We start from the raw sequence: 57,671 nt of genomic DNA, 5'->3' as shown, positions 1-57,671 counted from the left end.
TCGATCGCTTTCCAAACAATAAGTACTGAGCGGATAGACACCTATCCCTATTTTGAGCGCTTGGTAAGTAACGGTTTCCTCATCAAATGAATCCTCACCTTCTAGAAGCATGTGCAATCCCGTTTCTACGCCACTTAGTTTAAAGCGTTCGCCTAGACCGCTCGCGACTATGGCCTTCGTCATGGCTTCATGTCTCCTCCGATATACATTTCTAACTCTTCTCATATGGCGCATGAAATGCCCGTGTTCGATAAAGTGAGCAAGCGTTAATTGCTCCATAATTGGAAGATGGCGATAGGTCAACTCATGGACTCGAGCAAGTTGGTCTATAGCCTCCTTTGAACCAACGATTGCTGATATTCGGATACCAGGAGCAACCATTTTGGAGAAACTCATCATATATAATGTGTTTTGAGGTTGTTGGCTGAACAAAGTTGGAAGAGGATCACCGCGATATCGAAATTCACTGTCATAATCATCTTCGACAATCCAAAATCGATTTTGAACGGCCATGTGGAGTAATTGTTGCCTGCGAGGTTCCGACATAATGACTCCAATCGCGCACTGATGCGAAGGGGTAACAAAGGCTAGTTTGGATTGTGGATGAATATGGTCTACTTGTATTCCATACTCGTCGACAGGAACAGGAGCAACATTCATTCGCCGATATTTCATTGCCATCCAGGCAGCAGGGAAGCCGGGATCTTCAACAGAAACCGTATCTCCTTCATTTAAAAGTGCTTGGGCGATCAAATCTATACTATGCTGTGCACCTGAAGTTAATAAAATCTGATCTATATGCACGTGGATGCCACGTTCTAATGATAAGTAGCGTTGAATCTGTTCGCGTAGCGGCACGAAACCGTAGGCATTGCCGTAAGTCCAACTGGTCAGGTCAGTTTCGTTTGAGGCTTGTAAAAATGATTGTCTCCAATTTTTTTGAAATTGTTCGTCCAAATATGGTTCATGGGGACTGAAATCGATCTCCACTTTCCGATTCTCTTTGCTTCTGAACCAATTGTGCAAATGGTTAACTGCAGTGTTTAATAAAGGCAATTCGGGCGGGACAGGTCCTTGAGATGTAACGTCCTCTGAAGAATAGGTCATATAGCTCCACTCACTTACCCTTGTTCCGCCGCGCCGAGAGGTTAATGTATAACCGCGACTGAACAATTCCTCATAAACGATCTGTATCGTTGAGCGCGAGACACCCACCAATAGGGCGAGTTCACGAGATGGAAGTAGCAATTCGCCTGGTGGCCATTTTCCAGTTGTGATATTATGGATAGCTTGGTCAAGCAGTTGCAGCCATAAGGGACGATCGTCGTTTCGGTTGACTTTTAGCATTCGATTCACCTCCAGGCGTAGTTACTAGTAAATAGGAATATGGATTGTTCGAATTACTGATTAATGGATCTTTAATACAATCTATTAATTGATACATTATCATGACGACACATGCCTTGCAATAGAATGGGTTCAGACAAAAATCATTTATTAAATGACTTGAAATACCTAATAATCAGAAAATTAAAAACAATCAGAATTATTGCTTGACATGGAAATGCTTACAAAATTATGCTTTATTTATTCCAAAAATACCATTTGCAGGGGAGCGGATAGCTGATGAGAATTTCCGAGGGAAATCATGAGTCGATTGTGGATGCTTCAAACCGTTGCTATACGGAGTATCAGTATTTTACAGGACTATCTCTCTTCGAGCTTAATCGCCTACAAGGTAACTATTACTCGGAATTACATACGCTTCAAGAAGAATTTAATCGCCTGATGTATGAACTGCGCGAAGAACTGCAGCAAGCCAAGCAAGGTCAGCTATCACAAACCGCGTAGGCAGTCCTTTCCAACATCCTCAGGTATAACTTCCAAAATTCAGAATTAAACAGACCAGCGATGCTTTGTATAACAGGTAGAATAGAACAAAGACCTTGCTTGCTCGGATCCGGGCAAACAAGGTCTTGTCACGTTATATATGCAGAAGCATCAGGGTCTTTTCACTGCATTGCCAGCTCCGGCAGCACCAGCAGGCGCGCTTAGACCACCGATATATTGATCGTAGGCCTGATACATTTTGGCAGCGATAGGTGCGGCCCCGTACTTTCCGAACCGACCCTCGGGCACAACAACAGCTATCGCCAGAACAGGATCATTTATAGGGGCAAAAGAGATGAATACCGCGTTATCTACACGTCCGCCAGGAACGTCCTGTGTGGAGGTTCCGGTTTTGCGAGCTACAGGAAAGGGCAGCTCTTCAATACCTTCCGCTCCGCTTCGCATTCCATTAATGACCGTATCCCAATAGTTCTTTGGATAATTAACCTCGTTAAGGACTACAGGCTCATAACCACGAACAAGATCACCGCTCGATTTGGTCACTTTTTCCACGAATTGCGGCATCATGCGTTTACCTCGGCTGGCCAGAGTTGCGGCAAACTGTGTTAGCTGCAGTGTTGTGTACTTTTCGTTTTGTCCCCAGGAGGCGTAGACCATAGCAGACTGATAGCTGCTGGACTTGGCATTTTTATAAAACTCATTGGAGCCCTCGTACTCGTTGGGCAGCTTGCTGCCTGTTTTGACACCCAACCCAAATTCGGCAAAATACTTAGCCCATACGTCGAGTACCTCTGATTTCTCTCCGCCGTATTTGTTATAGAGCGGCATCCCGATCATGGCTGACATGAACGTATTGGACGATACTTGAATGGCCGTTGTAGGGTTCAACAATCCATAGGCGTGTCCGTCCGAGTTGCTGATGGTTCGTTTATCCTTACCGAACGTAAACGAGCCGCCATCGCTGTAAGTAGAAGAAGGTGTAATCACATTCTCCATCAAGCCGATCATTACCGACAATGGTTTAACCGTAGAGCCCATGTAGACCAAGGAAGACGGATGCTTGCTGCGCTCTTTTTCCGGATAATCGGGGTAAGAGGTCGTGATCGTACCATTATTGATAAAAGGCATAATCTGGTTGTATTCTTCCGTACTCATGCCGCCTGTCCACGTGTTTGTATCATAGTCCGGCATGCTGGCCATCGCTACGATCTTACCGGTTTTGACCTCCATAGCTACTGCATAGCCTGAGCGGGCATTGGGCGCGTAGGCGATATCGCCTGCCAAACGGCGGTTACGAAGGAAGTTCAGATGATCCGTAATTGCTTGCTGGGCGACCAGCTGTACATTTTTATCGATTGTCAGATGCAGGTTGTGGCCTTTTTCCGGTGGTGTGAGTGTGGCAGGACCAATAATTTTTTGGAGGGCATTGACCGGATACGACTTGACTCCTTTTTGCCCGCGAAGCTCATCCTGATACATCAGCTCCAGCCCATCAAATCCGACATCCTCCACCTCCAGATACTCGTCTCCCTTGTTCTTGTAGAAATCAAGCCCTGAAACAGGGTTTCTTGCGGCATTATACCTTTTCATATAGCCGACGAGCTGGGCTGAGATGCTTTGCTTGTCGTACACGCGGATACTATCCTCGAACACTTCAATGCCGCGGAGCTGATCACGATGCTCCAATAAATAGGCAATTTCCGTATTGGTCAGGTCGGTTTTGATTCTTCGGGGAACGTAATAATAGCTGGGTTCCTTCGTTTTGTTCTTGTCCAGGTCGAATCCGACATCCATCAGCTTGAGGATATCACTGGCGCTGAGACGTTTTTGCTCCGGTTTACCGAAGCGGGCAAAGATATCTTCAAGCTCCTTGGCAAGGCGGATAATGTCATCCTTATCGGTTGCTCGGCCTTCTACGCGGTAATATACGGATTGCATCGATCGCGATTGTGCGATTGGATAACCTGTACGGTCGTAGATGGTACCGCGGATGGGGGCGATGGGGCTCTTGCTTTTGGTAATCTCGGATGTTTCTTCCTTCAGGTACTTGCTCTCCACAAACTGTAAAATGGCCAACCGGACAATCAGTACAGTGAAAATCAAAAAGGTAGCAAAAAAGAATATATTCAGCCGTATCGAAAAATGTTTCTGTATTCTTCCCTTTTTCTGGTCCGGCGGTTCCTCCGTATATCGCGAAAATTGGTTAGCCATCCGTTCACTCTCCAAGCCCTGTATTCAGTTCATTACATTCGTATTCGTTGGTAAGGCAGCCCACAGCACAATCACCCAGAGAAGAATGCCACTTAGCAGTCCCAGCATGAGATAAACGATAGCCTTGCGCCATTGATTGCCCTTGTGCTGATGGCTTTCTGTGTTTCGCATCCATGACTCTCCTTTTACCTTTATTTTACCACGGGAATGATCAATAAGGCGAAAGATTAATTATAAAAAAACAGTAATTTTCAAAGAGTGGGTACTCGTCTGAAACTAATCCATGTACCGCAGCGTCTAACTGAATGGAAAATAATTATAGATTCAGGAGGAAACTGCGATGTGGAGATTTTTATTAACGGCAGTGCTATTCATCGTGTTGCTTGGCCAGCTGCCGCAGCAGCTTCAGGCACAGTCTGGGCAAGTGCAAGTTACAATCCCCGAGTTTCCCATTACGTTGGATGGGGTGCAGATCGATCAGGAGCATAGCGCCTACCCGCTGATTACCTATAAGGACATTACTTACTTTCCGCTTACCTGGAACGCTGCGCGCGCATTAGGGCTTGCTTACACTTGGAATCAGCAAAGCGGACTTACGATCGTTCCCGGCTACGAGCAGGGGCTGCCAGGCAAAGACAAATGGAGTCAGGATGATTCCGTCACGAATCGTCTGGGTTCCAGCTACAATGCTACAATTGCATCCTTTGCGGTTACGGTGTATGAACAGCCGGTTGATCAAGCATCAGAGCCGTATCCACTGCTGCAATTCCGCGACATTACGTATTTTCCGATGAGTTGGCGTTACGCTCACGATCTATTCCATATGAATCTGCAATGGGAGAACATAGCTGGATTGACGATCACAACAGATCAGAACCGCCTGTTAGACCGTATCGAATATGATGATGAAAATTATGTGTACATCCGGAATCATATGTACAAAAACAACGAAAACGGCTATTTAAAAATCGCTAAATCTCTTCAGGAGCCACCGCAATGGATCAGAGGAGCAACGGTGGGGGGGCTGTTTGAACATGCATCGCAATGGATGTGGACCTACAAGGATGAGCTGGCTTTGGAACGAAAACAGGATGAACTCTACTACAATAACCTGCAGCTGACCTCATTGACGAAGTACCTGAGTGAAAGTCAGACGCTATTCGCGCAGTATCCTGATGCTGTGAATAACGGAGTGACTTACCGTGCTTTGACACATCGTTTGAGCGAGAAGCAAACCCTGCTGATGCTTTCTGTTATCGTCGATGTACCGGTGAAAGGCCGCTTTCAAGGACCCAAAGAATACCAGCTCAGTTATCTGATTCGGGGGGAAGCCGTTACCGAGCTGCCTTTTTCAATAATCCGTGGATCCTGGAGTAACGCGGATGGAAGTCACTGGGTAGTGGGCGATAACTGGAAGCTGCTGCTCGTTAGTTCTCAAGGTGAAATTTCAACTGTGAACGATCTGTTTCAGGGAGCGGAGGTAGAGATTCCGCACTTTGGTTATCCGAGAACGAGTGAAGGGACGTTGATTATTAAAACCCATTCGCCTTCATACAGCACGTATGCTCTGGATACGAAGTTGAACGTCAAAAAGCTTTATGGCGATTATGGAGCAGATCTTCCCTACGGGGCTTATGTAGAGGGCTATCATTATGATCTATTCCAGGTGGATGGAAATACGATCACGAACAAAACACGCAACGAGAGCCGTACCTTCTGGGACTATGAACTTTTTGGCGCCTCGGAGTTTACGGGTTCAAATCAAACTAAATAATGAACGTTTCCTTGATCGCCGTACTGACGCTGTTCTTCTCGCGTTGGCACGGCGTTATTTTTTTGACCATAAAATTGGAAAAGGGAACCTTTTATCCGATGCTTCGTCCAATTGTGTGAGAGGTGAATAAGGGTGGCATTTGAATATTTGAAATCGCTCTCCAGCGGTATGGACAAAAATGTCATCTTAGAGGATTTGATGGTGGCATATGGAGAGGATGTATGGAATTATGCATTTTTTCTGACACGGCAATCCGAGCTGTCGGACGATATTACGCAGGATGTGTTCGTACGGGTATATGAACGCTTGTTTTCTTATAGGGGAGAGGCCTCCGTGAAAACCTGGCTGCTCACGATTACAAGAAATTTGGTCAGGGACCATTGGCGCTCGGCCTGGTTTCGCAAGGTTATGCCATTTGGAACGCCACTGGCCAAAGGGGAGAGTGCCCCCTCAGCGGAAACAGAGGCACTGAACCGACTCGTCAGCGAGGAAGTGTGGCTGGTTGTGCTATCTCTCCCGATCAAGCTGCGTGAGGTACTGCTGCTGCATGCCCACCATCAATTGACGCATACCGAGATAGCTCGGTTGTTGTCCATTTCCGAGGGGACGGTAAAGTCCAGGTTGTATCGGGCGCGTCTGAAGGTTGGCAAGCTCATGGAGCCTACATGGAAACAACAGTGATCGGAGAGATATTTGGCCGCGTAGCGGGATTTATTCACCGCACTTCTAAGGGGGAGACAATATGAAGCACAACGAACCGGAATATTGGGAGAAACAGCTGGCAAATTCACCAATCCCCAAAGGTGAAGCAGGTTTTTCCAAGGATTTAATGCAAAAAATTAAGGAGCGTGTTGAAATGCAGGAACGTCCGACAAACAGGCGGTGGCTGAAGCTGGCTCCGCTGCTGGCTATATCAGCGATGCTTGTGATCGGCTTTTTTCAATGGGAACGATTAGAAAGTATAGTCGGTCCCATGTCCAAGCCTGTTATTCCGCTGGCCTTGGAACCTATCGATGCAGAAAAGGAAATCACTCTAAAGGTCGCCTATTTCCATGAGAACACCTTCATGATGCATTATGGCAAAGCCTATACCATTCGTTATCCCAATATTGAGGTCAAGGTCATTACGATGGGGGATAACGATTGGAATAGCTATGACGATAAGGACAAAATCCTTGAGCTGCTGGATAGGGAAAAGCCCGACGTCGTTTACCTGTCCCCGAATATGTACGGTGAGCTGGCCAAGGAAGGCCGTCTGTATCCGCTTGATCCTGTAATGAAGCAGGACAGCTACGATCTGAACAACATGTACAGCGGCGTTACGGAAACACTGCGTACGGCAGCTGACGGCAAGCTGTATGGTCTGGCGCCTGATTATGAGATGAACGCGCTCTACTATAATAAGGATTTATTCGATAAGTATGGTGTGCCGTATCCGAAAAGCGGGATGAGCTGGGAAGAGACGATGCAGCTGGCGGCTCGTTTTCCGGCGAACGGTCAAGGCGGCGATCGAGTGTATGGCCTATTACCGACCTATTACAGTGAAGCCTCACAATTGGCCGGGCAAATTGCCAAAACGATGGGCCTGAGCATGACGAATGCGGATGGGAATCAGGTAACGCTGCGAACAGACGGATGGAAAAAGGCATGGAGTCTCGCTGCTGACGGGTATAGCCAAGGTTATGTATATCAGCCTGAGCCAAGGGCGAATCCGCAGGGCAATATCTTAATGGAGGATATGTACAAAAGGAATCCATTTATTACCGGTAAGGCAGCAATGGCGTATTCCAGCTATTCACTCAGCAGGGATTTGGAGACGGCCAAATCACAGTATAAAATGAATTCATTTAATTGGGATATGGTCAGCGAGCCTGTTGATCCATCAAGACCGAATGAATCCGCATCGTTCGCGCTTGGCCCTGTATATGCAGTGAATGCTCAATCCGAACATCAACGGGCGGCCTGGGAAATGATCAAGCTTATCAATAGCACGGAAATTATTAAGAAGTTGAACCGTTCTGCAGGGGGGGGCAGCTTGTCAGTGAGGCTGCAATCCTTAAAGCCTGAGGATGGCCGCAACTATGCGCCGTTCTATAGCATGAAGCCAAGCACGGTGGGAGCCGAATCGGGACTTCATCCTCGTGTGCTGCGCAAGTTCAAGGAAGCCTACAGCCCATTGGCAGTCAAACAGATGAAAGCGGTAGTGGAAGGGCGCTTGAAGCTGGACGACGCTTTGAAGCAGCTGCAGGAGGATTCGCAAAATGCGCTGTTCTCGGCGCTGCTTGACAGTCGGAATTAAAACGTGGGGTTACCACTGCACCAGATAGAGGAGGGATTGAGTATGAATATAGCTGTTAATGGAAGGAGCAAAACAACACGGACTTTGGGATGGCACTGGCTTGCTGTGTCCATCGTAGGCTTTGCGCTTGTATTAAGTGGCTGTGACAAGCATGAGGAAGCGGCCGCAGCAGCTCCCAAGGGGGTACTTCGTATTGCCATAGGCAACGAGAATACTTTTGAATATATGTATGCCGATTATTTTGCTGCCAAGTTCCCAGAATTGGAGGTCCAGATTATACCGACGGAAGGGATTTATGGTCCCGGCAAAAAACCGCTGCAGGAGCTGACCAAGCTGATTGATCAGGAGAAGCCTGACCTGCTGTTCACGAGTTCTTTTGATTATGAGAAGCTGGCTTCGCAGGGAAAGCTGTACGACCTGTCCGCACTAATGGAAAAGGACCGATTTGATCTGGACAATTTACTGCCGGCCGCGGTCGATTATTTACGAATCAAAGGGCAGGGGAGTATATACGGATTAGCTCCTAAGTTCTCAAGCTCTGTACTGTTTTATAATAAGGAGCTGTTTGATCGTTATCACATCCCTTATCCGACAGACCAAATGACCTGGGCGGATATGTTCCGCTTGGCTCAGCGGTTCCCGGCAGAGGGTGGCAAAGGAGAGCGGGTGTATGGCTTTCATATGGGCTATATGAGCTCTCCACAGGATTTGGCTGATTATATAGGACAAGCTCAGGGACTCGGAATGATAGATGCTGAAGGCAAAAAGCTATTGATGCAGACCGACTCTTGGAAGCGGATCTATCAGCTGGTTATGGATGGCTATCGAAGCGGTGTGCTGCAATGGAATTATATGCCGGGCAAAACCCGTTATGAAAAAGAGGATGTCGAAGCAGAGGATTTATTCAGTATCGGCCGCACAGCGATGACGATTTCCAATGAAGGACAGCTCAATGCTCTAAGGCAGCGGGGAGCCGCTTTCGAGTGGGGGATGGTGGGAACACCATCGGCAGATCCGGGGCATACGCGTAATCCCAATTTTTATTTATCGCCTATTTACAGCATTAACGCTCAGGCTGAGCATGTAAAGAGTGCGTGGGAGGTCATTAAATATTTCAATGGTGCTGAGGCTGCAAGGATTGAAGCGAAGACTTCCAACGATTTGCCGGTTCGCAAGGCGTTCGCCCATGAGATGGATGGGCACAGTCTGGAACCTTTTTATCAGGTAAAATATGAGGAGACGGTACAGGGCGGTTATAATGAAAACGTACCGGGTACATTTATTGAAAAGTATCGTTCCATTGCCAAACAGCAGGTCGATGCCATGCTAACAGGAGAAGTTACCGTCGAGCAGGGCTTGCAGCGCATTCAGGAGCAGGGTCAGCAGGCACTGGATGAAGCCTATGCGGCTGAGGTCAAGTAGGAAGACGGATGAAATCAATAAGAATTGTTTCCCTCAGCAGAGCTGGGGGTCTTTTTGATTCGATTTGAATTGTATTTACATAAACCGAATAATGGATTATTATTTTATTATAGTAGAGTGGTAAAGTGGTAAAGCGCGATATATGGATAAGGAACCAAGCTTTTATTAGAATTTTTATGGTACGATAGAGCATATGGCATCGTAAATAAGCAAAGCAAGCATATGAATGGGGGCTTTTTCATGATTAAAGCAGTCGTATTTGATTTTGATGGATTGATTATAGATACGGAAACCGTATGGTATGAAGCTTTTAAGGAAGTATTGCAAGCATACAATGTCGAATATCCTTTAGAGGAGTTTGTGAAGGTTATTGGCACTCATGATGCGCTGCTGAATCAATTCCTTGAGGCTAAGGTGGGTCTTGCCGAAACCGCAGTCGTTCGAAAGCTGGCCAAAGAAAGTTATTTGGTGAAAATACAAACGTCAGAAATCCGTGATGGGGTTAAGGACTATCTGGCTGCAGCACAGGAGCTTGGTTTGAAAATCGGACTTGCCTCCAGCTCTAATCGGGCATGGGTGGAGGGTTATTTGAAGCAACTTGGGATCTTTGACTATTTCGAAGTGATAAAAACAGGCGATCAGGTCGAAAAGGTAAAGCCAGATCCTGCTTTATACATAAAAGCGATAGAGGAGCTTGGGGTAGCTGCGGATGAGGCGATCGCTTTTGAAGACTCCTCCAATGGTGCAAAAGCGGCTAAGGCGGCAGGATTACATTGTGTTATTGTACCTAATGAGGTTACGAAATCGATAATTTTTGACCAATATGATTTAAGGATTCATTCCATGAGCGAAATGAGCTTGCAGGATGTCATCGAGTATTTAGAGAAAATTTGTGATTAAGGGGCAGTCTGCCTCAATTGGACTTGTTTTTACATACTAAAATGTCCTAAAATAAATTTATATGCTTAAAGTGAGATTAGTTTAACCAAATCCATATAAAGAAAGGCCAACATAATGAATGAGACGAACGCTTTATACCAAGAGGCGATGGATGTATTGGCTGAAACCAGTCGAACCTTTTTTATACCGATCAGCCGTCTTGTGCCCGGCTTGCAGGAGGCTGTAGCTTCTGCTTATCTGTGCATGCGGGCCATCGATGAGATCGAGGATGACCCCTCTCTGGCGGTTGAGATTAAGGTTAAGCTGTTGAATGAGATCAGCGACATTCTCCATCAGCCGATCTATGAGGAAGCCTTGGCAGCGCTGCTAACCCCGTATAAATCGGTGCTACCGGAGGTTACGTTACGGCTGGCGGATTGGGTCCGGTTCTGCCCGTTGTCGGCGAGTGACGTCGTACGGGAATCGACTTCAACCATGGCCCGAGATATGGCGGGGTGGGTTGAAAGGGACTGGCAGGTTCATACGAAAGAGGATTTGGACAGCTATACTTATTGTGTAGCAGGTGCGGTAGGTGTGCTGTTATCGGAGCTATGGTTATGGCATGACGGTACCGAATCCGATTATACGGAGGCTGTAGCTTTTGGCCGCGGTTTACAGACGGTTAATATTCTTCGTAATCGTAAAGAGGATATGGAACGGGGAGTCGACTATTTTCCCGATCAGTGGGGAACGGAAGAAATGTTCGCCTACACTCGCGGCAATCTGGCGTTAGCTGACCGTTATGTCGCTAATTTAAAGCCTGGCCCAGTGTTTGATTTCTGCAAATTGCCGTTAGCTTTGGCTCATGGCACACTCTCGGCTCTGGAGGCTGGGGAAGAAAAGCTGAATCGCGCTGCCGTTATTGAGATTGTCAAGCAGGCATCCGCAGAATGATCGTATTCCCATCGCAATAATGAAGAGGCTGTCCCGAAGTCAATCGACTTGTGGGACAGCCTCTATGTGTTGGATACGTGATGCTTGGAAGCTTTACTTATAAGCCCATTCGGGTGAGCGCTCCCTCAAACGAGGTATCGATTTTATCATCACCGCATAAGAAACGCCAGAACTTGGCGGTTTGGATCTGATTGACACGCGCCTCGTCGCCGCACCAAGGATGGTAGGCCTTCTTGAACACCTCACGAACTTCCTCGCTATTGTAACCATCAGTATTGAACAGATTGCGCTGCTCTTGTCCGGGACGCAGCCGCAGCTTGAATACATAACGGGTTTCATCCGTATGGTTGGGCTGGGCGCAGTGCCATATGCCGTGATGGAGAAAACCGATTGTACCGGCTTTGGCTACCATCCGTTTTTGCCCAACGATATTTTTGTAGCGGCTGATGCTGCCATTGCTTACCTTGCGCAAATGCGAGCCAGGGAGCACCAGGGTTGGCCCCATTTCATCCGGCGCGTCGTGGGAGAAATAGAACGCTTGAATGTCATAGCCAAACGGGCGAGTATCGATGACGGAATCGGCATGGTAGCCTTGACCTTTAAGGTGTTTGGCGCGAACAATATGCATAAATGAATGGTCATAGATAGGATATTGACCTACAAAGCTTTGAAGTGCGCCTTTTACTTGAGGCAGATTAAAGATATCCTGTATCACTTTGGATTCATTCCAGTAGGTGGAACCGTTACCCTGGAATTCCCGTTGTTCCTTATAAGCGGCTTCATTCAGTTCTTGCGGGACGATTTCGTCCAGTCGGAGAAAACCATTAACGGCAAATTCGGCCATTTGCTTGGCGGTCAGGAGATGCTGCTTTTCTATGCTACTCATCGATCGTCACCTTCTTTTCCAATACGGTTTCATAAGGCAGATGTCCCTGGTCATGCTCAAAGCCAGTGCGGAAGATCGGCATCGTCGGCAGCTGGATGACGTTCCAGCCGTCGCGCATAGCGTCAAGCACGGAACCGTAGATCGGCTCGTTGGAATCGCCCGTGTTCATCTGCAGCTGCCCCTTGGGAATTGTGCTATCGTAGAGCGCCCAGGCTACGGTGCGGCTCTCGAGATCAGGATCACTGGAATGGAGTATCAAAATCTTTTGTCTGGTCAAGCTCATGAATAGTCCTCCTTAGAGTTTGCGAAGCAAACTAGTTTCGTAAGCGTTGTTGTTAGCAAAAATGAAATCAATAAACGTTCCTGAGTGTACTCAAGTGGTATTGAAATTAGCTTTAGCACATTCACCTCGTAAGCGGTATCAGGCTTGTGTGTGTGCAGCTGATATATGTATTGTAGTATGCAAAAGGCGATCTGAGGATGTATGATAATAGCATAAGTTTACACAATACTAAGGAGTTATCAGTCTAATGGAGGGCTCATATGGATCAGGACAAGCTGCAGCTGCAATTGATACGCAGTTATTTGGAAAATGCTCAAATCATGATGCAGATGGCTCATTATACGAAGGTTGGGCCAAGCTGGCGGGATTCATACCGAATGACCGACGTCAATCGCCTCTATTATATACGTGAGGGCAGCGGGTGGATTCACATTCGCGGCAAGGATTATTATCCGAAAGCGGGTCAGCTGTATCTGCTTCCGGCCGGGATGAAGTTGGCTTATGCACGGGATGATGCCGACCCGTTGGGCAAATATTGGTGCCATTTCTCGGCTACGGTGGGAGATGTGAATCTGTTTCAAATGCTGGAGCAGCCGCACTGGATTCAGGTTCAGGATGAGGAGCGGCTGGAGCAGCAATTTCAACAATTGGTCGAGCTGCATCGCAGCAATACGTTGACCGCACCGCTGAGGATCAAATCGATCCTGCTTGAGATTATTTCCGAATATATCGAGCAGTCCACCGAGCAGCCGCATCTGACTGCAACTACCAGCACATCAAAGATTCATAGTGTGCTGTCCTACATCGAAAGCCATTTGTCCGAGCAGATGTCGGTAGATGAGCTGGCAAAGCTGGTGCACTTTCACCCGAATTATTTTATGCATTATTTCAAAACCATGATGGGCCTTTCCCCGATCGTCTATATTAATAAAAAAAGATTGGACAAGGCACGCAGGCTGCTTACAACAACCGAGCATACGATCTCTGCGATAGCCGATGAAATCGGAATGGAGCTGTATTATTTTTCGCGTATTTTCAAAAAACAGACAGGCATGTCACCATCTGAGTATCGCAAGGCTTCTGGGAAAGCGCATATTTCCGAAGAGGAGACAGAGCAGGAACCGAACGGAATTTTCCCTCATTAACAAGAGGTTAGGGAGGGTCAGTTATTCAGTGCGCCTGAAGGAAAGTTTGGCTATTAATGGAATTGGGGATTTAATAATTATTCAAAATTGATTATGATGGGGACAGAGAACAAATATATTCGGACACATAGAAAGGAAAGTGATTGGGATGCTTCGCCGTTTTTTTTCCTATTACCGGCCTTATAAAGGGCTTTTTATTCTCGATTTTGCTTGCGCGGTGTTTGCTGCTTTGCTGGAGCTCGGATTTCCGTTAGCCGTCAATCAAGTGGTAGACAAACTGCTGCCCAGCAAAAACTGGACCTTGATATTATGGGCGTGCGTAGGGCTGCTTGTGATTTATGTATTCAATATGTGCATGCAATTTGTGATCAACTACTGGGGTCACAAGCTTGGAATCAATATTGAAACCGACATGCGGCGCAAGCTGTTTGAGCATGTACAGAAGCTGTCGTTCCGTTTCTTTGATAACAATAAAACAGGCCATCTCGTTTCCCGGATGACCAACGATCTGATGGAAATTGGCGAGGTTGCGCATCATGGGCCTGAGGATTTATTCATTGCTGTGATGACGCTGCTTGGAGCGTTTGCCATCATGCTGTCCATCAACGTGAAGCTGGCTATTCTTACTTTTGCGATGGTGCCTTTCCTGATCTTCTTTTCAATCTATTTCAACAAAAAAATGACAGCTGCGTTCCGGCGCATGTTTGCTGATATTGCTGACTTTAATGCCCGTGTGGAGGATAATGTAGGCGGTATTCGCGTTGTGCAGGCTTTTTCGAATGAAGAGTTTGAAAAATCGCTTTTCGCTGTGAACAATGGTCGTTACCGGCTCACCAAGCTGCTTGCTTACAAGATTATGGCCTGGAATTCGTCGATCAGCTACCTGCTGATGCGCTCGGTTTCGCTTATCGTGCTCATTAGCGGAACGTGGTTTGTGCTAAATGAATCGATGAGCTATGGATCATTTATCGGATTCGTGCTACTGACTAATGTCTTTTTGCAGCCTATTCAGAAGATCAATACGGTTATTGAGAGCTATCCGAAGGGGATTGCCGGCTTCAAAAGATACACGGAGCTGCTGGAGACAGCCCCGGATATTGACGATGTTCCGGATGCGGTGGAAGTCAGCTCGCTGCGCGGTGATATTCGTTATCGTGGTGTTTCGTTCGGCTATGAGGAGCAGGCCCATGTGCTGCACAACATCGATCTGACGATTCATCAAGGGGAAACGATCGCCTTTGTAGGTCCGTCAGGTGCCGGTAAATCGACGATTTGCAGCCTGCTGCCCAGGTTCTATGAGGTTCAGGAGGGAAGCATCAAAATTGATGGGATCGATATTCGCCAAATGAAGCTGTCCTCGCTGCGCAAGCAGATCGGGATTGTCCAGCAGGACGTATTTTTGTTCACCGGAACCTTACGGGAAAATATCGCCTACGGCAAGCTGAACGCAAGCGAAGAGGAAGTATGGGAAGCGGCCAGACGTGCGCGTCTGGAGGAGTTTATCCGTTCGCAGGAGCTTGGCATGGATACGATTATCGGTGAGCGGGGCGTGAAGCTGTCGGGTGGACAAAAGCAGCGGCTTGCGATTGCCAGAATGTTTTTGAAAAACCCGCCGATCCTGATCCTCGACGAAGCGACCTCGGCGCTGGATACCGAAACCGAAGCTGCCATTCAGCAGTCGCTAACCGAGCTGTCCAAGGGACGTACGACGCTGATTATTGCCCACCGACTGGCTACGATCAAGAATGCTGACCGGATCATTGTGGTTACCGAGGATGGCATATCTGAGCAAGGCCGACACGGCGAGCTGATCGCTGCGGGTGGTGTCTACAGTCGTCTGCATCAGGCGCAATTTGGTTCGTAAAGTTAATTGAACAACCATCAAAGATCGTACGATTCAGTCCTTATGGACCGGATTGTACGATCTTTTTTTCTGCGACAGCATAATTAACTAACTTATAAGTGAATTCCATTTTTGCTCTAAGTCGTTGAGGTAGCCTGCGCTATTGCGATTAAATTTTTTGCGTAATATAACGCTGGTTAAACGCTGATCCCACAGTGCTTTTCGAGATTTATAGCGAGTAAAGCAAACTGAACGCAGTCGTGAAATGACATGTTCCTGGCGCAGTGCATCATTCACTAATACGATCATTTCACCATTGCGTATGATGTAGCTGTTCCAATTACGAAGTCCCGTAATACGACGGTGACTAGCCTTCGTCTGTCGAAAGAATTGCTCTAAGTCATTGTTCGTTCTTGGAATGTAGTAATGTCATAACAAGTGAACAAGCCTTTCCAAAACCCTCTGGAAAAGTTAAGTAAATTGTTAGCCATTAGCTCGTCACTCTGATGCGTGTAGGTTTGTTTCACCCATTCCAGTAGCAGGGACAGTTCCCACCCAGCCGTCTCACTACTTTTGTCTTCCTCAGGAGTGAGAATGCTAGCGATATGTTCCAAGGGTTTCACTAGCCGCGAACGGCTGTATAACTAGGTTTTAATTCTTCAATTTTCCTCAATATTCTGACAACACCTTGAAGTAAATTAGGCTCTTTTTTTACTCAAGCATCTTTGTAAGGAAGCTTGTATGGATTGTGCACGTTCATAAATTTTGGTACTCCTAACGCTGATAATCTGCCGTTCTACCTTACGGATTCCAAAGCTAATAAACTGGATACAGGGATCGCCGATCAAGGCGAGCTGAAGTCATCAACCCCAACTACCAAGTAATCCGTGCTTTAAAATTTCCAATGAGAAACGTGGACACCTTATGAGTGTCCACGTTTTTTTGTCACGAATATATCAATTTTGAACCGGGGTCCCTTTTCATTGGTTTTGAGATTCATAAAGTATGGATTCAGCAATCGGTATGCCGGGACAGCAACCGTCAGTGCTTAGGTAAGAACTTTTATCACTTCAACAACAATCTTAGATTAATAAACTATGCTGCCCGTTAGCTGAGCGGAGGGCTGCCACGCGGCAGCCCTTTCGATGTTGAACTATAGTTCCCCGAGGGAGTTTAATAATCATAATACGGTGTTAACTAAATTTAGTGTATATGCTCAGGATGATACTCACCTTTATGACAGTACCTGTAATAAAAGTGCGTACTTACATATTTATAGTACGATCTTTATACTCAAAGAATGAAATAAATAATTTCTATACACTTAGAAATATTGAAACTTAAGAAAGAGGGGTAATTTTATGTCAAATGTCTGGAAAATTTACTTATTAGCCGCTGTTAGCTTTTTGGTTGGAACATCCGAGTATATCATAGCAGGGATTCTCGACTCAGTTGCAAGAGACGTTAATGTCTCCGTCGCTGCTGCTGGTCAGCTCATTACTGTTTTTTCACTCGCCTATGCTTTTGGAACACCTTTCCTTATCGCATTTACAGCACGAATGGAGCAGCGCAAGCTTTTAGTTTATTCACTTGGCGTATTTGTGATTGGAAATATTATCGCCGTGGTTTTACCTGGCTTTGGATTTCTCATAGTCTCACGCGTTATTCTTGCACTAAGCATGGGAGTATTCGTTGTAACCTCCTTTACTGTCGCTACCAAGATGACTCCACCTGATAAACAAGGAAGTGCAATTGCAACGCTCCTTATGGGTTTTAGCACCTCGTTGATTATCGGTGTTCCGCTAGGCAGAGTTATTGCTTCCGTCTATGATTGGAGATTAATCTTTGGAGGAATCGGTGCACTTAGTATTCTTGCGATGATCGTTATACTCTTAGTCATCCCACGCTCAAATGGCGATGAATCGGTTCCCTTGCGCAAACAGCTTGCTTTAATTAAGCAACCGAAAATAATGGCAGCCCTAATGATCACTTTCTTATGGATTTCTGGTTATTCTATTGTCTACACCTACATTTCTCCCTTCCTACTGTCGGTTACAGGGATGAACAGTGAAACAGTCATTATTGCTTTATTCGCTTTCGGGATTGCCAGCTTATTCGGCTCAAAGTTTGGCGGCTATAGTACAGATAAATGGGGATTCCCTCGTACTTTATTTGTCAGTATGGTACTGCATGCAGTAGCCTTAGTTCTACTGTCATTATCAGCCCAATGGCCTGCTATCGCTTTCCTTGTGCTCATATTTTGGGCTCTCTCCGCTTGGTCAACAAGTCCAACTCAGCAATATCACTTAATGACGCTTGCTCCGGCGGCTTCAGGCATTATGGTGAGTATGAATACTTCAGTTTTACAGCTTGCTATGGGTGCTGGTGCAGGAATTGGAGGCGTAGTCGTGGAACAAGCTTCCTTAGCTTTGATTAGTTGGATTGGAGCTGCGGTTGTTGCCATCGCTGCAACAACCGTTATGGTATATTTACGAGTAACCCGCTCTAGCTGAAAAATAAAAAACTCCTACTGAAAAGTAGGAGGGAAGCAAGTTTAACGGTTCAAGGAAACCCTTGCACCGTCTGCCTCGACGAATGCCGAGAGGCTATATAAGAAATAAGGAGGAGAAATCTTTGAAAACTCTTGTTGTCGTGACACACCCAAGCATAGAAACATCCGTAATTAATAAGCGATGGGTAGAAGAACTCAAAAAATATCCTGAAAAGTATACGGTTCACGAATTGCATAAGGCTTACCCTGATGGAAGCATAGACGTGAAAAAAGAACAAAAATTGGTTGAATCACATGGTAATCTTGTTTTGCAGTTCCCTATATATTGGTTTAATTGTCCGCCTCTCCTTAAAAAATGGCTTGACGATGTTTTAACTTATGGGTGGGCTCATGGTTCAAATGGAGGAGATAAATTAAAGAATCGCAAAGCTGCTTTAGCTGTATCTGCCGGAAGTAAAAAAGAAGGTTATAGTGAAGATGGAAGATATCACTATGTGCTTGATTATTTATTATCTCCTTTTGAAACTACCTTCCTATACTGCAATGCAAATTATCGTTCGTTCTTTGCGTATTATGGTACGGAAAACGAGCCGTCTGTAAGTGAATTGGAAAAAAGCACACTAAATTATTTGAGTTTTCTTGACAATCTGTAATAATTAGCTTTATTAAGACTGCTATAAAAAAGAAGTATTTCCCTGTTCAGGAGATACTTCTTTGTAATATAAACAAAACAACTATGCCTACCGCTGTACAGCTTCCAGAGCTGGCGAACTGTTTTTCTCTCCCCACTCGCACATCATATTTAACAATGGAATGAGAGAAAGACCACGTTCAGATAATGAATATTCAACTTTTGGAGGTATTTGGGGAAATTCCTTGCGTATGATAAGCCCATCTGCCTCCAGCTCTTTTAACATGATGCTTTGCGTTTTAAAGGAAATGGTACCGATACATCGCTTCAGCTCATTAAACCGCATTACCTTATTTTCAGACAGCCAATACATAATGATCATTTTATATTTACCGCCTATTAAGGACAACGTGTATCCAAAGCCAGTTTCTTTTAGTTTCACGCCAGTTGGAATATAGGTTTCGCGCACAAATTACACTCTCCTTTTGATAAGTATATGATATAAATATGCATACTTTATAATACATCATTATGCAATCTTATTGAAAGGATGTAAATCGCTATAAAATTTGATATATCCTAAATTTGAATAAATTTTAGAAACGGAATGGGACCGGAACGATGGCAGCGCGAACGCGGAGGGCGAGTGTTGGTCAAAATAGGAAACGGTTAGTTGAGTAAAGATAACCTTTTTGTTACTTCTTCAGATATTCGATTCACAATGGAGAATGTATCTAAATAACCCTCTATGACAATGTCTGAACTGGGTTCCTTTCCATTTCCAAATAAGCCGACCTTCCCTTAACCAAATAGTTTTTTAACTACGACAGCATAATTAACTAGATCATAAGTGAATTCCATTTTTGCCCTAAGTCGTTGAGGTAGCCTGCGCTATTGCGATTAAATTTTTTGCGTAATATAACGTTGGTTAAACGCTGATCCCACAATGTTTTTCGAGATTTATAGCGAGTAAAGCAAACTGAGCGCAGTCGTGAAATGACATGTTCTTGGCGCAGTGCATCATTCACTAATACGATCATCTAAACTCGCTGAAAGCAAGATTTGATAACGTTCGTACAAATTTTGAGCATGTCTTTCACTCGTTGGAATGCCTTGTTCGTTCAATGCTTCGGCAACTTCCGCAACCGTTCGATGTTGCTTAAAGCGTAGTTCCCCAACGAGAGCAAGCACGTCATATCCATACGAGGAATGCTTCATGCTAAGCATCTCAGCTTCAGCAGATTTATACGCAACGCCTGCGTGTGCGCAGTCTGGATTTTTACAAGCATAAGCCATGCTCCATGCATGGATGATTCCGTCTCTTGTGACAATCTTTTTCTCCCATGCGGTATATACCAGAAGACTAGAAATACCTGATAGTTAATCTTGCTGTAGTAGTTTTTTTTGGTTTTCTGTGTTTTTTCGTCAGATCAATTTTTGTCTTACCTATGTAAAAGAGCAAGCATGGGGGTGAATATTTGTCTCCCTTTTATGGATACATGTAAGTCTGGAGCGGCACTACGGCTGTAATTGGATAACAGGCAATGTCTTACCTTCAACAGTACAAAAAGTGTCTGTTCAGCGCCGTGCTGATCCATGGTAACATGGGGCCAGTCTTCAAAAAGTGTTGAACATGCAAGGTTAAGTGAACGAGAATAGGGTTGAGGGAGGACAAGTCCGTGAAGCTGATTTACAATCATCGTGATGCTGTAATTAAATTTGGTGTGGAGCAGTTGAAAAAAGCTTTTGAGCTTAAAGGTATTTATTATATCGAGCAGTTTGAGGGACATGGAACGGTTGTACTGCCTGATCAAGGAATCGTAATTCGTAACATGCCAACAGCACGAAATCAGGCTCCGTTGTATGCGAATGAAGCCTTTCGTATTTATAAAAGTGGAAACCGGGTACACATTGAGGGCTCGGATTCCCGAGGTGTCATGTATGGGTGTCTGGAGTGGGCTGAACGCATTGGGCGTGGAGCGGATTTGAAGGAGAACGAGGAGATCAGCCGTGAGCCTGCACTAGGTGTTCGTGGTATCAAGTACAATCTTCCTTATGTTCCATTCGATGATGGAGATCCTTTTGTACTGAATGCGGCCACTTGTATGGATATCGAGTTCTGGCGCGCGTATATCGATATGCTGGCGCTGAATCGCTACAATTGCCTCAGCCTGTGGTCAGAGCACCCTTATCATCTGATGGTCGTATCGTCGAAGTACAGGGAAGCCAATCCTTACAGCGATGTACAGATCGACCGTAATATCCGTTTTTTCCGTGAGCTGTTTCGTCATGCAGCCAATCGTGGTATTGATATTTATTTGTTTACATGGAATATCAGGCTGACACCTGAGGTAGCACGCGGATTGGGGCTCCCGGAAAATGTTGGGGATTACGGCGATATGTACGATGAGCTGATTCACCGTGTAGGGCTGCCGCTTAATCGCTTTCGTGGCCAATCCGAGGTAATCCGCGATTATATTCGTGAGATGGTGCTGCAGGTGCTGTTAACCTATCCTGAGCTTAAGGGTTTGGGGACATCGGCAAGCGAATGGATGGATGGCAGCGGGCATGAACGGGAGCAATGGATCGTCGAAACGTATGTGGAAGCCATCAAGCAGTCGGGGCGGACCATCCCGTTCATTCATCGTACCAATATGCAGAGTGCCGGCAAGGAAATCAAGGAGCTGGTACAGCCGTTATTCGATCCGAAGCAGTTCTATATTAGCTGGAAATATTCGAATGCCCATGCTTACTCCCATCCGGAGCCACAGTTCGAGAAGCTGTGGGACGCTTGGGACGGGATTGATCTGTCATCGACCCAAATTTTATATACGGTGCGCAATGATGATGTATTCACCCACCGCTGGGGTGACCCCGATTATGTGAGAGCCTATGTAAAAGGAATGATCAAACCCTACATTAAAGGATTTTATTGGGGCTCAGATGGTTATGTGTGGGGACGCGATTTTCAGCATATCGACCATGGACATAAAACGTGGAAGTATGATTTTGAGCGGCACCTTCTGCAGTTCCAGCTATGGGGACGACTTGCCTATGACCCGGAAACCGACGATTCGACGTGGACGTATTTATTGCAAAAGCAATATGGACCGCAGCATGCTCCCGACTTTTTACAGGGCCTGCGAGTAGCCTCGCGAATTATACCTGCTGTAAATCGCTTGTTCTGGATCGACTACGATTTCCAATGGCATGCAGAGAGTTGCTTGTCCCAGGTGAGCGGCTTCAAAACCATTCTCGATTTTGTCGACGGTGTTCCGATGCCTGGAGTAGGCGTGATGGGTATTGTTGAGTATGCTCAGGCTGAGCAAGATGGACGGTTGGAGGCCTTACAGGCACAATACGGGGAAACACCTGCCGATATTATACGCATTCTTGATGAATCAGCCAAAGCTACGGAGCTTGCGGCAGCCCATCTGGAGACAATTCTTGGCGAATACCGGGGCAGTCATGCGGAATGCACACTGCTAGATTTACAAGCCTACGCGGCGATGGGACACTATTACCGCTGCAAGTTTGCTGCAGCATTGGAGCTGAATCGGTACAGGCTCAACGGGAAGTCATCCCATCAAGAGCAGGCTGTTGTCCTGCTAGAGGAAGCCTGCGGCCATTGGGAGCGTCTTGGATTTTTCTGGAGCCAGCATAACAAGCCATATTTTATGGCCCGGGTGAAGCGAACCTTCGGTTACCCATATTATGCTGAGGATGTAAGAAGCGATGTGGAGCTGGCGCGGCGGTTTGAGCCGTAATAAGTAATGATACAAGGAGGCCATACCGTGAAACGGTGTGGCCTCAGCTCGTTGTATGCTTCGGCAGGCCCATCAATCAAATGAGCTTTTATTCGTGTTATAATGGGGAAAAACAAGCATAGGAAACAGCGGCTGGTATCGTTATTCAACTGGCTTCAGTTACACTTATAACTCAATGTGGATGGAGGGTTAGCTGTGGAATGGCATTATTATAATACGTTTATTACGGTTTCGCCGGACTGTCCCGCAGTGATGGGTACGGTGCCACCAGATAAGAAGTCTGGAAAGACGAAGCCTGGAATTGAATTTGAGCTAGTGTCGCAGGCTCCTTATGTATATACGCAAGAGGAGTTGTTGTACGAAGTACACATTCGGCACAAGGAAATTCCGCAAGAGGTATTATTGGAGCGTGGAACTCAATACAGAGATGAGTTTTTTCAAAAACCGACGGCCTGTCTAAGGGCATCCATGCTGCCCAAGAAATACGGATGGGGCATTCATTTTAATTCGGAAGGAAAAATGGCTCTCGTCCCTATGGAATCTGCTGAGTATCAGCATTTTATCGATGGCGATCATACAGATATCAAGCTGGTCGCCGCTATGCGCAATAGCAAGGGAAAGTAGAATATCCTCAGTTGAGGCCCTCCCTCCAAACCAAGAAGGGGAGGTGAGATAATTTATTTGCTTTCACAAAGCAAATAAATTATGATGAATGAACAGATGTATGCAATGGCTGTAGATGACGGGAAGGTGTGAACACGAATGAATTCCGACAACGAGCATTTAAGCGCTCTTGCACAGGGTACGTTAAGGCTGATCCAGGAATTTAAGAATGCGCAAAATTTACGGACGGACCTGGACCGTATTACCTTTGAAATTTTGATGCTGGTTAAAATGCGCGGCAGGGTACGACCCTCAGATATTGCCAGCGAGCTTGACTTCAATCCCTCGTCTGTCACAAGACGAATTCAAGCCTTGAAGCAGCTGGGCCAAATTGAGATCAATACGGACCCGGATGATCTCCGTTCAAGTCTAATCGGCATTTCGCCTGCAGGAGAGGCGGAGCTGACACGGTTTCTCGAACACAGTGTTGAGGGCTTGAAACATATTTTGGGGGATTGGAAGGAGAATGAGATCCGGGTGTTTGCCGAGATGCTGGGACGGTATTCAGATTCCATGAGGAAATGGCGGGTATCGAAGCTAGATTCAGAGTATAACCCAATTGAATGAAAGGGAGATAGCTAATGGAAACCAATGATCAACAAATCAGGAATGAGGCGTCCAGCCCGACTGCCAATGTCAAGCTGAAGGAGCAGCAGTATGCTAACGCAGATAAGTTTAAAGCACGGATTCATTTACATGCCGCATTCAGTACCAATCCATATCCTTGGCCCTGTTGGGTGCTGGATCAGATAGAGCCCGCAGCGCAGTCACCCCAGATTCTGGAGCTTGGCTGCGGCAACGGGCTGCTGTGGATGGTCAATGCTGATCGGATTCCTGCCGACTGGAAATTGACCTTATCCGATTTTTCGCAAGGCATGCTCGATAGTGCGCGTCATAATCTGCAGAACATCGATAAGCCGATCCAGTTTGAAGTTATAGACGCGGGACATATCGATTACTCCGATCATTCCTTTGACATCATTATTGCTAATCATATGCTGTATCATCTTCCGAACAGAGTGCAGGCGTTATTGGAAATACATCGTATTTTGAAGCCAGGCGGGATCTTCTATGCATCTACCATTGGGCTGAATAATATGGCCGAAATGAAGCTGCTGCTGCGGGAGTTCGATGCAGACTCAGACTACGAGCGTATGCTGGGTAATATCGAATCCCATTTTTCACTGGACAATGGAGCAGAACAGCTGCAGCAGGTTTTTGAAGCTGTTCAGTTACGAAGATACGACAATTCGCTGCGGATTACCGATCCTGAGGCCATATTGAATTATGTGCTATCCTATAACGGGATGGAAGCAGATACAAGGGTGCTGGCCCCAGAAAAGACAGAGCTGTTCAAGGCATTTATCGAAGAAAAAATAAGCAGGCAGGGCTCCATTTCGATTACGATAGATTCGGGTTTGTTCATCAGTACATCGGCGCTATCATGAACCCTGCATCGGACTCGTCCGATAACAAGCCATGCATAATAGCTATACAGGTGGTTATGAACAAAGGTAGTTATGTAGCAGGCAATTGTTTGTCAAAGAAGGAGCGCCAGTTTCTGTGCAGTAAGCCTTCCACAAAATCATTCGAATAGTGGTTGGCAAGAAGCTCTGCGAGCGCGTTGTATCTACCCATATGCTCAAGTCCGTTCGTAAACTGGGCTGTGCCATCAAAATCGGAGCCGAAGCCGATATGCTTACTGCCTCCCAGCGAGGCTATATAATCAATATGCCGCAGCAGGTCGGTCATAACAGCTGGCTTCTCCGAATTGACCAAAGGGGGAATAAAGGTGAGGCCAATACGCCCGTCTTTTTGCAGGATCGCCTGGATTTGATCCTTGGTCAAATTGCGTTCGTTCGGAGAGATGACGTAGGCGTTGGAATGTGAGGCGATAAAGGGCCGCTCGGACATTTCTGTGAGCTCCCAGAACCCCTTCTCCGTCAGGTGGGACACATCCAGAATCATGCCGAGCTCATCGCATTGCTTCACGAATTGCTTGCCCTTTAACGTAAAGCCTCCCTGTCTCGGTTCCTTCACCCCATCGGCTGCCCAATTCGCATAGTTCCATGTGATCCCGATAGAGCGGACGCCCAAATGAAAGAGCGTCCTGAGATAAAGCTCTCGTCCCATTAACGCTTCAACGCCTTCGAGTGTCAGCATGGCTCCGATTCTACCCTCTGCCTCAGCCTGCCGTAAATCGGCTGCGGATCGGATCTGCATCATCTTCGGGTGAGATACAATTTTGGAAGCAAACAAATCAATAGCTTTCAGGATGTGATCGAATTGCGGATTGACGATCTGTACGGACATATAGACGGCAAACAGCTGCAAGACAGAGCCCGCTTCAATCAAACGCTCAAGCGTAACATTCAGGCGATCCGCATCATGAAAGTCGATCTCCGGGTGAAGCATCATCTTGTTCAGCACATCGCAGTGCGCATCGATAACTTTCATTATCTCGCCTCCCGTAAGAATAAAGTGTTCACACTGTCATCATACCGTCGCTCTATTGAGGCTCCCGTGCGAATTGATTGTTCGGACGAGACAGCCCGAGATGATCACGAAGCATGGTCCCTTCATATTCCGTCCTGAACAGTCCACGTCTTTGCAATTCCGGTACGACGAGATCGACAAACTCATCCAGACCATCCGGCAAGTACGGAGACATAATATTAAAGCCGTCTGCGCCTTGCTTAACGAACCATTCCTCCAGATGATCGGCGACCTGTGCCGGCGTTCCGACGACTGTATGATGACCACGTGATCCAGCTACCCTCATGTACAGCTCACGAATGGTCAGCCCTTCCTTGCGGGCGATATCGATGAGCAAATGATTCCGGCTCTTGTCTCCATTGCTTTCAGGCAGGTCGGGTAACGGTTCGTCCAGAGGATATCCGGAAATATCGTGTCCGAGCTTACGTGAGAGAACATCAATTCCGACTGCGGGGTGTATCAGCTCTTGCAATTGCTCCAGCTTATCCTTGGCTTCCTGCTCGGTGGCTCCAATCACAGGGAACACCCCTGGCATAATCAGCAGCTCGTTCGTAGATCGTCCGAATGCGGCGACCTTAGCTTTGAGTCCGGCGTAAAAAGCTTGTGCTCTTTCAAGTGTAGGCTGTGCGGTGAAAACGAGTTCGGCCGTTTGAGCTGCGAGATTCTGGCCTTCCTCGGAGGAGCCGGCTTGAATAATGACCGGATAGCCCTGAGGGGAGCGTGAGATGTTAAGGGGGCCGCGCACATTGAAGTGCTCCCCGCGGTGATGGAGGACATGCATTTTGCTGCTGTCCGCGAAATGTCCTGACTCCTTATCGAATAGGAAAGCATCGTCTTCCCAGGAGTCCCATAATCCAGTCACGACCTTCAAAAATTCCTTGGCGCGCTCATAACGGAGGGAATGCTCCAAATGGTATTCTTTACTGAAATTCAACGCTTCGTCAGCTAGTGCCGATGTCACCACGTTCCAGCCGGTGCGTCCTCCGCTAATATGGTCTAGTGATGAGAACATGCGCGCGACATGGAAAGGCTCGTTATAAGTGGTTGTGGCTGTGGCTGCCAGACCGATGTGGCTCGTAACCGCTGCCAGGGAAGCAAGCAAGGTAAGCGGCTCCAGACGAATGGTCACATTGTGATCGAAGAAGGAGTTGTAGTTAGGAACACCAAGCGTATCGGCAAAAAAAACGAGGTCCAGCTTGCCCCGTTCTGCTGTACGAGCCATCTCCTGATAGTACTTAACGTCTACAACCCTGCTAGCCCCGGCATTGGGATGTCTCCAGGCCGCGACGTGATGTCCGGTTTCCATTAGTATTGCACCAAGCTTCATTTGCTTATTTTCATTGCTCATAGCTGATTTCCCCTTTCTATTGGCCCCTGATTTAATCCTCGAATGATTTGTTGACTTGCTTGCGATACGTATGTGGAGTCATCCCCATCTTGCTTTTGAACGATTTGACGAAATAAGCACTGCTGTTGAAGCCTGTCTGCTGTCCAACCTGAGCGATCGTTAAATCGGTAGTAGATAGGAGCAACCGGGACTCGCGTAAGCGGTGAGCCAGTACATATTGGCTCAACGTACAGCCCGTTTCCTTACTAAACAAATGGGATGCATAGTAGGGGGATAAGTGCAGGCTTTCCGCCAAACGATCCAGCGAAAACTCTTCCTGAAAATGCTCTTCGATCCATGCCATCATTTGCTCGACATGTCGGCTGTTGGTTCGGAGCGAACCGTCAGATGCATGCTTCTGTCCAGCTTCGGCGAGCTTGCGGAATTCCCGCAGCAGGGTGAAGAGAAAGAGCACAACCTCTTCGGTTTGCTGCAAGCCGGGACAGGAATTAAGACTTTTATGGAAATCCTGAAGCAGCTGACTGAGCAGCATTTGATCCTCGGGATTAAGCTGAAAAACCTGCTGGTCCAATCTTGCCTTCCAAATTTTATGAAAAAAAGCGTGCAGAGCGGGAAAAGCTGCTGCATAGCGCTCAAACAAAAAAGGATCAAACACAAACACGGTCCGAATATAAGGCGATTCCCGGGAAATATTCATTTTGAATTTGTGCAGCTGGTAAGGCTGGCACATCAGTAAGGTACCGGCCGATACCGAATGCAGCTTCTGATCAAATATAAGATGACCATTGCCTTCATGCACGTATAGAAATTCGATGCCTTGGTGGGAATGAATCTGCTCCCAATCTCCTTCTTGAGTGATCCGACGATAATGGAAAATGTAGTTGTTTTCCTGAAACTTAGGCTTAGGTTCCACCATTTGACTCATGTATCCACCTCTTTCTTTCCACAAGGCTGGTAGGCAGCTTCCATCAGATTAGCCCTTAATAGCACCGATCAAAGCGCCTTTGATGAAATACTTTTGCAGAAATGGGTAAATTAACAGGATCGGTAAGGTTGCGACCATGATGGAAGCATATTTGATCGTTTCTCCGATCTGTAATAATTCGTTAACAGCGCCGCTGGATATCGTATCCGTCGAATCGGCAATCAGCAGCTCACGCAGCACAAGCTGGAGAGGATACAGCCCGCGATCCTTCAAAAAAATCGAAGCATAAAACCAGGCATTCCAGCGGTCTACGGCAGAGTATAAAGTAACTACCGCAATGACAGGCATGGAGAGAGGAATAATGATTCGCAGCAGGATCGTCAAGTGGTGGGCACCGTCCATTTTGGCGGATTCCTCCAACGTTTCGGGCAGAGCTTGAAAGGCCGTTCGCATAATGATCAAATGAAAGGTATTCATGGCAAAAGGCAGGACGACAGCCCACAACGAATTGATGAGGCCTGTTTGCTTCACGATCAGGTACAGTGGAATCAAGCCGCCGTTAAAGAACATGGTGAAGATAATAAAAAATATAAAAAACTTGTTCCACAGCACGTTTCTTCTCGACATCACAAATGCTGCTGAGGTGGTCAATGCCACATTCAATACAACACCGGCGCCGACGACAAACAACGTGTTGATGTAACCTTTAAACAAGGCTTGGTTGGCAAGAACCTTCTCATAGCCGCCGAGGTTAAAGCCAAGAGGTTTCCAGAGCAAGCCCTGATGAGCGATCAACTGGCTGCCATCGCTTACGGATGCGAAAGCGACATACAGCAGGGGGTATAAAGTCAGAACAGCCAGAATAGAAAGTAATATTGTAACGATGCAGCTAAAGAATTTATCTGAGAGACGGGAAGTGTTCATAGGTACCACCTTTACCATAAGCTGTTCTTGCTCCATTTGCGGCTGAGATAATTCGCGCCCACCAGAAGAAGCAGATTGAACGCCGAATTGAATAGTCCCACCGCGGAGCTGAATCCCCAGTTCGCTTCAAGCAGCCCTTTGCGGTATACCGAGGTCGATATCACATCGGCTGTTTCGTAGATCACAGGATTATATAACAAAATAATTTTTTCATAACCGACATTCAGCATATTGCCGATACGAAGAATCAGCATAATCATAATCGTGGGCATCAGTCCGGGAAGCGTAATATGCCACATTTGTCTTAGCCGGCTTGCACCGTCGATTCTGGCTGCCTCGTACTGCTCCTGATCGATCCCGGTCAAAGCGGCCATATAAATAATCGATTCCCAGCCGATCTTCTGCCAAATTTCCGATAACACGTAGATCGACCGAAATAACTCCGGCTTTTGCAGCAACGCTTGTCCATCCGTACCCGTGACAAAGGTGTAGGCGAGATTGACGAAACCACCGCTGCCGGTAAAATCCTTAACGATCCCGCAAATGACGACAAGCGAGATGAAATAAGGCATGTAAGCAATCGTCTGCACCATGTTTTTAAAGCGACGGTTTCGCACCTCGTTAAGCAGCAAGGCGAGTAGAATCGGAGCCGGAAATTCGAACAGCAGTGTATTCAAGCTGAGGAGCAGCGTGTTGGTAAGCAGCCTCCAGAAATAATAGCTGGAAAAGAACGCTTGAAAATGCTCCATGCCCGCCCATTCGCTTCCCCAGATGCCTTTCACCGGAGAAAAGTTTTTGAAGGCAATGATCGCACCGTACATAGGCATATAATGAAAGACAACGTAATAAGCGATGATAGGGAGCATGAGCAGATATAAATATTTATTGTGTAAGAAGTCCTTGGCATACTTCGAAGCGCCAGGTTTTCGTTTATGTTGAGTCGTCATGGCTTGGGGGGCGGCGTTCCGGCGCATAGGTACACCCTTTCTCATATAAAAAATGATAGACGGGGCTCATAAATCGGTCGCCCCGTCACTGGTATTACTTATCTTTTGTTGTATTGGTCATAAGCTTTTTGCGTGATTTGAATCGCTTTGTCCAAATTTACTGATTTCAGCTTGGCCAGATGGCTGTCGAAGGAATCAACAGGTAACGTGCCAAGAATGATTTTGAGCGAAGTCTCATCCACCAGCGTATTCACATCCGACATGATTTTGGAATACTCACCGGAATCAGCAAGAGAGATTGTCACAGGAGGCAGTGCATATTTATCGTTGTCACTCTTCCATACCGTCAGTGCATCCTTCTGCTGAGGCATAGCGTAGAACTGCTCGATAAACCGTTTATCCTGAATGAAAGGTCCGGTACCCGCAGCGCGGATGTATAAGCCCATTGCCTGGGATGGTGCAAGCTTATCCGGATTTTTCAATAATAGATCGGTGTATTTAGGATATCCGTTCTCCAGATTGTAGCTCAGACCCGCAGTTCCGAAGTTAAAGAAGTTGTATCCTTCCTCACCGTAGGCGTAATCAAGGAATTTGATGGCAAGCTCCGGATTTTTGGCTTTGGCTGAAATAGCGGCCGAGGAAGCACCCGAGTAGGAAAATTCTTTTTGTCCGAACTTCGGTGTGTCACCTTTTTTCAGCACTGGATATGGAGCGGGTACCAGATTAGCATTCGGATCCTTGGCAGTCAATATCGGTCCCCATTTGCCGATCCCGCCGCCGGCTCCACCAATAGTAGCGCCCGTGGCTCCAGAGGTAACAGCTGCGTCCAGCGATTTGGTATCGGCTGTCGTAAAGTTCTTGTCTAGCAGCCCTTCCTCGTACCATTGATGCATCGTGGTCAGAAATTCCTTATATCCTGGCTCCGCCGGTCCATATTTGACCTGACCGTTATCCACATAGAAGTTTTTCACAACCCCGTATGCTCCTACAAAAGAGCCGTTAATCAGACTTTCAAGCGCTCTAGGCTTTCCTTTGATAGAAAGAGGAGCTGCAACACCTTTCTTTTCCTTGAACGCCTTCAGCACATCATGCCATTCATCGATAGTCGTTGGAGTTTGCAGTCCCAGTTCATCGAGCCAATCTTTACGGATAACGGGTCCTTCCGTTGTTTTGACCAAATCGTCCTTGCGAATAAAAGGGAACACATAATAGCTGCCGCTGTCCGTTTTGACCATTTTGTCGACATCCGGATTATCTTTGAGGTACTTTTTCAAATTCGGGGCATGCTTATCGATCAAATCATTCAGCTTTAATATATATCCATCATTAATCATCTTCTCCGGACCGCCAGGTGCACCCGTCAGCCAGTTGTATTCAACCACATCGGGAAGATCGCCTGAGGCCAGCATCAAATTAAAGGCTTCTTTGGACTGTCCATTAGGGATTTCTGTAATATTCAACGTCACCCCGGTATTTTTCTGCCAATCCTGAAAGAAAGGAACATCTTTTAAGGTTGATTTAAGCCCCAAAAACGATGCGTTCATCTCGATCCAATAGCTTAGCGTTTCTTTCGTCTGGATCGGATACTTAGTCGGTTCGGCATTGGTCTGAGCGGCTTGACCAGCAGGCTGTGCTGGCGATTGTGCGCATGCGGACAACAGTCCGAGAATAAGGGTACCGGCTAAGGGGGCTTTTAATAATTGCAATTGTTTGTTCATTTCAGGTCTTGGCTCCTCTTTAATAGTTGGAATTTGTTATATGTTGTTAAAAATTGATATAACTATTTTTAGATATTGTCGCCTCTTCAACGGTTGATGTAATGAGAAAAGGATGAAGCATAACATACGAAGGAAGAGCTTTTTTGTTGGTATTTAGCTAAATAAAGGAAGATATGGCTAGGAAGTTAGGAGTATTTATGAAAATTCGTCATTTTTCCTTATAATATTATATCAAATCCGAGTTGTAAAGTCGGAAAAGTTGGTAGCGCAATATTATTATACTATATAGCAATATTGTTATGTCTTTGATTGATATAATACAAGAAACAGGTTACTGCCCAGCTGTACGGAGTGTATGGACATGATGAACATGAATATTACGAGCACTCATAAAAGGAGGAACACCCTTTGAAATATGCATTTAACTCAGCTTCTTGTCCCAACCTGACGTTGGCCGAGATGACGGAGGCAGCTCAGGCTTATGGGTACCAGGGATTAGAGCTGCGCAGCGGAACGGGGCATCGGCATGGGGCAGAGCTGAGTGCAAGTCAGTCGGTAAGAACAGAGCTCAGGAAGCACGCGGCGGATTCGGGAATAGAGCTTTGCTGCCTCGGCATTTCCAATATCTATTCACAACCGGAGAACGTTGAAGCCCAGATCGATGAAACGAAGAGCTACATCAAGCTGGCGCATGATTTGGAAATTCCTTATGTCAGAGTGTTCTGCGGAAGAATTCCGCCTGAAGGTACACGGGAGGTGTCCCGGCACAGCATTATTGAAGCATTCCGCTCTCTTGGGCCGTATGCCCGGACCCATGGGGTAACGATTGTTGCTGAAACTCATGACCATTGGTCGGACCCACGTGTGATGGCAGATATTATGCGTGAAGTGAACGATTTGAATGTGGCGGCAGCTTGGGACGTTATTCATACGGAGCGTGAGGGATTGACTGGACCGGAGGCTGTTATCGACAGCTTGGGACCATGGATACGGCATGTGCATTTCCATGACGGGTTGAAACGGCTGGATCGTCTGCATTACGCGCCGATCGGAACGGGTGAATTTGATCAGCTGCGGATCGCGAAAGCTTTATTGCAGGCAGGTTATGAAGGCTATGTGAGCGGGGAATGGTACAATTGGGAGCCTTACGACATTCATCTCCCCCGTGAGCTTGCAGCCTGGAAACGATATGTAGCCTTAGCTATGAAAGGTGGAGACGAGGATGGCTTTTAAAATAGTAACGATAGGATGTGGCAGTATTGCACTGCGAGGTCATGGACCCGCCTACCGGAAATACGCCGAATCGAATCCTGATGTGGAACTGGCGGCTTGCGTAGATATAGATGGAGATAAAGCGGAGGCATTCCGCGATCAATTCGGCTTTCAAAGAGCTTATACGGATATGGATACAGCGCTGGAAAATGAGAAGCCCGATGCGGTCTGCCTTGTCGTCCCTTATCAGCTGACTGCTCAACTGGCTGTAGCAATACTGGAGAAAGGCTATCCGCTGTTGATGGAGAAGCCACCAGGAATGACCAGACAGGAGACCTTACGGATGATCCAGGCGGCTGAGCTTAGCGGAGCACCTCATCAGGTGGCCTGGAACCGCAGATACATGCCCGTCGTGGCCTATACGAAGCAATGGTTATCAAGAGAGCTGTCGCCGGGCAGTCTCCATAATATTCGGTACGATCTCAATCGTGTTAACCGTATTGGCTCTAATGCTTCCATGACGATGGTACACGGCATTGATATGGTCAAATATTTGGCAGACTCCGATTATAAGCAAGTTCGTATTCGTTATCAGCCCTTCAGTCATCAAGGTGCAACCGAATCTAATATTCATTTGGATTGCGAATTTGAATCGGGCGTATGGGCACACATTCAATATCGCCCTTTATCCGGCAGTGTGCTTGAGCGTGTCGTCATTGATGCCGTGAATCATACGATGCACCTTCATCTTCCTTTTTGGTCTTCGCCCGATGCTCCCGGCAAGCTGATTCATATGGTCAACAACGAAATCAAAGCCGAGCTCGGCAATGTCGAGCTCGGCAGAAGCGAAGAGATGTTCATTGTAAACGGCTTTTATTCAGAGAATGCGTTGTTCTTTAATGATATTCGTGCAGGGCGCAAGCCTGGTGATACTTTGAAATCAGCCATGCAAGCCGTTGAAATCTCCGAGGCGATCCGAATGGGGCGGGAGCTGTACGTTTCCGGTGAAGCCTAAAAGTACGGTGAACAAATCCCGCTGCGCGGGAACACTCCTATTTAGAGCTGGAGCGACCAGATCCCTGCACATTCAGGCAGGCGGGTTAGCTTGTGCTTGATCACCTGTTCAGCCAAGGCATCACCAAAGAAAAATCGCGTTAGCCGTTCTGCCTGCTGCCAATGATCAAATGTGTAATCGGTTCTCATCCATTGGTGAGCAAACCCGTAATCCTTTTCCAGCATGGCATAATAAGGCTGCAGGAAATCAGGGGCGATTGGCGTCTCTGAGCCTGTGCCTAAGGTTTCGAAAATAACGGCGGTTCCATCAGGTCGGAGCACACGTCGTATTTCGCTCATCACCTGATGAATATTTTGCTGCCAGTTGGCAACGTTCGTACTTCCCAAGTAACAAATACTCCAGCCGGATACGATTAAATCGGCACTTTGATCAGCCAGTGGAAGTCTGCGATGGTCAGCAGCCTGTGTGCGCCAGTTGGTTAATCCGGCTTGCTCCAGTCTGTCCGCGGCAACGCGCAGCATAGCCTCCGAGGCGTCAAGAGCAATAATCGATTTGGCTTTCTCCCCCAGCGCTACCGTTAACCGTCCAGTTCCAGCACCAAGGTCTACGATATCGAGTCCGCAGCAGGGACGCAGCGCTTCAATCCTTTCCATTAAATCAGCTTGCTTTGAGATGAGCTCGTGGTAAGTATCGGCTTCCTGTTGATAAATAGTTGTGTGATCAGGCATTGCTGTATCCTCCTTGTATCGATCCAATGAATGTGAACAATTCGATCGTACAAGTTAACGTAACGTCAAGGTCAACACCTTTCTATATATTGACGAAATAACAATCAAGAGCCCGCAGAACGTTTGAACCGATAGGGGCTCATGCCCACGTGCTTTTTAAACAGCTGACAAAAATAAGGGAAATTCCCGAGGCCAATCATCTGTCCGATTTCCTGTACACTCAAGTCGCTCGTTTGCAGCAGCCAGCAGGCTTGACGAATCCGGCGTGCGGTTAAATATTCGGTGATGGTCGTGCCGATCGTCTGTCTGAACACGGTAGATGCGTGATTAGGCGATAAGTGAACCGCTTTGGCTAATACCTTTAGTTGAAATTCCTCCATATAATGCTCCTCAACCCATTCCATAATCTGCTCGGATGCCGTTGACTTAGGTCTGGCTACAGGCTCGGTATGTCGATCAGTCACTGCCTGTCCCTTCAAATAATGCAGCAGGGCCACCAAAAAAAACATTTGTTCCTCCAACCGCAGCTCACCTTGTACGGTATGTGCAATACGATCTCGATACTGATTCAGCAGCGGCAGAATCGTTTGCTGAGGAAGCTTGCTAAAAATTTGCGGCTCCAGCGGGTCCTTCCATAAACGTTGAAAATACAATTGAAGGCTCGCAAACGGGCTTAAGTAGGAATCCAGTACAGAGGGCTCGAATACAAATAGTGAGCGTATATAAGGCGTTTCCGGTTGAATATCCATTTGGATACGATGCAGCTGAAAAGGTCTGAAGCACATGAGACTGCCCGGAGCCAGCTCAATAATTTGTTGATTGACAATGACGCGCCCGTGTCCCTCGTGAACATACAAAAGCTCCATGCCCTGATGGGCGTGATAAATATCTACAAATTCGTAAGTTCGGTCTTTGGCAAAAGATAACTGGACCGGATACTGGTTCAGATTCATATAGTTCATTATTTTCAAGGGGCAGCCTCCTGTAAGCTTTCTAGTAGAAGTCCCGTGAATAAGTCTCGCTGCGCCGCCAAATATCCTTCCGGGGTAGTGCTTACGAAGTCAGTTTGCTTTAGCAAACTCTCAGCTGTTGAAATCGTGAAATTGGATGAGCTGAAGCAGTTTTTTCACGATTTCAAAGGCGAACGCTTACGCTTCTCCAGGATCATTTGGCTGCTGTGCTCGTTCTTCACCGGACTTTGGTTGCTATTTAATCGTAATATAACAACATTTTATCATAAGGATGCCAAACAATCCGGTGCTATTTTTTGTTAAGGTTATAAGTAGAAGCAGAACGTACCTGAGCATAAATAAACAAATGGGAGTGAATGGCTTGATTAAGCATCGATTGATCGACAATTGGCAGCATCACCGTGGAAGTCTGGGTGGTCCCTGGGAAGTATGGAGACAGGACAAGCTGCAAAATCACTATAATGTGCCTTGGCATGAAGTTGAGCTGCCGCATACCTATAACGGTTTGGACGTATTGGATCCAGACGGCAAATACTATCAGGGACAAGGCTGGTACAGGACACTTCTGAAGCTGAACAATCCCTATCCGCAGGGACGGACGTTGCTGCATTTTGAAGGAGCAGGCCAGCGCTCTGATGTGTATGTCTATACGAAAAAGGTTGGCTCTCATCTGGGTGGCTATGATGAATTCACTGTCGACATTACAGAGGCTGCCGAGGAAGCACTTAAGCTGGAGCGTTATCATGGGGTAACGCCGATAGCAGTTGCTTGTGATAACAGCCGCGACCTGGAAACGATACCTTCAGATGCGAGCGATTTTAACCTGTATGGAGGTATTTACCGCTATCTGAATGTAGTCTATGTTCCGGCGATTTCTTTGGAGCGCCTGCATATCGAGACATCGCTGTCAGCAGATTTGGAAAGCTGTCAAATTGCTGTTCGAGCTTCCTTATATAACCCGCTTCAACGGGATGAAGAGCTGGAGCTGGTCATTCGTTTGCATGGACCCGATGGGCGGGAAATTGATGAGTTTACGGTTCAAACCCAGACATGGGAGGGGATGAAGCAGCTTGCTTCGTATGAGATTGCCGCACCTTCTCTCTGGACGCCTGCTGAGCCTCATTTGTACAGCTGTACCGTTGAGCTAAAGAATGGTCAAACCCAGCAGACAAATTCAATCAGTCAAACCAGCATTACGGAACGCTTTGGCGTTCGCAAGTTCGAATTTGTAAAGCAGGGCCCGTTCAAGCTGAATGGCGAGCGTTTGCTGCTGCGCGGTACACATCGTCACGAGGATCATGCAGGGATTGGACCTGCAATGACAGAGGACATGATCCGTACGGAAATGCAACTGATCAAGGATATGGGAGCTAACTTTATCCGGCTTGGGCATTACCAGCAATCCCGTATTGTGCTTGATTTGTGTGATGAGCTGGGGATTCTGGTATGGGAGGAAATTCCTTGGTGCCGGGGTGGTCTGGGTGGTGAGCAATACCGTCAACAGTGTAGAGACATGCTGAGCGCAATGATTGAGCAGCATTACAATCATCCTTCCGTTATTCTATGGGGGCTTGGCAATGAGAACGACTGGGAGTGCGATTTTGATTATTTTGATCAGGAGGAAATTCGCAGGTTTATGCAGGAGCTCCACGATCTGTCGCATAAGCTTGATCCAAGCCGCCTGACAGCAATTCGCCGCTGTGAGTTTTGCAAAGATATTATTGATGTGTATTCCCCTTCAATCTGGGCTGGATGGTACCGTGGCATTTATACAGATTATGAAGAAAGCAGCAGACAAGCCTTTGAAAATGTCGATGCGTTTTTCCATATGGAATGGGGCGCGGACAATCTGGCGACACGCCATGTGGAGAAAACCTTCACAGGCTTTGAGTTTATCGGACAGGGTGGCGGCAATACCGATGAGCGCGACGGTGACTATTTGCTGACAGGTGGAGAGCCCCGTGTATCTCGTGACGGTGATTGGTCGGAAACATATTTCTGCGAGATGATCGATTGGTATCTAAAATCGCAGGAGCATATGGACTGGCTGACGGGTACTGCACAGTGGTCCTTCAAGGATTTTGCGACTCCGGTACGTCCGGATTCACCGATTCCGTATTTGAATATGAAGGGTATCGTCGAGCGGGATTTCACGAAAAAAGATGCCTATTACGTCTACCAATCGTATTGGACGGATCAGCCGATGGTGCGGATCGAAGGTCATACGATGCCTGTTCGCTGGGGCAGTCAGGATGAAATCAAGCGAATCAAGGTCTACTCCAACTGCTCGGAAGCCGAGCTGTTCCTGAACGGAATCAGCCTTGGAGTTAAACAGCGCGATTCACGTAATTTTCCTGCTGCCGGACTTCGCTGGGATACGGTGCTGCAGCCGGGGATCAACCAGGTGAAGGTAGTAGGGACGAAGAACGACGTGACCGTGACGGATGAGCTGTCATTCGAATACCAGACGCAGAGCTGGGGAGCTCCGACTGAACTGAAATTAAGCGCACAGGTTCAAAAGGATGGACTCGTGCTTGCTGAGGTACTGGCGTATGATGCTCAAGGCGTTCTATGTCTGGATGCGACCAACTTTATCCGCTTCGGGCTGACCGGTGATGGAAAGCTGGTCGACCATCAGGGCACGGTTCGAGGCTCCAGCCTGATCCAGCTTGCCAACGGTCGCGCTCGAATCTTGATCGATCCGGTTGGCGGGGCTGCTGCTAATGTGCAAATTAGCGGATTCGTATCGGCAAGCGGTCCTGCATCCGGGGGAGCCGGAACAGCAGCGCCTGTGACAGCAGGTCTGACTACTGGCGCAGTCAACGATGGTATAATCCATGATAGTCAGACGCCAATAACGGGTGCTTCGGTTCGCAAGTCTGCATCAGTCGTGAGTGTGGCAAGTGACGGACTATCTACCGTATTTATCACTATTTAATAAATCTGCCGTGCCTTAACGGCTGCTTCATCGAACAGACAATTCCATTCCAATTTCAGGAGGATGAACAGGATGAATTCACCGGAATCAAGAACTTTTTTGCAAGCTGATACTTTGCAGGAAGCATTGCCGCAATTATGGGAAGCACTGCAGCATAAGGTAGACCGTATGATTGAACAGATTGGCAGCAAGTCGCCGCATGTGGCGACCCGGGATTCAGGTATTTATGACGATATGCGTCACGATTGGTGGACTTCCGGCTTCTGGCCGGGAATTCTGTGGATTATGTATGAAATGACAGGCAAGGAGCATTACAAGCAAGCGGCTTGGGGCTGGGATGAGAAGTTTGAGCAGAAGTCGATTCAAGTGAGTAACTTTCATCATGATGTGGGCTTTCAATATTTGCCGACTGCCGTCATCAAGTACAAGCTGACCGGAGATGAAGAGGGTAAACGCAGGGGATTGGCGGCTGCGAATTTCCTGGCAGGCCGTTTTAATATTGCAGGCAATTTCCTGCGGGCATGGAATCAGGATAAAACCGGCTGGTCGATTGTCGACTCCTCGATGAATCTGTCGATTTTGTTTTGGGCAGCCGAAGAGATTGCAGACCCACGGTTTACGCATATTGCCAAGGCACATGCCGACACCGTCGCGAATCATTTCATTCGTCCCGACGGTTCAGTGAACCACATTGTCAGCTTCGATCCGCTGACAGGGGAAGTCATCGAGTCGCTCGGCGGCCAAGGCGCCGGTCCCGACTCGGCCTGGAGCCGTGGCGCCGCATGGGCGCTGCACGGCATGGCTAACACGTATCGCTATACGGGCGATACGAAGTATTTGCACGCGGCACAGCGCGTCGCGCATTACTTCCTTTCCATGCTGCCGGACGACCACGTCGCGCATTGGGACTTCCGCGCGGCAGAGTCGCTTGACGCTGAGCCGCGTGACACCTCGGCGGCCTCCTGCGCCGCCTCGGGCCTGCTTGAGCTGGCCGCTGCGCTGCCTCCGGTACAGGGGAACCCGTACCGCAAGGCCGCTGAGCGCATCCTGCTCTCGCTGACGCAAAACTACGCCACGTGGGATCGTCCCGAGCACGAGGCGATTCTGCTGGCCGGCACCGGCCACAAGCCGGCCAACTCCAACGTTGACGTCTCCCTCATCTATGGAGACTACTATTACGTCGAAGCGTTGGCCAAGCTGCTTGGCTGGAAAACGCGGATTTTCTAAAATCATAGGAACTTTGCAATTCCTGTAACGATGCAAAACATCGTTAAAAACCTCAGAACAGCCCAATAGGCTTGCAATACGATGAATAACATCGTAACAGGACGATATGGAGCCCAAATTTGCGGTAAGCGCGCTGTAATGATGAATAACATCGTAAGAAGCATCCCAACGGGGTTGTATTCCTTGTAACGATGTTTTTCATCGTTATGGAATCAGCCTGTGGTAGCAAGGGAGGTCGAGCGTGCAATGGGGCGAAAGAGAACAAAGAAGGTGGCAATCAGCATCAGTGTTTGTGCACATGCAGCTTCACTACCCGAAAAGCTGTCGAGCGTTGATTATAAGGCAGCTCCGATAAAGTAGAATAAAGCAAACTCCGTCTGCGCGATGGGGTTCACCCCGCTCCTTCCATCATGGAAGAAGCGGGGTTTTCGTGTGATCTGCCTTTCATCCGTTAAGTATAAGCTAATGATTTCCAGCGGCTTGTAACCTGCAAGGAAAATCGTTAAACTAGGAAATGATTATCATTATCATTGTTAAGCTTTCAGTACAGGTATAAGGGTTCCATAATCATACAAGTTTCTTTTCCATACTTGCACAGCTCAATTTTCGCTCTATCCCATCACACGATCTGGTCAGTGTAAAAAAGGAGATGTCTACTACAATGCGACAGCCTGATCTGAACGGTCCTATGAACTTAACATATAGAAGCACTGAAGAACTCAAAATCGTTAAAGGCCAACCACTTCACATACATACAGCAGCTGAGTATGCTTTTGCTTTTGTGATGCAGCACAAAGTGAAGGTGACGCTGAGAACCTCCCGTAAGCCCGCGATCGGTAATGCGCTCAGTGGCGAAATTTTTCTGATTCCTGCCCATTGTCAGTGCAAGCTGGAACAGACCGCAAGTCAGATGGTGACGATCATCGTCATCCGGTTTAGCCAAGATACACCTCAGCTGCAAGCCAAAGGAAAAGCGGATTACCACACCATGGACGCGCTGCTCTCAGAAGACTTCCATCCATTCCGCACACCGCAGGTTCGCAGCTGGATTCATGATTTTATGAGTGAAAATGAGTACGTGGAAACCGCGCTGTATTACCAGCTCCAATCCCATTTATACGCGATAGCTGCCTGTTATCTGGAATCGGTGCAAAAGCCGAAGGAAACGCAAACCGACCTGATCATTTTTGTCGAACAGGCACGTCAACTTATGCTGGAACAATACAATCATCCGTTGGATATTGAAGAGCTTGCCAAATCCTCGGGTTCGAGTCCCAGTCGTTTCTATATGGCTTTCAAAGAGCAGACTGGGCTCAGTCCGCACAAATATATGACCAAAATCCGTATGGACGCTTCGCTTCACCTGCTGGCTGGAGGAACAACATCCATTGTAGAGGCTGCCCACGCTGTCGGTTACCTCGATGAATACTATTTTAGCCGCTTGTTTAAGAAGCACATGGGGATGACGCCTACCGAATATACCGCGCGTGCGAAGAAAAAAGTTGCTAATCTCAACGGTGTTTTTGCAGGTGATCTTGCTGTTCTGGGTATGACCTCGTATATATCGTTCGAGCGGAGCTGGCGGGAAAATAATCCGGAGCTTGTCCTGGAGCAGCTTGCCATTGCCCAGCCGGAATTGATTATAAGCGGGCCGACCACGAACGAGTATTACGAGAAGCTTTCAGAAATCGCCCCGGTTGTTGTGCTTCATTGGAAAGAATATTCATGGAAAGAGAGGCTGCTGGACATTAGTGAGCTGTTAGGACTGACATCGATCGCAGAATGGTGGCTATCCTATTACGATATGAAGGTGGAAAATGCCCGACGTCATGTGAAAAATGTGCTTGGTAATGAACCGTTTCTTGTTGTCCATGCGGTTGAGGGCGGATTTTATTTGTTTGGAATGAAGTCCAGAAAGCTGAGAGAAATTTTTTATGAGGATTTACAGGTCACTCCGCCGTCTCCAGCTAAGCAGATCAGCCTGATGAAGGTCGATAAGCTTGAAGAAATTGCTGAGCTTGATTGCGAAAATGTATTGTTTCTGATGCATTCTTCGACAACAGAAGCCTTTTGCGTGGAGCTTGAAAATCAGTGGTGCGTCTTGAAGCCGAGTCGCCTCAAAAAACGGTGCCTGTTTCTTCGCGAATATGATTCACCGCTCTACAATCCGATAGTCAATGAGAGTCTGGTGGAGCAGATGGTAAAACAATTGCTTGTCAGAATGGACTAAATACACAGTAAATGGCGATGTCTGCATGTGTACAAATAGGAATATCCAAGCCCCCTGCAGAAAAGTCCATTCTCAGCAGAGGGTGGCTGTTTTATGATATCGAAGTGAGAATGATTATTACTATCATGATTTCACCTTATTAGCAGTTCAACTGATTTTGACCATATTCTGGGGGAAGAAATATGAACTTAGCAGAGCTTTTAAAAGAAAGACGGTCCGTCCACCGGTTTCAAAGCCGTGAGGTTCCCGTTGAGCTTGTAACCGAGCTGCTTGATACCGCAGTATGGGTGCCTAATCACAAGATGACACAGCCTTGGCGGTTTGTGATTGTCCGTGGGGAAGGGCGCAAGCGGATCGCGGAAATCAGCCGTAACAACGTGGGAAAAAGAGAGAGAGACCCTGAGAAAGCCAAGGAGCTCGGACAAAAATTTTACGATAAATTTATGGCGGTACCGACGTTCGTTGTCGTTGTTATGAAAGAAAATCCGTCTATTAGCGTTCGTGAGGAGGATTATGCCTCTACGAGCTGCCTCATTCATAACTTTAGCTTGTTAGCTTGGGAGCAGGGTATTGGCCTGGTATGGGAGAGCTACCCGCTGCTGTCGGACCATGCATTCCGTGAAGCCTTGGGCATCGAGCCGGGTGAAAGAGCGATAGGCAGTTTACATGTAGGTTATCCGGAGCAAATTCCGAACGCACAACCGAGAATTCCGGCTGCTGAACGCATTACGGTCATCGATCAAGCCTTATGAAACAGAGATATTTGGTCATAGCGATCGTGATTTTATCATTTTGTTCGGTGTTCATAGGTGTGAAGGACATCAGTCCCCTGCATCTGCTGAGTCTGACGGAGGATCAGTGGGAAATCCTGCTGATAAGCCGCTTTCCACGTTTGATCAGTCTCATTATTGCTGGGGTCAGCATGAGTGTGATTGGTCTTATTATGCAGCAGCTGACCCGTAACAAATTTGTCTCGCCAACAACGGCAGGGACTGAGGATTCGGCGCGCTTTGGGATTTTGGTTTCCTTAATGATGTTTACATCCGCCAGTCCGATGCAAAAAATGCTCGTTTCCTTTGCATTTGCCCTGCTCGGTACATTCATTTTTATGAAAATCCTTGATAAGGTCAAGTACAAGGACGTTATTTTCATCCCTCTGGTGGGGCTGATGTTCGGGCAGATTGTTGGTTCAACGACAACGTTTTTTGCTTACAAGCATGATCTTATTCAAAGCATTTCGGCTTGGCTGCACGGGGATTTCTCAATGATCATGAAAGGCCGCTACGAAATGCTGTACATCAGTATTCCGGTCGTGATCATTGCCTATTTGTATGCCAACAAGTTTACCGTCGCTGGTATGGGTGAAGAGTTCTCGATTAATCTGGGACTCAACTACAAGCAGGTCGTCAACATTGGGCTGGTCATCGTAGCCTTGGTCACCTCAGTCGTGATTCTGACCGTCGGTATGATTCCGTTTCTTGGGCTGATTATTCCGAATATCGTCACGCTGTATCAAGGTGATCATCTCAAAAAAAGCTTGAGCCATACCGCCTTATTGGGCGCTGCCTTCGTGTTGTTTTGTGACATTCTCGGTCGGGTCATTATTTATCCGTATGAGATTTCGATAGGCCTTACGGTCGGTGTCATAGGGAGTGGGATTTTTCTGTTCCTACTGTTGAGGAGAAAGGCTTATGCATAATAAAGTCAAAATTACGGTTTTGGCCGCAGTCGCACTGTCACTCATTATTACGTTTATATTTATTCAATCCGGTACCAACTGGGGTTATGTGCTGCCCAGACGAGGAATCAAAATTCTTGCCATCGTACTGACTGCTGCTGCCATTGCGTTTTCTACCATGGTGTTCCAGACGATTACGAATAACCGGATTTTGACGCCAAGTATACTCGGACTTGATTCGCTCTATATGCTTTTTCAAACGTTTATCGTCTATTTCTTTGGTTCGGCGGCGTTGTCGCTGATGAGCAAGCATATGCATTTTGCAGCTTCTGTGGGCTTGATGGTCGTGTTCTCAGGGGTGCTGTATAAGATCATTTTCAAGAGAGATGGGCAAAACATCTATTTTCTGCTGCTGATCGGCATTATAATGGGCACTTTGTTCCAAAGTGTTTCCTCTTTTATGCAGGTGATGATTGACCCGAATGAATTTTTGCATGTGCAGGATAAAATGTTTGCCAGCTTTAACCGGATCGGCTCCGATCTGCTTACGGTTTCCTTTATTGTTGTGCTTGGAGTCGCGGTGTATTTCTGGAAATTTGCCAAATATCTGGATGTGCTCTCACTGGGAAAGGAGCATGCGATTAATCTCGGCATCAATTACGATCATGTGGTCAAAAGATTGCTGATTCTCGTCGCTATTCTCATTTCCATATCAACTGCCCTTGTCGGCCCGATCACCTTCCTTGGATTGCTTGTGGCGAATGTGGCCCATCAGATGTTCAGGACGTACCGGCACAGCATATTAATTCCCGGATCGATTCTGATCAGTATCGTGGCTTTGGTTGGCGGGCAATTAATCGTCGAGCGGGTATTTACGTTCACAACGACCGTCAGCGTAGTGATTAATCTGATCGGTGGTATTTACTTTATTTATTTGCTGTTAAAGGAGAATAAATCGTGGTAGAAGTAAGACGGGTATCCAAACGATACGGTAACAAAAATGTCGTCGATGATGTATCAGTTAGAATCACCAAAGGTAAAATCACCTCATTCATCGGTCCGAACGGAGCAGGCAAAAGCACACTTCTTTCCATCGTAAGCCGACTGATCACGAAGGATAGCGGAGAGGTGCTCATCGAGGATACCGAGATTGGCAAGTGGAAGAGCAATGATTTGGCCCGCAAAATATCGATTCTTAAGCAGTCCAACCATATCAATATTCGTCTGACGATCAAGGAATTGGTAAGCTTTGGACGCTTTCCCTACTCTCAAGGCAGACTAAGTCCCGAGGATTGGAAGTACGTAGATGAAGCGATTGTCTATATGGATCTGGTGGATATCCAGGACAAATATTTGGATCAATTAAGCGGCGGCCAGCGGCAAAGGGCTTACATTGCTATGGTAGTCGCGCAAAATACGGAATACATATTGCTGGATGAACCGCTGAATAACCTAGATATGAAGCATTCCGTGCAAATTATGAAGGTGCTGCAAAGGATGGTCAGCGAGTTGGGCAAAACGATTGTGCTTGTGCTCCATGACATCAATTTTGCTTCCTGTTATTCCGACTATATCGTAGCGCTCAAGGATGGAAGGGTCGTCAGAGAGGGCACGACTGACGAGATCATCGACTCCGAGGTATTAAAGGAAGTTTACGATATGGACATTCAGATTGAAACGATTAACGGCAATAAAATATGTGTTTATTTCTCATAAACGTGCGTTGGCTCCATGAACTAACGCCTGTACATGAGTACAAATAAAAAAATTATAGAGGTGAACAGAGTGAAAAGAAAATTATCCATGTTTGTTTGTATGTTAATAATTGTCCTTGTTGCTGCTGCGTGCGGTTCGACCGCTTCCAATGAAACTGCCAAAGCTCCGGCTGCAACGACGCCTGCACCTGCTGCGTCCACACCAGCTCCAGCAGCTGCACCTGCTGCTCCAACTGAGCTTACGATCAAGCATCAACTAGGAGAAACCAAGGTCAAAACAAATCCGAAAAAAGTCGTCGTGTTTGACTACGGGATGCTCGACACTTTAGATAAATTGGGTATTGAAGTCACAGGGGTGGCGCAATCCAGTTTGCCGCCTTACTTGGCTAAATACAAGGATGCCAAATACAAAAACATCGGAACCCTGCAAGAGCCGGATTTTGAAAAAATCAATGCAATGAGTCCTGACCTGATTCTGATTTCGGGCAGACAGAATGCTTCTTATGCAGAACTGAGCAAAATCGCACCGACTGTATTCGTAGGCGTGGATGCGAAACGTTATATGGATTCTTTCACGGAAAATTCTAAAATTATCGGTAAGTTGTTTGGTAAAGAAGCAGCGGTTGATGCAGAATTAGCCAAAATCAATGAATCCATCAAAAAAGTTAATGCCAAAGCCGCAGGCGACAACAAAAAAGCTCTGATCACATTAGTTAGCGGAGGCAAAGTAACCGCATATGGACCGGGCTCCCGCTTCGGTATTATCCATGATGTACTGAATGTGGTTCCTGCTGAGAAAAACATTGAAGTATCGACACATGGTCAATCCATCTCTTTTGAATATATTGTTGAGAAAAACCCTGATTACCTGTTCGTTGTTGACCGCGAAACCGCTGTAGGTGAAAGCAAAACAACAGCTAAACAAGTGATCGAAAATGAATTGGTTAAGAAAACAAATGCATTCAAGAATGGTAACATTATTTATCTGGATCCTAACTACTGGTACTTGTCCGGTGGCGGCCTGATCTCCACTGCTGCGATGATCGATGAAGTCGATAAGGGATTGAAATAGTAAGCAGGCATAGAACAATAAAAAGGAGCAAGCGGCGAGTAGCTGCATGCTCCTTTTTATTGTTCTAAATACGATTTACATATTTATTTGGTAGTTTTCTTGGATTCGGTCGTATTGTTGCTGCTCTTGACGGTAGGAGCTTTATCCTTATCTTTAGTATCCTTAGCTTTATTCTTGTCACTTGAATCTTTGGACGCCGCCGCAGTCTTCTGATCCTTAGCGGGAACCGCTTTATCGTTCTTGGTATTATTCTTATTATCGGTATCTTTCTTGGTTGTACTTGCTGTTGTTGGCGTCTTATTCTTGTCAGCATTGGAGGGAGCAGTTGTCGGCTTGCCGTTGTTGTCCTTTTTCGTGTCCGCGGGTTTGTCTTTGTTTGATGGCGACTTCACGGCGAGCGCAGCCGCTTTGTCAGCCTCTGCTTTGGCGATTAGGGCTTGCTTCAAGGCCTGTTCCTTATCTCGGGCTGCTTTCTCAGCTGCTGCAGCGGCAAGCAGGATGACTTCCTGTTCGCCATTAATTCTTTTACTGCCTCCACGCACGTAGGCATAACTCTCGGGTTGTTCAAAGTCGGATACAGGAATATCCTGCAGAGCGCGGCTGACAACTTCTTTAAATAATGCGGCAGGGTACCGACCACCTGTTGTTGATAGATAATGATCTTTGTTCGTTTTCTCATAACCCAGCCATACGGCGGCAACAAGCTCAGGGGTATAACCGACAAACCAAGCATCCTTGGAGCCGTCGATTTGATTGCCGTTCTCATCCTTGAATTCTGGAATGTCCGGAAGCTGAGTCGTACCGGTTTTGCCGGCTACGGGTCGATCCATTTGAGCACTTTGTCCAGTACCGTCATTAACGACCTCTTCAAGCATCCTGGTCATCGTGAAGGCTGTACTGGGGTCCAGCAGCGGCTCTAATACCGGAACCGTCTCTGAGCCGACCAGTTGCCCCTTGCGATCAACGATCTTCGTAATGGCATAAGCCTTGGCCATATTCCCTTGATTGGCGAACATGGTGTAGGCTTGTGCCATTGCAAGCGGAGAGGTCCCTTTGCTCATGCCGCCCAGGGCTATCCCTAAGGTTCGATCCTCTGGCTGAAGTCGGAGTCCGGCTTTGCTGGCGAAAGCCAAGCCATTATCGATACCGATTTCCTTCAGCAAGGCTACAGCCGGAATATTGTAGGATTGAATCAGGGCATCCTCCAGCGTGACCCAGCCATGCAGCTGTCGCATGTAATTCATCGGTGTATAGGAGCCGCCAAAATCGGTTTCCGCGTCAAAGATCTTATCCTTCGGACCGTAGCCCTCGCTTAGTGCAGGCGCATATACTAGAATTGGCTTGATGGCTGAACCCGGCTGCCGTTCATTTTGTGTGGCATAATTGAATTCACGGAACTCCTGCTTCGGATTGCGGGAGCCTACAATGCCAAGCACAGCACCGGTTTGCGGCTGCATCAGTACGATTCCACTCTGCAATCCACCAGCATCCTCGGGGAAGAAGGAGGCATCTTTGTATACCTCTTCCGCCGCATTCTGAACTGCGGGAGCCATGGTCGTGTAAATATGGTAGCCGGAGGATAAAATCTGCTGTTCTGTCAAGCCGTACTTGTCGATGGCTTCGTTAATCACATGATCGACATAGGACGGATGTTTGGCAACCTTGGGCTCCGTCCGAATGGCAAGCTTGATTTCTTCATTACGGGCGTTATCCCGTTCAGCCTCAGTAATACGCCCCTGCTCTGCCATCAAACTTAATACAAGATTCCGCCGTTCCTTGGCCTGCTCAGGCTTTTTCACAGGCGAATAGTTGGTGGGCGACTTTGGAATGGCAGCAAGTAAAGCACTTTCCGATAAAGTTAATTCCATAGCTTGTTTGCCAAAATACGATTCTGCAGCCCGCTGTAACCCCCAAGAACCTTCACCAAAATAAATATAATTCAAATACAGCTCCAGTATTTGATCTTTGGAATACTCTTTTTCGATTTTGATGGAGGCGACAGCTTCATTGATTTTACGGGAATACGTTTGCTCGGGCGAGAATAGCAAAGTCTTGGCAAGCTGTTGAGTGATGGTGCTGCCACCTTGAACCGTCTCCCCGGACTTCCAGTTATGGTATAAGGCTCGTGCGATTCCATTAAAATCGATGCCTTGATGCTCGCGGAACCGGGCATCTTCAACGGCAATAACCGCTTCCTGTACCGTCTTGGGAAATTGGTCGAGAGGCATATATTCCATCCGCGAATTCGTTAGTTCGGTGATAACGTCCCCGTTGCCGTCATAAAAAACCGTAGAACGCGGAGGCTCCTTACTGAGTGCTGAGATATCGATAGCTCGATATACATTCATATAAGAATTCCAGCACCAAGCAACAGTAGCCGTTCCGAGACCGGTGAACACGATGAGAAAAAGAAGGGACAGCACTGCGATTTTTAGTTTGATTTGAGTAGTCATCTGTTGTTCCCCCATATTAAGTTGTACTAGGGTTCTTACCACTAGAGGGGGTGGGCCAAACATGAAAGCTGGTTTAAAGATGATTTGTAGTCATGAAAGGCTCCGCACGTTGTTCCTCATATTCTATACTGTTCGAAAAATGATGTCTCTTTAGAGGTGTAGCTGGGTACATATCGATGAAATTCAGGATTCAAGTTTCATGCGCAGCTTGAATTCCTTCGGGGAGCAGTGATTATGGCGTTTAAACAGCTTATAAAATTGCGCCATATTCGGAATCCCGACAGCCTCGCCTACTTCTACTATACTGACATCCTGGGTGAGCAGCAGACGCTCGGCTTTTTTGATGCGCTTGAAATTCACATAATCGACGAAGGACAGCCCCATCACCTTTTTAAAATATTTAATAAAATAATGATAGCTCAGGTTGAGTACTGCGCATGCCTGCTCGATCGAGATTTTCTCGGCCATATGCTGCTCCACATAATCCAGCGCTGGCTGCAGGCGTGTCAGCTCATCCCGTTCCGAGCCATGCAGCATACCACGTGTATCATTTCGGAGAAGAAGCAGGAGTAAGCGCCGAATGGAAGCCGTAATGGCAAGCTCACAGCCTTTTTGTTTGGTTTGTGATTCTGTAAAAATGTCCATAATAATATCATGTGCCTGTTTTTGTATATCAGCATGCTCACAGAACACATAGTTAAGAAGCCCAAGCGGGCGGCGGATTTCACTGAAATAATGCAAATACGGCATTATACTTTCGTCAAAATGCTGAGCCAGATCAAACTGGCACACCAAATAATTAAACGGCTCCGCACTTTCCTTCTTGGTGCGATGAAGCTGTGAGCTGCCCAGCACATGGACATCCCCACTCTGCAGCACTCGAATATCGTGCTTCGTCTGCACGCTGAGCGAGCCATCAATGATGGCGAGGAATTCAACTTCCTTATGATAATGCCAACGATATTTGGATGGAGGAACGATCGCGGGGGATTTGCTCGTATCTTCACTTATCATGACCGCATCGTCATCTGTAATTCGCCATATTTTCAAACGAAGTAACGGATTTTGATAATCGACCAGCTCATTGTGAACTTCTGTTTCTTGCTCCGGAGCCATGAACATATGGATGCTACCTCCAAAATTTAACCGATCAACGATACCAGTATTGGATAGTCGATTTGTTTGTATGTATAGATTAGTATAGCATGATTTGATGGGGCGATGGCGTTTTTGAATAAAGAACACACAGTTTTGAGCATATCATTTTATGGGTATATTCCTATATAATACAGGTTATATTACAAACCAATCGATATGGAGGCTACAATCCCAATGAGTCAAAAGCTGCGTGTTACCGTATGGAATGAATTTCGTCATGAACAGGAAAATGAAGCAATACGTGCTGTCTACCCGAATGGCATACATCAAGTAATCGGTGAGGGTTTGGGAACGGAGCTGGATGTGTCTTATGCGACACTCGATGAGCCAGAGCATGGCTTGACCGAGGAGCGTTTGAACAATACGGATGTGCTGATCTGGTGGGGACACAAGGCGCATGGCGATGTACAGGATGAGATTGTACAGCGTGTACATAATCGCGTGCTGCATGGAATGGGCCTGATCGTTCTGCATTCAGGTCACTTCTCCAAAATTTTCAAAAAATTGATGGGTACCTCCTGCGATCTGAAATGGAGAGAAGCGGGCGAGAAGGAACGTCTGTGGGTCGTATCCCCGGGTCATCCGATCGTCGAAGGTATCGGTGAATATATTGAGCTTGAGCAGGAGGAAATGTACGGCGAGCACTTTGATATTCCAGCTCCGGACGAGCTGATCCTGGTCAGTTGGTTTGAGGGTGGAGAAGTGTTCCGCAGCGGATGCACCTTCCACCGCGGACAAGGCAAGATTTTCTACTTCCGCCCAGGCCATGAATCTTACCCTACTTACTATAATGAGCAGGTGCGCCGTGTTATCCGTAACGGTGTCTACTGGGCTGCTCCGACAACTCGTGAGTATCCGAAGTATGGCAACAGCCAGCCTTTGGAGCCGATCAAGGCAAAAGAGTAAGATTAGTTTTATATTACGAGGCTTTAGTGGCTCCACAACAAATCAGCTGCACCCGGTTATCTGGGAGCAGCTGATTTTGTGTCATGCAGCTTTACGGATGTTCCTTCAGCAGAGAGGGTGGGGAGAACGACGGTATGAAAGTGCGATCTTGGTTAGCGTGCTTTGCGACGCTTGCCGCGGCTTTTACTTGTGTTCTTGCCGTTGGTGCGTTTACGACGTCGGCGGCGAAGCGGGGCATCGCTATCGCCATCCTTTTTCTTTTTACCGAAAGAGCCCATCAGTACCTTAACGAGCGGTGCCATCTGCTGTACGCTCTGGACCATCTTTTGCACCTTGCCCATGGTGTCCATAATGCCATCGATTCCACCAAGACGATCAAATATTTGCTTCATTTGAGCAATATTGATTGCGCTGCCGGCCCCTGCAGCTGCTCCTGAACCGGTTGAACCGCCTCCGCCGAAGAAAGAAGTCAGCTTACTAAGTGCTCCGCCCCCACCACTTGCTGGCGGAGTTGGTGCTGCTTGCACTACCTGAGGCGTATACTGGGGCTGTGGTGTGTAGGAGTTGGTGCCGATCCCCGGATACGGATTGGGAAGCTGTGTCCCCAAAGAATAGGATGGAGGTTGCTGTGTGAAGCTGCGGGTATTCACGCCTCGATTTCCTATAGGTGGTCTTTGTATGCTCACCGGATTCACATTCCTTTTTTGGTTTGGTTATAGACGATTGCCCTTATGTAGTTTATGTGGTAGGCGAATGGATGGATTGGACTCCTGTCACGGTTTTTTGGTTTTTTTCCTGATTTTAGCCCATTAACGCATAAAAAGAGTAACGTATTGCTAACCTAAAGGAAGGAATTTTACAGCGCATGTCGAATACATCCATTATAGGATTTTAGAAGACCATCAAGGGGTTGAATGAACATGCAATTGAAAAAGCTAAACGACAAAGCGATCGATCAACTGTTTGAATCGATTTTGACATTAAAAGATGTGGAAGAGTGTTACGTTTTTTTTGATGACTTGTGTACAGTCAATGAAATTCAATCCTTGTCCCAGCGGCTTGAGGTCGCCAGAATGCTGCGTAAGGGCAACACATATAACCAGATCGAAGCCGAGACGGGTGCCAGTACGGCGACAATTTCCCGGGTTAAGCGTTGCCTGAATTATGGCAATGACGGTTATAAGCTCGCTTTGGAGCGTATAGGACGCTGAATCAGACAGACTTGCTAGACTTGCTCACTTGGCTGCAAACCAAGCTTAGGATCAGAACAGTTGCTGTGAACAGGCTGGATTACTCAATCAGAGTTCAGGGAACGCATAGTCTGACTTTTGAGCGATTGGATGTTGAAGGCTGGCTTAAGTCGCTTTGCCACAGGATAGGGGGCTGCTGAGGCAGACTCCTTTTTTTGTTGCACACGAAGCTTCTCATGATTCAGCAACTTACCACCGGATGCGACTATTGGCATGTTTACCTATTTGGGATGGGTAGATTTGTGCTATAATAGAAGAAACAGCGGCAAAATTAACGGAGGGGCACCGAAGCGCTTCTTTTTTGTTACGAGAGAGGGGTAGGCCTTTGGTCACGTATGGTGTATTGGTTATTAGCCATGGCTCGCGCAGTGAGCATTGGGTTCGACTGGTTGACGAGGCCGTCAATGCGGTGCAGGTACCGACGGGGATACCGGTGTTTTCCAGCTTTCTAGAAATTGTCGAGGGTAGGCTCATTCAGGATGGAATTACGCATCTGGAGTCGTTGGGTGTAACAGATATTATCGTGGTGCCGTTATTTATTTCCTCAGGAAGCACACATATCGACGAAATCAGCTATGCGCTTGGCGTTAAGCCTGAACCGATTCTTCCGACGGATATGACACCCTTTGCTATTCGGGCCGTCATTCATTTTACAGGACCGATTGATGATGATCCTGTTATTGCTCAAATATTGTATGAAAAAATGAAGCCGCTGTCAGCAGCTCCTTCGCAGGAGATTGTGCTGCTGGTCGGTCATGGCAGTATAGAACGGAATTTTCATCTTCTGTGGCGCAGAGGTTTAGAGAAGCTGGCTTCAAGGTTAAAAGAATGTGGAGGCTTTGATGAGGTGGATGTAGCGATGCTGCTGCCCAACCAGATTCCAGCCAAAATGGATCGTTGGCGCAAGCTGAAACCAGACCATACGGTGCTGGTGGTACCACTTTTTCTCAGTGAGGGATATTTTACAAACGAGGTCATTCCTGAGCGGCTGCAAGGATATACTTATCAATATAATGGGAGGTCGTTGCTTCCTCATCCGCTGTTGCCAAGGTGGATTGAGCAGCAAACGGCTCCTTTTTGGAAACGTAAGGATTGCAATATATGTGAACGGGTGATTAAGGAATGGCCAAACGTGCAAGATTAATATATAATCCAACCTCTGGCAGAGAGGAAATGAGAAAACGTCTGCCGGAAATTTTGCAGCAGCTCGAACGCGGCGGGATCGAAACCTCCACTCATGCGACGATCGGCGAGGGCGACGCTACACTGGCTGCGGCTGATGCAGTCGAACGCGGCTTCGATATTATTATCGCGGCGGGTGGGGATGGTACCTTGTACGAGGTCATCAACGGCGTAGCCGAGAAGGCATACCGGCCTCCCATCGGTATTCTCCCGCTGGGAACGACCAATGATTTCGCCCGGGCGCTCAATATTCCGCGCAGCTGGGAAGGTGCGGTTGACGTGATCCTGCAGCAGCATGCACAATACATCGATGTTGGCAAAATGGATCAACGGTATTTTATTAATATCGCGGGTGGCGGCTCCTTGACAGAGCTGACTTATGAAGTGCCCAGCAAGCTGAAAACGATGATCGGCCAAATGGCTTATTATATGAAGGGTCTGGAAAAGCTGCCTCGCTTAAGCCCGATTGAGCTCTACATCCGTACAGATGATAATGATTTTCATGAAGAGGTCATGCTGTTCCTTATCTCCAATAGCAACTCTGTCGGTGGCTTCGAGCGACTGGCGCCGGACGCTTCCCTGAATGACGGATTGTTCGATGTGCTGATTCTCAAAAAGTGTAATCTCGCCGAGTTTATCCGCGTCGTGTCATTAGCGCTGCGTGGTGAACATCTGGGAGATCCTAATATTATTTACCTGCAAACACGTTCGATCCAGGTCAGCTCACCGGATTACGTACAAATTAATTTGGATGGTGAATTCGGCGGAACGCTGCCATGCACGTTTACAAACCTGCCCTCCCATGTACAAATCTTCGTGGATCAGAGTGGATTATCGGTATACAAGTAATTCGAGCGGGAATTACGTATATGGGCAATGATTTAAGTCGCACAAAGAGTCTGTTCAATAGATAAGTAAGGGTGAGCATGCTTCACTGGTTTACTTACAATGGACAGGCTCTTGCCGTGCAAATCAGGAAATACAAACATGGAGTGAACGGATATGAACAGAAAGAATGGCAAAAGTGGCTATAAAAAAGATCGATCCGGCAAGGATGCGAGTAAAGTGGGTAGCCCAGGTGCTCGCCCGAATTCGAATCGGGGATTAAACAACAGAACTGCGCCAAGTGTGGATACAGCGGATTTGCCGGTTGCCAGGAACGAAGAGTATGAGGCAGAGATCGTCGGCATCGGACATGAAGGGGAAGGGGTAGGCCGCGTGAATGGCTTCACCCTGTTTATTAAAGGTGCGCTTCCGGGCGAGCGAGCGCTTGTTAAGGTGATGAAACTGAAAAAGCAGTACGGCTACGCGAAGCTGCTGCGAATTGTGAAGTCCAGCCCAGATCGCATCAAGGCTCCCTGTCCCATCTATGTGCAGTGCGGCGGCTGTCAGCTGCAGCACTTAAGCTACGAGGCACAGCTGCGCTTCAAGCGTCAGCTTGTCGTCGACAATCTGGAGCGGATCGGGAAGCTCAAGGTGGCTGGGATCGGAGAGAACGAGGCTGACGATGACGGAGGCATCGTCGTTCATGCAGCGATGGGTATGAACGATCCGTGGAGGTATCGCAATAAAGCACAGGTACCTATCGGACTAGCTGGCGCTCAGCCCGCTTTGGACTTGAGCGGCAGTGGCGAAGCTGTGCCTGCGGTTATGGAAGGCGGATTAGTTGGCGGCTTTTATGCACAAGGTACTCATCGTATCATCGATATGGAGGCATGCCTGATCCAACAGGAGAATAACGACCGCGTCGTGTCCGAGGTTAAGCGGATCGCCCGCGAGCTGGGTATCCGTCCGTATAACGAAGAAACCCATAAGGGTCTGCTGCGTCATGTCGTAGCCCGCTATGGCTTTAATACCGGAGATATTATGGTTGTCCTGATTACCAATGGTCATGACATCCCGCACAAGGATGAACTCGTGGGCCTGCTTCGTGCGGCGATTCCCAGCATCAAGAGTATTTGCCAGAACGTGAACAGAGAACAAACGAACGTTATCTTCGGTGAGCAGACAAAAGTACTGTGGGGCGACGATGTAATCTACGATACAATCGGAGATATCCGATTCGCGATATCCGCGCGATCGTTTTTTCAAGTGAATCCCGTACAGACGGAGGTTCTGTACGGCAAGGCACTCGAATTCGCCGGCTTGAGCGGCGAAGAGACGGTGATCGATGCCTACTGCGGCATCGGCACGATCTCGCTCTTCCTGGCGCAGCGTGCGCGCCAGGTATACGGCGTCGAAATCGTCGAGGAAGCTATCGACGATGCGCGGCGCAATGCGCTGCTGAACGGCATTAGCAACGTTCAGTTCGAAGCCGGCCCAGCCGAGGTCGTCATTCCCGAGTGGCGTCGTCAGGGCATCAGCCCCGACGTCATCGTGGTCGACCCGCCGCGCAAGGGCTGCGATGCGGCTCTGCTATCGACGATTCTGGAGATGCAGCCGAAGCGCGTGGTGTACGTATCCTGTAATCCATCGACGCTGGCGAGGGATTTAAGGGTGCTTGAGGATGGCGGGTATCGGACGGTGGAGGTGCAGCCGGTGGATATGTTTCCGCATACGGTGCATGTGGAAGTCGTAACAGTGCTTGTGAGAAATGATACAGTTTTAATAAACCCTTGATATATAAGGATTTATGGTTAGTATAACAGCTTTATAAAATGGTAATACAGATGCTGAATTTAGAAGTTGGTGTTAAATTGGTGTTAAAACTCATCAGAAACGTACGGAAAAGACCGCAAAACATCATAAATTAGCCTAAAATAGGCCTGTTTTCATCAAACTGTTATAGTGCCTAATGTTAAGATTATAAAACAAAACCCGAGCGACTTTAAAGTCGTTCGGGTTCTTATGCTTCTTTTCGGTTTTTAAAGTTAATAATCTGGTCAAACTTATTGGCAGCTTCTTTATCAGCTTTCGCTAAGACATGGCCGTATATGTTCATGGTCGTGGTGATGTTGGCATGTCCGAGTCGCTCTGAAATAATTTTGGCATGAACGCCTTTGTTAATTAACAAAGTAGCCGACGTATGACGTAGATCATGAAACTTGATGTATCTTAATTGGTGCTTCTTTAAGAAACTCCGAAACCACAGATATGGACTTTCCGGGTAAAATGCTTTTCCGTACTGGTTGAAGAACACAAATAAATGATTGTTGTCTCGGGTCTCCTCTAATTTGTCCCACTCTTGTTTGCAGAACTCGTAATAATCCTTTAGCTCTTCCCATACAGCATCGGATAAATTAATTTTACGTGTGGACTTTTTGGTCTTAGGTTCTTTAATGTTAGGTTTACCATCAATGAAATCTGAAATACTTTGCTTCACATGAATGGTTCCTTGTACTAAATCAACATGCTTCCACTCGAGGCCAACCAATTCGCCGCGGCGAAGACCTGTGGTCAGCGCAAGTGTGATCATCATACGCCAATGGTATGGCTCGTGTTGCATAGCCTGAAATAGTAGTTGAATTTCATCCTCATCGTAAACTTCACTTTCTTTATGTACAACTTTAGGTGCTTTTACATCAGCCACAGGATTAGATTTAATTACCCTCCATTCGACCGCCCTTTTAAAGATATTTTTCATTACCCGATAGACAACTTGAACGGTTCCCGAAGCAAGAATTCCTTTTTTTCCGTCCTGTCTGCTTCCTTCTTTGCCAAGGTCACTAAGTAGTGAAGCTATGTGTAACGGTTTGATTTGATCTAATCGCAAATGCCCGATCACAGGAAGAATGCGCTTATCCAATATTCTGAGGTATATGGATAGTGTTTTCGTTTCGAGTTCTTTAACTGCATACTTCTCCCGCCATTCATTAATAAAAGCATGGAGTTCTAATTTTTCAGGTGCAATGTAAGCACCGGCCTCAACCTCGATTTGGAATTTGGCGAGTTCGATTGCAGCTTCTTTTTTTGTCCGGCAGCGAACAGTCTTGCCATGGCGAATATATTTGCCTAAGGCATTTTTTCCTGCGGTTACCGTTAATCTCCATGAGTTTGCCCCGCGTTTTTCTAAACTTGCCATTAAGACATCTCCCTCTAGGACGAAAAAACATATTACAATTATGCCCATAAACATTTTGGAGGATACTTATTACGATAAACATAGATTATTGTGAATTGAAAATTTGATTACTCTTATTGGGCTTGTGGTATGATTTAATAAGAGCTGCGATTTAGGGGAATTCAATGCAAACTTTTGAATTGATATCTGATATCCATCTTGATTTTAATTAGAATATGAATTGAATGAGAAATTTTGAACTTCATGAGGGGTCTTTAGCATTGCGGTGCAACTGGAATTGCTCTTAAGGATTTGGCCGATTTTGATGCCGCCATCCTTGTAACTCATCCCAATTTGCGATTCTCTTTGTTGCAGTATCATAGGAAAGAGGGGTTAGGTATGAACTTTAATGAATTAAAGCAAATGGTGGACGAGAGCAGCAACATCGGTTTCTTCGG

General features: G+C 47.0%; 51 protein-coding genes (2 of these 51 cut by a window edge). 32 read left to right on the top strand and 19 right to left on the bottom strand.

What is annotated here, in order from left to right:
- A protein-coding gene (gene pdxR, locus OB236_RS32450; protein ID WP_262687721.1) for a MocR-like pyridoxine biosynthesis transcription factor PdxR crosses the window boundary here: on the bottom strand, nucleotides 1-1,347 show its 5' portion. It extends 84 nt beyond the left edge of the window; 1,347 of the gene's 1,431 nt are visible here — the first part of the coding sequence; its start codon is at nucleotides 1,345-1,347; its stop codon lies beyond the left edge, outside the window.
- Between the two features lie 279 nt (nucleotides 1,348-1,626).
- Here pdxR and OB236_RS32445 point away from each other — a divergent pair, with 279 nt between their 5' ends.
- Nucleotides 1,627-1,851, top strand: a complete 225-nt coding sequence (locus OB236_RS32445) for a hypothetical protein (RefSeq protein WP_076235732.1) — start codon at nucleotides 1,627-1,629, stop codon at nucleotides 1,849-1,851.
- Between the two features lie 150 nt (nucleotides 1,852-2,001).
- Here the strand turns inward: OB236_RS32445 and OB236_RS32440 are convergent, their stop codons facing one another.
- Both OB236_RS32440 and OB236_RS32435 read right to left on the bottom strand, forming a co-directional pair.
- A complete protein-coding gene (locus OB236_RS32440) occupies nucleotides 2,002-4,062 on the bottom strand; it encodes a peptidoglycan D,D-transpeptidase FtsI family protein (RefSeq protein ID WP_076235733.1) in 2,061 nt (686 codons plus the stop codon).
- 24 nt (nucleotides 4,063-4,086) lie between these two features.
- On the bottom strand, nucleotides 4,087-4,233 hold the full coding sequence (locus OB236_RS32435; RefSeq protein ID WP_179097652.1) for a hypothetical protein: 147 nt from the start codon (nucleotides 4,231-4,233) through the stop codon (nucleotides 4,087-4,089).
- A 169-nt stretch (nucleotides 4,234-4,402) separates the two neighbouring features.
- On the opposite strand from OB236_RS32435, the gene OB236_RS32430 reads away from it, so the two are divergent.
- The 6 genes from OB236_RS32430 to OB236_RS32405 all read left to right on the top strand — a co-directional run bounded on the left by OB236_RS32430 (nucleotide 4,403) and on the right by OB236_RS32405 (nucleotide 11,390).
- Nucleotides 4,403-5,836: a hypothetical protein gene (locus tag OB236_RS32430; protein ID WP_262687719.1), complete on the top strand. Its 1,434-nt coding sequence runs from the start codon at nucleotides 4,403-4,405 to the stop codon at nucleotides 5,834-5,836.
- A 132-nt stretch (nucleotides 5,837-5,968) separates the two neighbouring features.
- Nucleotides 5,969-6,517 carry an RNA polymerase sigma factor gene (locus OB236_RS32425; protein ID WP_083689701.1) on the top strand — a complete coding sequence of 183 codons (549 nt, stop codon included), beginning with the start codon at nucleotides 5,969-5,971 and terminating at the stop codon, nucleotides 6,515-6,517.
- Between the two features lie 61 nt (nucleotides 6,518-6,578).
- Nucleotides 6,579-8,135: an ABC transporter substrate-binding protein gene (locus OB236_RS32420; RefSeq protein ID WP_262687717.1), complete on the top strand. Its 1,557-nt coding sequence runs from the start codon at nucleotides 6,579-6,581 to the stop codon at nucleotides 8,133-8,135.
- A gap of 42 nt (nucleotides 8,136-8,177) precedes the next feature.
- On the top strand, nucleotides 8,178-9,557 hold the full coding sequence (locus tag OB236_RS32415; protein ID WP_262687715.1) for an ABC transporter substrate-binding protein: 1,380 nt from the start codon (nucleotides 8,178-8,180) through the stop codon (nucleotides 9,555-9,557).
- Between the two features lie 240 nt (nucleotides 9,558-9,797).
- Entirely contained in the window at nucleotides 9,798-10,457 is a 660-nt protein-coding gene (locus OB236_RS32410; RefSeq protein ID WP_076235737.1) for an HAD family hydrolase, read from the top strand.
- A 114-nt stretch (nucleotides 10,458-10,571) separates the two neighbouring features.
- The gene (locus tag OB236_RS32405) at nucleotides 10,572-11,390 is read left to right on the top strand and encodes a squalene/phytoene synthase family protein (RefSeq protein WP_076235738.1); all 819 of its coding nucleotides are present in this window, start codon (nucleotides 10,572-10,574) and stop codon (nucleotides 11,388-11,390) included.
- Nucleotides 11,391-11,487: 97 nt separating this feature from the next.
- Here the strand turns inward: OB236_RS32405 and OB236_RS32400 are convergent, their stop codons facing one another.
- On the bottom strand, nucleotides 11,488-12,276 hold the full coding sequence (locus OB236_RS32400; protein WP_262687713.1) for a phytanoyl-CoA dioxygenase family protein: 789 nt from the start codon (nucleotides 12,274-12,276) through the stop codon (nucleotides 11,488-11,490).
- Complete coding sequence (locus OB236_RS32395; protein WP_076235740.1) at nucleotides 12,269-12,559, bottom strand: hypothetical protein; 291 nt, start codon at nucleotides 12,557-12,559, stop codon at nucleotides 12,269-12,271. The genes OB236_RS32400 and OB236_RS32395 overlap by 8 nt, the downstream gene beginning before the upstream one ends.
- A 260-nt stretch (nucleotides 12,560-12,819) precedes the next feature.
- Between OB236_RS32395 and OB236_RS32390 the strand changes: the two genes are divergently transcribed.
- The 5 genes from OB236_RS32390 to OB236_RS32370 all read left to right on the top strand — a co-directional run bounded on the left by OB236_RS32390 (nucleotide 12,820) and on the right by OB236_RS32370 (nucleotide 18,712).
- Complete coding sequence (locus OB236_RS32390; protein WP_262687711.1) at nucleotides 12,820-13,704, top strand: helix-turn-helix domain-containing protein; 885 nt, start codon at nucleotides 12,820-12,822, stop codon at nucleotides 13,702-13,704.
- A 148-nt stretch (nucleotides 13,705-13,852) separates the two neighbouring features.
- Nucleotides 13,853-15,568 carry an ABC transporter ATP-binding protein gene (locus tag OB236_RS32385; protein WP_076235742.1) on the top strand — a complete coding sequence of 572 codons (1,716 nt, stop codon included), beginning with the start codon at nucleotides 13,853-13,855 and terminating at the stop codon, nucleotides 15,566-15,568.
- A 725-nt stretch (nucleotides 15,569-16,293) separates the two neighbouring features.
- Complete coding sequence (locus tag OB236_RS32380; RefSeq protein ID WP_262687710.1) at nucleotides 16,294-16,431, top strand: hypothetical protein; 138 nt, start codon at nucleotides 16,294-16,296, stop codon at nucleotides 16,429-16,431.
- 477 nt (nucleotides 16,432-16,908) lie between these two features.
- Nucleotides 16,909-18,060, top strand: a complete 1,152-nt coding sequence (locus OB236_RS32375) for an MFS transporter (RefSeq protein WP_262687709.1) — start codon at nucleotides 16,909-16,911, stop codon at nucleotides 18,058-18,060.
- 121 nt (nucleotides 18,061-18,181) lie between these two features.
- The gene (locus OB236_RS32370) at nucleotides 18,182-18,712 is read left to right on the top strand and encodes an NAD(P)H-dependent oxidoreductase (protein ID WP_262687707.1); all 531 of its coding nucleotides are present in this window, start codon (nucleotides 18,182-18,184) and stop codon (nucleotides 18,710-18,712) included.
- 87 nt (nucleotides 18,713-18,799) lie between these two features.
- Here the strand turns inward: OB236_RS32370 and OB236_RS32365 are convergent, their stop codons facing one another.
- The gene (locus OB236_RS32365) at nucleotides 18,800-19,159 is read right to left on the bottom strand and encodes a winged helix-turn-helix transcriptional regulator (RefSeq protein WP_076235745.1); all 360 of its coding nucleotides are present in this window, start codon (nucleotides 19,157-19,159) and stop codon (nucleotides 18,800-18,802) included.
- A gap of 551 nt (nucleotides 19,160-19,710) precedes the next feature.
- Complete coding sequence (locus OB236_RS32360; RefSeq protein ID WP_262687705.1) at nucleotides 19,711-19,986, bottom strand: hypothetical protein; 276 nt, start codon at nucleotides 19,984-19,986, stop codon at nucleotides 19,711-19,713.
- 383 nt (nucleotides 19,987-20,369) lie between these two features.
- Here OB236_RS32360 and OB236_RS32355 point away from each other — a divergent pair, with 383 nt between their 5' ends.
- The 4 genes from OB236_RS32355 to OB236_RS32340 all read left to right on the top strand — a co-directional run bounded on the left by OB236_RS32355 (nucleotide 20,370) and on the right by OB236_RS32340 (nucleotide 24,568).
- Nucleotides 20,370-22,457: a hypothetical protein gene (locus OB236_RS32355; RefSeq protein WP_262687703.1), complete on the top strand. Its 2,088-nt coding sequence runs from the start codon at nucleotides 20,370-20,372 to the stop codon at nucleotides 22,455-22,457.
- 195 nt (nucleotides 22,458-22,652) lie between these two features.
- Nucleotides 22,653-23,081, top strand: a complete 429-nt coding sequence (locus tag OB236_RS32350) for a DUF6157 family protein (protein ID WP_262687701.1) — start codon at nucleotides 22,653-22,655, stop codon at nucleotides 23,079-23,081.
- A 138-nt stretch (nucleotides 23,082-23,219) separates the two neighbouring features.
- The gene (locus OB236_RS32345) at nucleotides 23,220-23,687 is read left to right on the top strand and encodes a MarR family winged helix-turn-helix transcriptional regulator (protein ID WP_262687699.1); all 468 of its coding nucleotides are present in this window, start codon (nucleotides 23,220-23,222) and stop codon (nucleotides 23,685-23,687) included.
- Between the two features lie 14 nt (nucleotides 23,688-23,701).
- Nucleotides 23,702-24,568 carry a class I SAM-dependent methyltransferase gene (locus OB236_RS32340; protein ID WP_262687698.1) on the top strand — a complete coding sequence of 289 codons (867 nt, stop codon included), beginning with the start codon at nucleotides 23,702-23,704 and terminating at the stop codon, nucleotides 24,566-24,568.
- 70 nt (nucleotides 24,569-24,638) lie between these two features.
- Here OB236_RS32340 and OB236_RS32335 read toward each other — a convergent pair whose 3' ends face one another.
- The 6 genes from OB236_RS32335 to OB236_RS32310 all read right to left on the bottom strand — a co-directional run bounded on the left by OB236_RS32335 (nucleotide 24,639) and on the right by OB236_RS32310 (nucleotide 31,478).
- Complete coding sequence (locus OB236_RS32335; protein ID WP_262687696.1) at nucleotides 24,639-25,577, bottom strand: dipeptidase; 939 nt, start codon at nucleotides 25,575-25,577, stop codon at nucleotides 24,639-24,641.
- 52 nt (nucleotides 25,578-25,629) lie between these two features.
- Nucleotides 25,630-26,964, bottom strand: a complete 1,335-nt coding sequence (locus OB236_RS32330; protein WP_262687695.1) for an LLM class flavin-dependent oxidoreductase — start codon at nucleotides 26,962-26,964, stop codon at nucleotides 25,630-25,632.
- Between the two features lie 31 nt (nucleotides 26,965-26,995).
- Nucleotides 26,996-27,889: an AraC family transcriptional regulator gene (locus OB236_RS32325; RefSeq protein ID WP_076235751.1), complete on the bottom strand. Its 894-nt coding sequence runs from the start codon at nucleotides 27,887-27,889 to the stop codon at nucleotides 26,996-26,998.
- 48 nt (nucleotides 27,890-27,937) lie between these two features.
- On the bottom strand, nucleotides 27,938-28,813 hold the full coding sequence (locus OB236_RS32320) for a carbohydrate ABC transporter permease (RefSeq protein ID WP_262687694.1): 876 nt from the start codon (nucleotides 28,811-28,813) through the stop codon (nucleotides 27,938-27,940).
- 11 nt (nucleotides 28,814-28,824) lie between these two features.
- Nucleotides 28,825-29,760, bottom strand: coding sequence for an ABC transporter permease (locus tag OB236_RS32315; protein WP_076235780.1), 936 nt, complete (start codon nucleotides 29,758-29,760; stop codon nucleotides 28,825-28,827).
- 98 nt (nucleotides 29,761-29,858) lie between these two features.
- Entirely contained in the window at nucleotides 29,859-31,478 is a 1,620-nt protein-coding gene (locus OB236_RS32310) for an extracellular solute-binding protein (protein ID WP_076235752.1), read from the bottom strand.
- A gap of 408 nt (nucleotides 31,479-31,886) precedes the next feature.
- Here OB236_RS32310 and OB236_RS32305 point away from each other — a divergent pair, with 408 nt between their 5' ends.
- Together OB236_RS32305 and OB236_RS32300 are read left to right on the top strand one after the other, a co-directional pair.
- Nucleotides 31,887-32,711 (top strand): sugar phosphate isomerase/epimerase family protein, encoded by an 825-nt coding sequence (locus tag OB236_RS32305; RefSeq protein WP_262687693.1) that lies wholly within the window; start codon nucleotides 31,887-31,889, stop codon nucleotides 32,709-32,711.
- Entirely contained in the window at nucleotides 32,701-33,705 is a 1,005-nt protein-coding gene (locus OB236_RS32300; RefSeq protein ID WP_262687691.1) for a Gfo/Idh/MocA family protein, read from the top strand. Before OB236_RS32305 ends, OB236_RS32300 begins: the two co-directional genes overlap by 11 nt.
- Before the next feature lie 41 nt (nucleotides 33,706-33,746).
- On the opposite strand, the gene OB236_RS32295 is transcribed toward OB236_RS32300, so the two are convergent.
- A complete protein-coding gene (locus OB236_RS32295; protein WP_262687690.1) occupies nucleotides 33,747-34,433 on the bottom strand; it encodes a class I SAM-dependent methyltransferase in 687 nt (228 codons plus the stop codon).
- Nucleotides 34,434-34,537: 104 nt separating this feature from the next.
- Nucleotides 34,538-35,395, bottom strand: a complete 858-nt coding sequence (locus OB236_RS32290) for an AraC family transcriptional regulator (protein WP_262687802.1) — start codon at nucleotides 35,393-35,395, stop codon at nucleotides 34,538-34,540.
- Nucleotides 35,396-35,756: 361 nt separating this feature from the next.
- On the opposite strand from OB236_RS32290, the gene OB236_RS32285 reads away from it, so the two are divergent.
- The 8 genes from OB236_RS32285 (at nucleotide 35,757) to OB236_RS32250 (ending at nucleotide 46,264) form a co-directional block, all read left to right on the top strand.
- Nucleotides 35,757-38,342, top strand: a complete 2,586-nt coding sequence (locus OB236_RS32285; RefSeq protein ID WP_408638547.1) for a glycoside hydrolase family 2 TIM barrel-domain containing protein — start codon at nucleotides 35,757-35,759, stop codon at nucleotides 38,340-38,342.
- 72 nt (nucleotides 38,343-38,414) lie between these two features.
- Entirely contained in the window at nucleotides 38,415-39,569 is a 1,155-nt protein-coding gene (locus OB236_RS32280) for a glycoside hydrolase family 88 protein (RefSeq protein ID WP_262687688.1), read from the top strand.
- Between the two features lie 661 nt (nucleotides 39,570-40,230).
- The gene (locus tag OB236_RS32275) at nucleotides 40,231-41,799 is read left to right on the top strand and encodes an AraC family transcriptional regulator (RefSeq protein ID WP_262687687.1); all 1,569 of its coding nucleotides are present in this window, start codon (nucleotides 40,231-40,233) and stop codon (nucleotides 41,797-41,799) included.
- A 182-nt stretch (nucleotides 41,800-41,981) separates the two neighbouring features.
- Nucleotides 41,982-42,551: a nitroreductase family protein gene (locus OB236_RS32270; RefSeq protein ID WP_076235759.1), complete on the top strand. Its 570-nt coding sequence runs from the start codon at nucleotides 41,982-41,984 to the stop codon at nucleotides 42,549-42,551.
- Nucleotides 42,548-43,498, top strand: coding sequence for an ABC transporter permease (locus OB236_RS32265; protein ID WP_262687686.1), 951 nt, complete (start codon nucleotides 42,548-42,550; stop codon nucleotides 43,496-43,498). Before OB236_RS32270 ends, OB236_RS32265 begins: the two co-directional genes overlap by 4 nt.
- The gene (locus tag OB236_RS32260; protein WP_262687685.1) at nucleotides 43,491-44,441 is read left to right on the top strand and encodes an iron chelate uptake ABC transporter family permease subunit; all 951 of its coding nucleotides are present in this window, start codon (nucleotides 43,491-43,493) and stop codon (nucleotides 44,439-44,441) included. The genes OB236_RS32265 and OB236_RS32260 overlap by 8 nt, the downstream gene beginning before the upstream one ends.
- Nucleotides 44,435-45,193: an iron ABC transporter ATP-binding protein gene (locus tag OB236_RS32255; RefSeq protein WP_262687684.1), complete on the top strand. Its 759-nt coding sequence runs from the start codon at nucleotides 44,435-44,437 to the stop codon at nucleotides 45,191-45,193. Before OB236_RS32260 ends, OB236_RS32255 begins: the two co-directional genes overlap by 7 nt.
- A gap of 33 nt (nucleotides 45,194-45,226) precedes the next feature.
- The gene (locus tag OB236_RS32250) at nucleotides 45,227-46,264 is read left to right on the top strand and encodes a siderophore ABC transporter substrate-binding protein (RefSeq protein ID WP_408638543.1); all 1,038 of its coding nucleotides are present in this window, start codon (nucleotides 45,227-45,229) and stop codon (nucleotides 46,262-46,264) included.
- Between the two features lie 83 nt (nucleotides 46,265-46,347).
- Here OB236_RS32250 and OB236_RS32245 read toward each other — a convergent pair whose 3' ends face one another.
- Both OB236_RS32245 and OB236_RS32240 read right to left on the bottom strand, forming a co-directional pair.
- A complete protein-coding gene (locus OB236_RS32245; protein ID WP_262687683.1) occupies nucleotides 46,348-48,717 on the bottom strand; it encodes a transglycosylase domain-containing protein in 2,370 nt (789 codons plus the stop codon).
- Nucleotides 48,718-48,900: 183 nt separating this feature from the next.
- The gene (locus tag OB236_RS32240; protein WP_262687682.1) at nucleotides 48,901-49,839 is read right to left on the bottom strand and encodes a helix-turn-helix domain-containing protein; all 939 of its coding nucleotides are present in this window, start codon (nucleotides 49,837-49,839) and stop codon (nucleotides 48,901-48,903) included.
- 210 nt (nucleotides 49,840-50,049) lie between these two features.
- Here OB236_RS32240 and OB236_RS32235 point away from each other — a divergent pair, with 210 nt between their 5' ends.
- Entirely contained in the window at nucleotides 50,050-50,781 is a 732-nt protein-coding gene (locus tag OB236_RS32235; RefSeq protein WP_262687681.1) for a ThuA domain-containing protein, read from the top strand.
- Between the two features lie 152 nt (nucleotides 50,782-50,933).
- Here OB236_RS32235 and OB236_RS32230 read toward each other — a convergent pair whose 3' ends face one another.
- On the bottom strand, nucleotides 50,934-51,467 hold the full coding sequence (locus OB236_RS32230; RefSeq protein ID WP_262687680.1) for a hypothetical protein: 534 nt from the start codon (nucleotides 51,465-51,467) through the stop codon (nucleotides 50,934-50,936).
- 234 nt (nucleotides 51,468-51,701) lie between these two features.
- On the opposite strand from OB236_RS32230, the gene OB236_RS32225 reads away from it, so the two are divergent.
- From OB236_RS32225 to rlmD, 4 genes are all read left to right on the top strand, one after another.
- Nucleotides 51,702-51,992, top strand: coding sequence for a YerC/YecD family TrpR-related protein (locus OB236_RS32225; RefSeq protein ID WP_076235767.1), 291 nt, complete (start codon nucleotides 51,702-51,704; stop codon nucleotides 51,990-51,992).
- Nucleotides 51,993-52,356: 364 nt separating this feature from the next.
- Nucleotides 52,357-53,175: a sirohydrochlorin chelatase gene (locus OB236_RS32220; RefSeq protein WP_262687679.1), complete on the top strand. Its 819-nt coding sequence runs from the start codon at nucleotides 52,357-52,359 to the stop codon at nucleotides 53,173-53,175.
- The gene (locus tag OB236_RS32215; protein WP_262687678.1) at nucleotides 53,154-54,062 is read left to right on the top strand and encodes a diacylglycerol kinase; all 909 of its coding nucleotides are present in this window, start codon (nucleotides 53,154-53,156) and stop codon (nucleotides 54,060-54,062) included. The genes OB236_RS32220 and OB236_RS32215 overlap by 22 nt, the downstream gene beginning before the upstream one ends.
- Before the next feature lie 153 nt (nucleotides 54,063-54,215).
- A complete protein-coding gene (gene rlmD, locus OB236_RS32210) occupies nucleotides 54,216-55,832 on the top strand; it encodes a 23S rRNA (uracil(1939)-C(5))-methyltransferase RlmD (RefSeq protein ID WP_262687677.1) in 1,617 nt (538 codons plus the stop codon).
- A gap of 226 nt (nucleotides 55,833-56,058) precedes the next feature.
- Here rlmD and OB236_RS32205 read toward each other — a convergent pair whose 3' ends face one another.
- A complete protein-coding gene (locus OB236_RS32205) occupies nucleotides 56,059-57,234 on the bottom strand; it encodes a site-specific integrase (RefSeq protein WP_262687676.1) in 1,176 nt (391 codons plus the stop codon).
- A gap of 378 nt (nucleotides 57,235-57,612) precedes the next feature.
- Here OB236_RS32205 and OB236_RS32200 point away from each other — a divergent pair, with 378 nt between their 5' ends.
- Nucleotides 57,613-57,671: the 5' end (the start) of a Sir2 family NAD-dependent protein deacetylase gene (locus OB236_RS32200; protein ID WP_262687675.1), read on the top strand. It continues 250 nt past the right edge of the window; 59 of the gene's 309 nt are visible here — the first part of the coding sequence; its start codon is at nucleotides 57,613-57,615; its stop codon lies beyond the right edge, outside the window.

Source organism: Paenibacillus baimaensis (assembly GCF_025567575.1).
Note: the sequence above shows the minus strand (reverse complement) of the source record. Positions and strands in the feature narration are given on the sequence as shown.

Excerpts from the sequence above, each read along its gene's own strand:
- OB236_RS32445 (WP_076235732.1), top strand. The coding sequence starts at position 1,627 with ATGAGAATTTCCGAGGGAAATCATGAGTCGATTGTGGATGCTTCAAAC.
- OB236_RS32440 (WP_076235733.1), bottom strand. The coding sequence starts at position 4,062 with ATGGCTAACCAATTTTCGCGATATACGGAGGAACCGCCGGACCAGAAA.
- OB236_RS32435 (WP_179097652.1), bottom strand. The coding sequence starts at position 4,233 with ATGCGAAACACAGAAAGCCATCAGCACAAGGGCAATCAATGGCGCAAG.
- OB236_RS32430 (WP_262687719.1), top strand. The coding sequence starts at position 4,403 with ATGTGGAGATTTTTATTAACGGCAGTGCTATTCATCGTGTTGCTTGGC.
- OB236_RS32420 (WP_262687717.1), top strand. The coding sequence starts at position 6,579 with ATGAAGCACAACGAACCGGAATATTGGGAGAAACAGCTGGCAAATTCA.
- OB236_RS32415 (WP_262687715.1), top strand. The coding sequence starts at position 8,178 with ATGAATATAGCTGTTAATGGAAGGAGCAAAACAACACGGACTTTGGGA.
- OB236_RS32410 (WP_076235737.1), top strand. The coding sequence starts at position 9,798 with ATGATTAAAGCAGTCGTATTTGATTTTGATGGATTGATTATAGATACG.
- OB236_RS32405 (WP_076235738.1), top strand. The coding sequence starts at position 10,572 with ATGAATGAGACGAACGCTTTATACCAAGAGGCGATGGATGTATTGGCT.
- OB236_RS32400 (WP_262687713.1), bottom strand. The coding sequence starts at position 12,276 with ATGAGTAGCATAGAAAAGCAGCATCTCCTGACCGCCAAGCAAATGGCC.
- OB236_RS32395 (WP_076235740.1), bottom strand. The coding sequence starts at position 12,559 with ATGAGCTTGACCAGACAAAAGATTTTGATACTCCATTCCAGTGATCCT.
- OB236_RS32390 (WP_262687711.1), top strand. The coding sequence starts at position 12,820 with ATGGATCAGGACAAGCTGCAGCTGCAATTGATACGCAGTTATTTGGAA.
- OB236_RS32385 (WP_076235742.1), top strand. The coding sequence starts at position 13,853 with ATGCTTCGCCGTTTTTTTTCCTATTACCGGCCTTATAAAGGGCTTTTT.
- OB236_RS32375 (WP_262687709.1), top strand. The coding sequence starts at position 16,909 with ATGTCAAATGTCTGGAAAATTTACTTATTAGCCGCTGTTAGCTTTTTG.
- OB236_RS32360 (WP_262687705.1), bottom strand. The coding sequence starts at position 19,986 with ATGGCTTATGCTTGTAAAAATCCAGACTGCGCACACGCAGGCGTTGCG.
- OB236_RS32345 (WP_262687699.1), top strand. The coding sequence starts at position 23,220 with ATGAATTCCGACAACGAGCATTTAAGCGCTCTTGCACAGGGTACGTTA.
- OB236_RS32340 (WP_262687698.1), top strand. The coding sequence starts at position 23,702 with ATGGAAACCAATGATCAACAAATCAGGAATGAGGCGTCCAGCCCGACT.
- OB236_RS32335 (WP_262687696.1), bottom strand. The coding sequence starts at position 25,577 with ATGAAAGTTATCGATGCGCACTGCGATGTGCTGAACAAGATGATGCTT.
- OB236_RS32330 (WP_262687695.1), bottom strand. The coding sequence starts at position 26,964 with ATGAGCAATGAAAATAAGCAAATGAAGCTTGGTGCAATACTAATGGAA.
- OB236_RS32325 (WP_076235751.1), bottom strand. The coding sequence starts at position 27,889 with ATGAGTCAAATGGTGGAACCTAAGCCTAAGTTTCAGGAAAACAACTAC.
- OB236_RS32320 (WP_262687694.1), bottom strand. The coding sequence starts at position 28,813 with ATGAACACTTCCCGTCTCTCAGATAAATTCTTTAGCTGCATCGTTACA.
- OB236_RS32315 (WP_076235780.1), bottom strand. The coding sequence starts at position 29,760 with ATGACGACTCAACATAAACGAAAACCTGGCGCTTCGAAGTATGCCAAG.
- OB236_RS32310 (WP_076235752.1), bottom strand. The coding sequence starts at position 31,478 with ATGAACAAACAATTGCAATTATTAAAAGCCCCCTTAGCCGGTACCCTT.
- OB236_RS32300 (WP_262687691.1), top strand. The coding sequence starts at position 32,701 with ATGGCTTTTAAAATAGTAACGATAGGATGTGGCAGTATTGCACTGCGA.
- OB236_RS32295 (WP_262687690.1), bottom strand. The coding sequence starts at position 34,433 with ATGCCTGATCACACAACTATTTATCAACAGGAAGCCGATACTTACCAC.
- OB236_RS32290 (WP_262687802.1), bottom strand. The coding sequence starts at position 35,395 with ATGAACTATATGAATCTGAACCAGTATCCGGTCCAGTTATCTTTTGCC.
- OB236_RS32280 (WP_262687688.1), top strand. The coding sequence starts at position 38,415 with ATGAATTCACCGGAATCAAGAACTTTTTTGCAAGCTGATACTTTGCAG.
- OB236_RS32275 (WP_262687687.1), top strand. The coding sequence starts at position 40,231 with ATGCGACAGCCTGATCTGAACGGTCCTATGAACTTAACATATAGAAGC.
- OB236_RS32270 (WP_076235759.1), top strand. The coding sequence starts at position 41,982 with ATGAACTTAGCAGAGCTTTTAAAAGAAAGACGGTCCGTCCACCGGTTT.
- OB236_RS32265 (WP_262687686.1), top strand. The coding sequence starts at position 42,548 with ATGAAACAGAGATATTTGGTCATAGCGATCGTGATTTTATCATTTTGT.
- OB236_RS32260 (WP_262687685.1), top strand. The coding sequence starts at position 43,491 with ATGCATAATAAAGTCAAAATTACGGTTTTGGCCGCAGTCGCACTGTCA.
- OB236_RS32250 (WP_408638543.1), top strand. The coding sequence starts at position 45,227 with ATGAGTACAAATAAAAAAATTATAGAGGTGAACAGAGTGAAAAGAAAA.
- OB236_RS32245 (WP_262687683.1), bottom strand. The coding sequence starts at position 48,717 with ATGACTACTCAAATCAAACTAAAAATCGCAGTGCTGTCCCTTCTTTTT.
- OB236_RS32240 (WP_262687682.1), bottom strand. The coding sequence starts at position 49,839 with ATGTTCATGGCTCCGGAGCAAGAAACAGAAGTTCACAATGAGCTGGTC.
- OB236_RS32235 (WP_262687681.1), top strand. The coding sequence starts at position 50,050 with ATGAGTCAAAAGCTGCGTGTTACCGTATGGAATGAATTTCGTCATGAA.
- OB236_RS32225 (WP_076235767.1), top strand. The coding sequence starts at position 51,702 with ATGCAATTGAAAAAGCTAAACGACAAAGCGATCGATCAACTGTTTGAA.
- OB236_RS32215 (WP_262687678.1), top strand. The coding sequence starts at position 53,154 with ATGGCCAAACGTGCAAGATTAATATATAATCCAACCTCTGGCAGAGAG.
- rlmD (WP_262687677.1), top strand. The coding sequence starts at position 54,216 with ATGAACAGAAAGAATGGCAAAAGTGGCTATAAAAAAGATCGATCCGGC.
- OB236_RS32205 (WP_262687676.1), bottom strand. The coding sequence starts at position 57,234 with ATGGCAAGTTTAGAAAAACGCGGGGCAAACTCATGGAGATTAACGGTA.